The following is a 56243-nucleotide window of genomic DNA, read 5'->3' as shown; positions in this document are numbered from 1 at the left end:
GGACGATCTTGTGGTCCTCCACCTGGTCCGCTCCCCTAACCCCATCGAACGCCATGCGCGGTCCGTGACATCTTGCCACCGGAACGCACGTGGGCGGGCGTGTTTGTCGATTGTCATCCGGCCTGGGCCGAAACGATCAGTCCTGCTCACCGAGCAGGTCCCTGGTCCGGGCGACGTCCTCGTCGATCTGCTTCACCAGACCCTCCGACGTCGGGAAACGGACCTGATCCCGCAGCTTGGCGACGAAATCGAGCGCGACGTGCTGCCCGTAGAAATCCTCGTCGATATCGAGGACGAAGGCCTCGACGGTGCGCTCCCTGCCCGAGAAGGTCGGGTTGGTCCCGACCGACACGGCGGCGCGCAGCCGCCGGCTGGAATCCGACGAACGGGTGAACCAGGCGCTGTAGACCCCGTCTGCGGGCACCGCCGCGAAACGCGGCGTCGACAGGTTCGCCGTCGGGTAACCGAGATCGTGCCCCCGGCCGTCACCCCGGACGACGATGCCCTCAAGCCGGTGCGGCCTGCCGAGCGCTTCGGACGCCGCGATGACGTCTCCGGCGTCGATGCACGAACGGACGTAGGTCGAGGAGAAGGTGATCTCGTTCTCGGTCTGTTGTTGCGCGAGCAGCCCCTGCAATTCCGCGCCGTATGCCACGAAACCGAACCGCTTCCCCAGCGTGCGGAGGAGATTGACGTCACCGGCGGCCTTGGCGCCGAAGGTGAAGTTCTCGCCGACGATCACCGCGGCCGCGTGCAGTTTGTCCACGAGGACCTCGTGCACGAACTCGTGCGCTGTCAGCCTGGACAGTTCCAGCGTGAACGGCAGTACGCAGAAGACGTCGACGCCCATGCCCTCGACCAGTTCCGCCTTGCGGCGCAACGTGGTCAGCTGCGCGGGATGGCTGCCCGGCCGGATCACCTCCGACGGATGCGGGTCGAAGGTGAGCACCACACTCGGCACGCCGCGTTCGGCGGCGGCGCGGACCGTCCTCGAGATCAGCTCCTGATGACCGCGGTGCACGCCGTCGAAGACGCCGATCGTCACCACGCACCGTCCCCAGCTCCCGGGAAGGTCACCCAAACCACGCCAACGCTGCACTTGTGCCCCGTCTCCTCCAGGCCTGCTTCGTGCACCACCCTAAGCGGGCAGCAACACGACCACCGAGCGGGCCAGTTCGCCTTCGTCCGCGGCGAGTGCGAGCACCCGGCCGTCCGGTCCGAACATCCCGTAGGTCCCCTCGATCCCGGCCGCGGGCACCCTCTGTCCATATCGGACCGCCTGTGCCATGCGGACGTCCAGATCGCGGCGCGGGAACGCGGCGGCGACGGCGGCGTCGAGGTCCAGCGACAGTTCCGGCTTGTCTTCGAGCTGATCGAGGGTGCGGGCCTTGGCGAGTGTGAACGGCCCGACCGTGGTGCGCCGCAACGCGAGCAGATGCCCGCCGACGCCGAGCCCGGCGCCGAGGTCGCGGGCCAGCGCCCGCACGTAGGTCCCGGACGAACACTCGACGACGGCGTCGAGTTCGATCCGGCCGGCCTCGCGGCGGGTGGCGAGCAGATCGAAGCGGTGCACGGTGACCGGACGCGGCGGGATCACGACCTCTTCGCCGGCACGGACCCGGGCGTACGCGCGTTTGCCGTCGATCTTCACCGCGCTGACCGCGCTCGGCACCTGCTGGATGTCACCGGTCAGCAGGGCGATCCCGGCGGCGATCGCGTCGTCGGTGATCTTCTCGACCGTTTCCGGGGCGGCTTCGGCGATCGGCTCGCCCTCGGCGTCGTCGGTCGTGGTGGACAGTCCCAAGGAGAGGGTCGCGAGGTAGGTCTTGCGGTCCAGCGCGAGATGGCCGAGGAGCTTCGTCGCGCGTTCGATGCCGAGCACCAGCACGCCGGTGGCCATCGGGTCGAGGGTGCCGGCGTGCCCGACCTTGCGGGTGCCCATGAAGCGCCGCGCCCTGGCGACGACGTCGTGGGAGGTCATCCCGGACGGTTTGTCGACGATGACGAGACCGGGCGGCGGAGCGGGACGTTTCTTGGCTGGAACCTGATTGGGGCGCGACACGGGCCGAACCCTATCTTTCGGGCCGTCGCCTAGGACGAGACGGGCAGCGGGGCTTCGGCGTCCCAGCGGCGGCGGCGGATCTGCACCGGGATCTCCTCGCCGCGGGCCTCGGCCTCGAACAGCACGGCGCGGGTGCGCCGCCACCACACGAGCATCCGGAAGGTGCCGAACGCGAGCACCGCCATGACGGACAGCAGCGCCAGGCGGAACGTGCCGCCCGTCCACTCCAGCAGCACGCCGACCGCGAGCGCCGAGATCGTCGTGGCGACGAACCCGCCGACGTTCACGACACCGGTCGCGGTGCCGACGCGCGAGAGCGGGTTGTAGTCCCGCGCCAGCGCGAAGCCGATCATCGACGCGGGGCCGCCGAGGGAGAGGAACGCGAACGCGGGGACCAGTACCGCGACCGGGACCGTCCCGTTCCAGCCGAGCAGGACCGCCCACATCACCGCGGCGCTGCCGATGTACCCGCCGACGAGCGGCATCCGTAGCGACGGCCGCCGTCCGATCAGGCCGCCGACGATCGGGCCACCGATCATCGAGCCGAACACGAAGACGATCAGCAGCGAACTCGCGGTGGACTTCGGATATCCCTGTCCCTGCACCAGGAACGGGACTCCCCACAGCATGGTCAGCACATTGGGGGCGAACATCGTGCTGAAGTGCACCCAGAATCCGAGCCGGGTCCCCGGCGTGCGCCACGCGTCGGCGACCTGGCGGCCCAGCACCTTCGGATGCACCTTTTCGCGGACGGGCTCCGGCGTACCGCGCGGGATGTCTTCGACGCGGAGGGCGACGACGGCGGTGTACAGCGCGGTCACCAGGCCGACGGCGAGGAACGTCGGGGTCCAGCCGGGACCGTCGAGCAGCAGACCGAGCGGAAGGGTCGCGGCGAGGTTGCCGACGTAACCGATCGCCCCGGTCAACGCGGCGAGCAGCGCGTACTGGCGGCCGGGGAAATGCGCGGCGATCAGCCGCAGGATGCTCACGAAGGTCAGCGCGTCACCGAAACCGACGACGGCGCGGGCGAGCAGGCCGAGCGGGTAGGAATCGGCGACCGCGAGCAGGAGCTGGCCGAGGCCGAGGAAGAACACGGCGCCGGTGAGCACGCGGCGCGGGCCGTAGCGGTCGACGAGGACGCCGGTGGGGATCTGCATCGCGGCGTAGACGCCGACCTGCAGCACGGTGAACGTGCCGAGCGCGGCCGCGCCGACGCCGAAGCGGTCGGCCGCCTGGAGCCCGGCGACGCCGAACGACGTGCGGTGGAAGACGGCGAGAAGGTAGACGGTGACGGCGGCGAACCAGATGAACCAGGACCGGCGAGTGGCTCGGCCTGTCACAGTGATTCCTCCTCGAGGACGGCTCCGGGCAACAAGAGACGCCCGCGCTGCCGCCTCATATAGTTGTAGCTCCTAAGCAACGACGAAACATAGCCGTTACCCGGGTGGTTTTCGCCACAGGGACGCTCGCCACCCCCGCAATTCGTCACCTACTTGCGTGGGATCGGGACGCAAGCAGGTGACGAATTGCGGGGGTCAGGACGCGCGGACGGCGCCTTCCACGGCCCATCGCCCCGAGCGCCACCGCACCAGCAAGGTCGCCAGCCGCAGCAGCATGAAGAGCGAGAGCCCGGTCCAGATCCCGGCCAGCCCCCAGCCGAACGCGAGCGACAGCCAGACCAGCGGCAGGAACCCCAGCGCCGCGCTCAGCAACGTCGCGTTGCGCAGGAAGGCGGCGTCGCCTGCGCCGAGCAGGACGCCGTCCAGCGCGAACACCACCCCGGCGATCGGTTGCAGCGCGACGAAGAACCACCACGCGTGCGGGATCTGCCCGAGCACGGCCGCGTCCGAGGTGAACACCTGCGGCAGCACCCCGGCCACCGACGCGAACACGACACCGAGGAAACAACCGAATATCAGGCCGTACACGGTGATCTGGTTCGACACACCGCGCGCCCGTTTGCTCGCACCGGCGCCGAGGGCGGCGCCGACGAGCGACTGCGCGGCGATCGCGAGCGAGTCCAGGACGAGTGCGAGGAACGTCCACAGCTGGAGCACGACCTGGTGCGCGCCGACCGCCTCGGTGGACGTCCGCGCGGCGAACGCGGCGGCGGAGACGAAGCACGCCTGGAAGGCGAGACTGCGCAGCACCAGGTCACGGCCGAGGCCGAGCTGAGCGCGCATCACCTTCGGCTCCGGGCGCAGCCCGACCCGCTCCCGCACCAGTGCCACGATGAACAGCGACGCCGAGATCACCTGCGCGACGACGTTCGCGATCGCCGAACCTTCCAGTCCCCAGTCCGCGCCGTACACCAGCAGCGGGCACAGCACGGCGGAGATCCCGTTGCCCGCCAAGACATAGCGCAACGGTTTCGCGGAGTCCTGCACGCCGCGCATCCAGCCGTTGCCCGCCATCGTGATGAGGATGAACGGCGTCCCGAACAGCGCGATCCGCAGCCAGGAGACGGCCGCGTCGGTGATCGCGGCGTCCCCGGAGAGGACCCGGGCGATGGGCGCGGCCAGCAGCTGCCCGGCGACGATCACGACCAGCCCGACGATCACCGCGAGCCAGGTCGCCTGGACACCTTCGCGGACCGCGTCGCCACGACGTCCGGCGCCGTGCAGCCGTGCCGTCCGCGACGTGGTGCCGTACGACAGGAACGTCAGCTGACTCGAAACCTGCGAGAGCACGACACCGCCGACCGCGAGCCCGGCCAGCGGCAACGCGCCGAGATGCCCGACGACGGCGGTGTCCACCAGGACGTACAGCGGTTCGGCCGCGAGGACACCGAGCGCGGGCACGGCGAGGCCGAGTACGCGTTTCGGCGGGACGCGCTCGTCGAGTTCGGAAGCTTCAGGCACCACCGCAGACTAAAGGTCGGCCGCGGTCACTCGAACGGCTCGTGTGGCGAACGAGGTCATCACGTCCGCCTGCCGCGCAGCATCCGGTCTCCGGCGTCCACATAGGACTCGAAGAATTCGGCGACCTCCTCGAGTCTGGCCTCGGCCGGCTCGCCCTCGGCGGATCGGGCTCCACTCCGGAGCACTCGGACGAAGGCGCGGGTCCGTTCGTGACTGGCGGCGAGGAGCTGCTCGAATCCGCTCACCGCCTCGATGAGCAGACGACGGCTGCCCGGCTGCGGGATGGTTCTGGCGAGTCCCCACGAGACCAGCTCGCGGACGGCCACGCTCACCGCCCCTTTGCTGAGACCGAGTGCCGCGCCGAGCTCGTCCAGTGACACGGGTCCGGAACCGAGCAGGAGCTGTCCGTAGACCCGGCCTGTCGTCCGGGGCAGGTTCCACGACCCGAGGAAGTCGCCCATGGCCGTGACGAACCCGGCGCGGTCTTCGGCGGCCGTCATGCCGAGGGCTCCGCGTCCCAGCCGTCGATGATGACCCTGATGGCCTTGGTCGTCGCCTCCGCCGCGTCCAGGGTGACCACGTGCCCGGCGCCGGGGATGACGTGCTCGGTCACGCCTTCGGCCCGCGCCCAGCGGGGCATCGCGGACGCGATGTTGCCGGTGCGGTCGCCGTCGCCGCGAACGAGGCCGAGCGGAACCGGCGAGCGGTACCCCGGTTCCGGATCGACGAGTGACACGGTGGCTCGCCAGACGTCGAGGAACACACGTTTGGGCATCCGGGCGAACACCGCCTCGCAGTTCGCGATCCCCTCCGGCGTCTCGGCCGAGGCGCGGGCCATGATGCCCGGCAGCCGCGACGCGGGGATCAGCGCCAGCGCAGGGGCGGCGAGCTTCAGCAGGAGCCGTTCCCCCCGGCCGAGCGGACCGGCGTTCCAGGTGGATCCCACGACGACGAGGCCGTGGACTCGCTCGGGAAGGCGGCGGACGAGCGCCTGCGCGAGGTTCCCGCCGAGCGAGTGTCCGATGAGGATCGGCCGGTGGAGCTCGAGGTGATCGAGCAGGGCGATCAGGTCGTCGAGCGCCGCCGTCGCGGTGAAGCGGGCGCCCGGTGCGAGGCTCGACTCGCCGTGCCCGCGTTGGTCCCAGCTGACGACCCGGTGGCCCGCCTCGTGCAGGGCCTCCGCCTGCGCGTCGAACATCCGGTGGTCCATCCCGGCGCCGTGGGTGAAGACGATCGGGCGCCGCTCCCCCGCGAGGTCGCCGTAGCGCAACTCTCCGCCGTCCAGGTGCAGCACCTGGCTCATATTCAGCATTTTCCGAATATAGCAAATTCAGTAATCAGATGTCGCAATCATCGGAATGGTGTTGGTATCCTGCCGTCGAGGCGAGGGAAGGAAGTGTGATGGTCCGGCTGACACGAGCGCAGCAGCAGGCGCGGACCCGTGCCGCGGTACTGGCGGCGGCGCGGGCGGAGTTCGTCGAGTACGGATACGGCGCGGCGAAAGTGGATCGCATCGCCGAGCGGGCGGAACTGACCAGAGGGGCGGTGTATTCGAACTTTCCCGGCAAACGCGCGTTGTATCTCGCGGTGCTGGTCGACCTGGTCGAGCAGGCGGACACCCCGCACGCCGCCGAGGAGCCGGGGTCGGCGGGCGAAGCACTGGGCACGTTCGCGCGGGTCTGGCTGGACAGGCTGCCCCTGGTCGACGACCCCGCTGCCGGCGGACGCCTGCAGTTGCGTTCCCTGACCGGTGTCATCGAGGACGAAACGGGACGAGTGGTCCTCGCCCAGACCGCCCGGCTGGAAGCGCTGCTGCTGGCGCTGACACTGGAGTCCTGCGCCCCCGAAGATCCACCGGCGCGCCGTGTCCGCCTGGCCGAGCTGGCGTTGACGCTGCTCGGCGGTTCGAGTCTCATCGCGGAACAGGCTCCCGGCTTCGGCGACCCCTTCGACCGGGCACGCGCGTGCGAGCACCTGGCGAGCCTCGACCTCACAGACGTCTGGGCACCGGCTCATCTGCCCTACGTGACACCCGCGACTCGAGTGCGGGAGCCATGGGCGCCGCCCGCCGATGTCCGCGATCCGCTCACCGCGGACATGGTCGATCTGGCCTCGGACGGCGTGGTGGTCGTCCTGGGAGGTGGGCGGCTGGAGGCGGCCGAGGAGGCCGTGCGGTCGGCGCGGCCCGGCGAGCAGGTCACCATCGTCGTGGTCACCGGAGATGCCGCGAACATCGGCCAGCTCATTCGCCTGCGCGTCGGCGACCTGGTGGCATGCCTGCGACAGGTCTCCCCTTCCCCGCTGCCGGAGCACCTTCATCTCGTGTTCGACGACGATGGTCGCGTCGCGGCCGCGGTCGGCCTGTCAGAAGTCGGCGACAGCACCGAAGCCGCGGTGCGCGTCCGCGAGAAGGCCGTCGTCGCCCGGGCTCAGGGCCGGGGCGCCGCGTACGCCGTCGCGAAACCGGAAGCCGCTCGTACCGAAGGAGCCACGACGTGACCCGCGCCGGATCGGATACCGGACTGCTCGTGCTGCATGCCCTGCGCTGCGGTGGCTATGCCGGATTGCCGCGCTTGTCGGCGACCACCGGATTGAGCGAGTCCGAACTCGAGTCGGAGCTGATCGACCTCGCGGTCGCGGGACAGGTCACGCGGCTGAGCGGCCTTGACGCCTGGGGTTGCACCGATGCCGGACGCGAAGCCGATGCCGAGCGCATCACCGCACAGCTGGAGGCCGCCGGTGCTCGCGCGGCGGTCAAGGCTGCGTTCGACCGGTTCCTGGTGCTCAACCCGGAACTGCTCGACCTCTGCACCGCATGGCAGCTCCGCCCCGTGGAGGGAGAGCGGATCGTGAACGACCACGACGACCCGGCCTACGACGCCCGCGTCCTGGATCGCTTCGCCGACCTGCACGAGCGCACGATGCCGGTGTGCCACGCCTTGGAAACGGCGCTGCCGCGCTTCGGCCGATACCGCGTGCGACTGGCGAGCGCACTCGACCGGGCCCGATCAGGCGAACTGGCCTACGTCGCGGATTCGACCGCGTCCTACCACGTCGTCTGGGCCGAACTGCACGAAGATCTCCTTGCGACACTGGGCATTCCGCGGTGAAGTGGCTGCGAGAGCTCACCCCGGACACCCGGGAAGATCCCGGGCTCATCGGCGCCAAGGCCCACGGACTCCTCGATCTGCACCGGCTCGGCCTGCCGGTGCCGGCCGGATTCGTGGTCACCACCGAAGCGTGTCGCGCCTTCCTGCGCGACGGCCACTTCCCCGACGGGCTCCGTGACGAGCTGACCGCGGCGACGCGAACATTGGAAGAGACCGCCGGCTCGTCACCGCTGACCGTGTCGGTGCGTTCCGGGGCCGGCGTGTCGATGCCCGGCATGATGGACACCATCCTGAATCTCCGGCCCACCGCCGAGCAGCTGGAACCAGCCGTCGAGGCGGTCTTCGCCTCCTGGGAGACACCGCGGGCACGCACCTACCGGGAACTGCACGGCATCGACCACGATCTGGGCACCGCCGTGATCGTCCAGGAAATGGTCTACGGCGACCGAGACGACCGAAGCGGCACCGGAGTCGCCTTCAGCAGGAACCCCAACACCGGTGAGCCCGCCCCGTTCGGCGACGTGCTGTTCGGCCATCAGGGGGAAGACGTCGTCGCGGGCACCTCGCCTGTCCTGCCGCTCGCCGGCCTCGCCACCCGCGAACCGCACGTCTGGAAGACACTGACCGAAGCGCTGGACCGGCTGGAAGACCACTACCGCGACGCGGTCTATGTCGAGTTCACCTTCGAAACCGGGGTCCTGTGGCTCCTCCAAGTACGCCCCGGACGCTTTACCGGTGCCGCGGCGATCAGGGTCGCCGTCGACCTCGCCGACGAAGGACGCATCAGCCGAACCGAGGCGGTGCACCGGGTTTCACGCCGTCAGGTCGAGCGTGCCCGCACACCTCGCATCGCCCCGCGGCCGGATACGACCCTGCTCGGTCGCGGAACAGGGGCGTGCCCAGGCGTCGCGACCGGCAGGATCGCCACGACCACCGAGGCCGCGAGACGGATGGCGGCCGACGGTCCGGTCATCCTCGTCCGCCCCGAGACCTCACCGAACGACATGAACGGACTCGCCGTGGCGGCGGGCATCCTCACGGCACGGGGCGGCCCGGCCAGTCACGCCGCCGTCGTCGCCCGTTCCCTCGGCAAACCCGCCGTGGTCGGCATGGGCACGCTCGCCATCGACGAGACGAACGCGTCGATCACCGTGGGCGAGCGCACTCTCGTCGAAGGAACGCTCGTGACCATCGACGGAACCGGCGGAGAGGTCGCCCTCGGCCGCGTGCCGACGGTCACGAGGGAGAACGAGGACCATCTGGAACGCTTCCTGGCCTGGACCGAAGAAGATGCTCGCCTGCCGCGGTCGTGAGTGGCGATTCGGGTTAGAACACGAATCGCCACTCACGACGCTCAGGGGCGCTGACCCGGCCCGAAGCCCGTCCATCGCAGCTCTTCCGGGAGATGCCCCATGTCGTTGTACATCAGCAACGACGGGGCGGCGCCGTCGTAGTGGTCGATCACCGTCAACGCGGTGTTCCCACAGCTCAATCCCAGCCAGCGCTCCGGAGGCGCGTCGAGCGCGTCGCACACCAACCAGGCGACCGGGTAAGCGTGCGTCACCAGCACCTCGTGCGTTTCCACCTCGGCAGGGCGAGCGAAACGCTCCGTCAACGCGGCGGCGATCCGCGCCCCCTCGGCCGCTTCCTCGGGGTCGTAGCCGTCGAACAGCCCGCGCCAGGCCGGAGGCGGATCGGCCGGCACGTGCGGCACGTTGTCCACCAGCTCCGTCGCCTCGCCCACCGACGCACCCCTGAGATGCTCGCCGATGATCTCCGCGGTCTTCACCGCACGCGACAGCGGCGAATGCCATACGGCGTCCACCGGCAGGCGTGCCAGCCGCTTCGCCAGCAGCTCGCACTGGCGCCGCCCCACTTCCGTCAACTCGCCGAACGGATCCGCGGCCCCGTGCCGGACCACGTACAGGTGTCTCGTCGCCATGACGCCTCACTCTCGGATGTTGTTACCATTCCAATGGTAACAACATCCAGCTCAGCGAAGGAACGGTTCGTACTGCCGCTGGAGGCGGAGTGCCTGGATCTGCCGCGTGGTGTCGAGCGCGACGCCGACGAGGAAGACGAGGACTACCTGCAAGGCCACGCCGACGACGGGAACCCGCGTACTCACGTCCAGCAAGCCCAGCCCGGCGACCGGGATCACCGCGACCACTCCCGAGCAGAGAGCTCCGAAGGCGATGATCCGGCGGTTCACGTATTCGAGGTATTCGGCGGTCCAGTTCCCCGGCCGGATCCCGGGGACGAAGCCGCCGACCCGCACCAGTTCGCTCGCCACCTTGTCCATGTCCTGTGCCACGGCCGCCCTCATGAAGGCGAAGAGGCAGACGAGCAGGAAATAGACCGCGATCCGCCTGGGATCGCCCTCGTCACGCAGCCACTCCAACCAGGTCGCGCCGGGCAAGAGCACCGGCACGGACAGCAGCACCGCGGCCAGCACGGCCGGGCTGTTCGCCTGGGGGAACCGAAGCGGGATGTAGGTCGAGGTCCCGCCGAAGGCACGCCTGCCGATCATCCGCTTGGCGTACTGCACCGGGACTCGACGCTGTCCCTGCGCGACGACGATCGTGATCACCGTGATCGACAGCGTCACCACGGCCATGACCGCGATGGCCCCCCAGCCCGTCTTTTCGTGCAGGCGCAGGAATTCCGGCGGCAGCACGGCCAGCACCTGCGCGAGCAGCAGGATCCGGACGCCGTCACCGAATCCCCGCTCGGTGATCACCTCGGTCAGCCGCAGGACAAGCGCGGTGCCCACCGTCAGGCACGCCACGGCGACGACTGTGTCGAGGGCCTCCTGACCGCGAAACCCGAGCACGCCGATCGCGCCCAGCAGGCCGAGTCCGACGGTGAGCCGTCGCCGGTACCGCTTGAGCACACGTGCGCCGGCTTCGCCTTCGTCCCTCAGCGCGGCCAGCCGCGGGATCAGGACGATCAGCGCGCGCAGGACGGGCGGCGCCGCTAAGCAGGGAAGAACACCGAAAGCGAACACCGGCAGCGTGAACAGGCCGCCGCCGGTGAGGAGGTCGAGGATCCAGCGCAGCGGGTGATCGGCTTCCGGTGCGCGGACGGTCACGGAGGGGGCCGGCACGCTCTGGCCCAGCCGGAACACCACGATCACACCCAGCGTGACCAGGATCCGGCGGCGGAGGGAGGCTCTGTCGTTCATCGTGGGGATCACGCTAGGGACGACCGATGAAATTACGATGACACCGCCCGCGCCCAGGTCACAGCAAAGGCGCCCTCGACAAGGCCGCCCTCAGCTTGTCGAGCACCTCGGCCGCCGTGCCTTCCGCAGTGCATCCGGCCGCCTGGCGATGCCCGCCGCCACCCAGTTCCCCGGCCGCGGCCGAAACGTCGACGCCGCCCGTGGACCGGAGCGAGATCTGCCACCGCTGCTTCGGCCCGATCGGCTCGGCTTCCTTGAGCACCACGGCGACCCCGGCCTCCCGTGTGGACCGGACGACGTCGATGACCGCTTCGACCTCCTCCGCGCGCACGCTCCGCGCGACGTCGAGCGTCACGACCGCGTGCGCGAGCCCGAAACCGCGCGCCTCGTCCGGCTCGAGCCGGGCCCCCGCGAGCACGTCCGAAAGCATCGGCAGCCACGCGAACGGATGATCGTCGACGATCTCGCGGACCACCCTGTCCGGGTCCACACCCGCTTCGAGCAGCTTCGCGGCCATCAGATGGGTGGACGGCCGGGCCCGGCGGAACCCGCTCGTGTCGGTGACGAGCCCCGCGTAGAGACAGCGCGCGATCGGCTCGTCGATCTCGGTGCCCAGCTCCTGCAGCAACGCGAAAACGAGGACGGCGGTGGCTTCGGCGGTGTCGTCGACGACGTGGTGCGTGCCGTAGAAGACGTTGGACGCGTGATGATCGATCACCAGGACGTCGCCCCCGGCCGCGCGGACGGCGTCCACCCGCGGCGCGAGCTTCCCGAGCCTGCCCGGGGTCGGCGTGTCCAGCGCGACCAGGAGCCGCTCACTCTCCGGCAGCTCGCTCGCGGGGACGTAGAGCCCGCCGACGTCCAGGCCCCGCAGGGTTTCGGGCATCTCCTCGGGCTCGCCGACCGAGACGCGGACCTTGACGCCGCCGCGCGACTGGAGGGCCCGGCCCAGCGCCAGCGCGCTGCCGAGCGCGTCGGCGTCCGGACGGACATGGCCGAGCAGGGTCACGTCGTTCGCGCGCGCCAGCAGGGCGGCGGCTTCCTTGAGGTTCGGCACTGGAGTCGCTGTCACAATCAGTCAAGCTACGCTCTACCGGATGTCCGAGTACGCGATCCTGGTCTACCCGTCCGCCAACCGGGTCTACACCGACTCCACCCCGGCCCTGCTGCGCGCGGAGCTGGCGGTGTTCGGTCTGTCCGCTTTGGAGACCGAGGTCTCCGAGATCGGCGAGACGGAACTCGGCGGCGTCGGCTACCTCACCTTCACCACGCCCGCCCCGTTGAGCGACCGCGATCTCGCGCTCCTTTCGAACCTTTCCGCGCTGTACGCGCTGTTCGAACTCGGCGACGGCGTCCTGAAGCCGGTGACGATCAGCCCGCTCGCGAACTTCGACTCGGATCTGCTGACCATCCAGAAGTACCCCGGCAAGACGAACGAGCTGTTCACGAAACTGCTCGTCAACGTCACCCTGCTGGCCACGGCGGACCCGGCAGCGATGCTGGAGAAGCCGCTGCACCTGCTGGACCCGCTCTGCGGCCGCGGCACCACGCTGAACCAGGCGATGATGTACGGCTTCGACGCGACCGGTCTCGACGTCGACGGCAAGGATTTCGACTCCTACGAACTGTTCATCAAGACCTGGCTGAAGCAGAAGCGCGTCAAGCACAGCGCCGAAACCGGTCAGGTGCGCCGCAACAAGGTCCGGCTCGGCAGGCGGCTCGACATCGGCTTCGGGATCACGAAGGAGCAGTACAAGGCCGGCGAGGTGCGCAAGCTGAGCTACCTCAACTGCGACACACTCACCACGGACGAACTGCTGCGGCCGAACTCGGTGGACCTCATCGTCACCGACGCCCCATACGGCGTGCAGCACGGCAGCCACCGCACCCAGGACGCGTCGCTCGCGCGCAGCCCGCGGGACCTGCTCGCGGCCGCCGTCCCGGTGTGGACACGGGTGCTGCGGCCCGGCGGCGCGCTCGGCATCTCCTGGAACACCAACGTCGCGCCGCGCGAGGAACTCGCCGCGATCCTGGACAAGGCGGGACTGCGGGTGCGCGAGGACGGGCCGTTCGCGGAGTTCTCGCATCGCGTGGACCAGGCGATCGTGCGGGACCTGATCGTCGCGGCGAAACCGGCCTCGTGAGTGGTGCAGGGCTCAGGGACCTACGCGGTTCCGGCTGCGGTTGGCACCCGACCGAGTCCGTGAAGGCCCCCTTCCCTCGGCTCAGCCGAGGAAACCCGGCCTTCACACCTTGCCGGGGGCAAGGCCACCGGTACCGAGCCGGTCAAGTCTCGTGAGTGGTACTGACGGTTAGAACCAAGGGTGTCTTAGGTACCTACGCGGTTCCGGCTGCGGTTGGTGCCAGGCCCCGGTCCGTGAAGTCGCCGGCCGGCGGGGATGTCGTGAAGGGCCCCTTTGAGACGCTGAAGGTCTCAAAGGAGGCCTTCATTTGTGTGCCTACGTCTGACCTGCGGGTTGGTGGGTGGGTCGTGAGGTGATGTCACCACCAGGCCGATGGACGTCGCGCGTGATCGAAGGCGTAACTCGCGTGTTTAAACGCGGAACTCGCGTGATTGGAGGCCGATCTCGCCCGTGACCGGGTCCGCCGTGAGTTCCGCTTCCAATCACGCGAGTTCCGCTTCCAATCACGCGAGTTCCGCTTCCAATCACGCGTGTCACGCCTAAGGCCACACGACGACCAAGGGGATCTCAGAGCGCGAGCCCCGAGTAGTGGGTAAGCAAATGCGGTGCCCCAAGAGGGCCCTTCACGACACAAGAGTTCGACACCGGAGGGCGCCTACAGCGGGCAGATCGGGATCGCAGGTCCGTGAAGGACTCCTTCCCTACCCTGAGAGTAGGGAAGGAGCCCCTCACTACTCGCCAGAACCGTCCATAACACTCACGAGGGTCAGGCGATGCGTTCCCCCACGAACTTCAGCACGTCGGGCATGACCCCGCGCCAGTAGTCGTCGTTGTGCTCACCGTCGGACATCTTCGCGACGGCGGGGTCGAGTGCCTTGATGAGTTTGCGATCGGCGCGGGCGAAGGGATCCGAGTTCCCGCACCACACCCCCGTCGACGACGCCGAGAGGTCGCCGGTGTGCAGCAGCGGCTCGTGCGATTCCCATTGCTCGCGATCCGCGAAGACCTTGCGGGACTTGGCATCGGGCCAGCTCACGAAGAGCGCGGCACTCGCCACGGCGACGGCTTTGAGGTTCTTGTGATCGCGGGCGTAGCGCAGTGCGCCGAAGCCGCCCATCGAGATCCCGAAGATCGCCGACGCCGGCCGCAGCTGGCGCTGGGCGAGCCAGCCGGGGAGTTCGTCGGACAGCATCCGCTGCGGGTCGTCGGCCTTGCCGACGTCCACCCAGTAGTTGTCGCCGTCGACGGCGGCCACCGCGAAGCCGGGCAACCCGGCGGCGACGGCTTTGTTCAGCGCGTCCTGCACACCGAGGTTCAGGAACGTGCGGGCGTCCGCGCCGCGCCCGTGGAGGGCGAAGCAGACCGGCATCCCGACCCGGGACACACCGTCCGGCGCGATGATGACGAGGTTGACGTCGCGGTTGCGGGCCGCGGACCGCATCTTCTGCACCGTGACCGCTTCGGTGAGCGGCGTCGGGGTGGACGGTGGGGCCACCGGCGGCGGCCCCACCAAGGGCCGGTTCTCGGCGCCGCAACCGGAAACCAGCGCCGAGCCGCCGAGAGCCGCGGCTCCCAGCAGCAGGCCACGCCGGCTCACGGCGTGGCCCACTCCCTCAGCTACGGGTCTCCTCATCGGCGAACTCATCGTCTTCGGCCTCTTCCCGCGGCGGCTTGTACGGGTCGGGTTCGCCGGCGTGCTGCGCACCGGTCGCCCGCCGGGCGACCTCCGCATCGGCTTCCCTGGCCTTCGCGAGGAGGTCTTCGATGCGCTTGGCGTCCTCAGGAATGCTGTCGGCCACGAAGGCCAGCGTCGGAGTGTAGCGGACTCCCGTGCCCTGACCGACCTTCGTCCGCAGCACACCGCGGGCGGATTCGAGCGCCGCGGCGGCACCGGTGTGATCGGGCGTGGATTCCAGATTCTCGCCGAGCACCGTGTAGTAGACCGTGGCGTCGTGCAGATCCGCCGTGATCTTCGTGTCGGTGATCGTCACGTGGTTGAGCCGCGGATCCTTGATGTCGTGCTCGATCGCGTGCGCGACGATCTGTGAGATCCGCTTGGCGAGCTTGCGAGCCCGAGCGGGGTCGGCCATGGGGATTCGTCTCCTCGAAAGATCTTTCGTCAGTCGTCCGGGCCGAGCAGCCGGCGATGGGCGGAGAGCAGTTCGAACTCCGGCCTTCCGGCCACGAAGCGCTCACACGAGTCGAGCACGTCACGGACGTGCACGCCAGTCGCCGCGACCACGGCCACACCGATCAGTGCCCGCCGATGCAGGTCTTGCTGGCCGGCCTCGGCGACGGAGACGTCGAAACGCCTGCGCACTTCGGCCAGCACCGGCTTGATCACGGATCGCTTCTGCTTGAGCGAGTGGACGTCGCCCAGCAGGATGTCGAGCTCAAGAGCTCCTACGAACATATGGGGTTCTGGGTTGTCGAGAAGTGAAGCGGCGCTCCCCCGCCCAGATGCGAGGGAGCGCCGCCCGTGTCACTTACGCACGCGGCTTTTCGCGCTGCTCGTACGTCTCGATGACGTCGCCGAGCTTCAGATCGCTGTAGTTACCCAAGGTGAGACCACACTCGAAGCCCTCCCGGACCTCGGTGACGTCGTCCTTTTCGCGCTTCAGCGAGTTGATCGGCAGGTTCTCGACGATGACGTTGCCGTCACGGAGGAGACGACCCTTGGCGTTACGCCGGATCTCGCCCGAGATGACCATACAACCGGCGATCGTACCGACCTTCGACGACTTGAAGATCCCGCGGATCTCGGCCTTGCCCAGCTCGACCTCTTCGAAGATCGGCTTGAGCATGCCCTTGAGCGCGGCTTCGATCTCGTCGATCGCCTGGTAGATGACCGTGTAGTACCGGACGTCGACGCCCTCGCGGGTGGCCCGCTCGGTCGCCTTGCCCTGTGCCCGCACGTTGAAGCCCAGGACGATCGCGTTGGACGCGGTCGCCAGGTCGATGTCGGACTCCGTGACGCCACCGACACCGCGGTGGACCACGTTGAGCTCGACCTCTTCTTCGCCGACATCCAGCTGCATCAGCGAGGCTTCGAGGGCTTCGACCGTACCGGAGTTGTCACCCTTGATGATCAGGTTAAGGGTGCTCGTCTCCTTCAAGGCCTCATCGAGGTCTTCCAGGCTGACCCGCTTACGACGCGACGCGTTGAGCGCGTTGCGGGTGCGGGCCGAACGCCGCTCGGCGATCTGCCGGGCGACCCTGTCCTCGTCGACGACGAGGAACGTGTCACCGGCGCCGGGCACCGAGGTGAACCCGATGACCTGGACCGGACGCGACGGGGTCGCTTCGGTGACGTTGACGTTGTGCTCGTCGACCATCTTCCGCACGCGGCCGTACGCGTCACCGGCGACGACGGAGTCACCGACGCGCAGCGTTCCGCGCTGGACCAGCACCGTGGCGACCGGACCGCGACCGCGGTCCAGGTGCGCCTCGATCGCGACGCCCTGGGCCTCCATGTTCGGGTTGGCCCGCAGGTCGAGCGCCGCGTCCGCGGTCAGCAGGATCGCCTCGAGGAGACCATCGATGTTGATGTTCTCCCGCGCCGAGATCTCGACGAACATCGTGTCGCCGCCGTACTCCTCGGCCACGAGGTTGTACTCGGTGAGCTGCTGCCGGATCTTGTCCGGGTTCGCGCCCTCCTTGTCGATCTTGTTGATCGCGACCACGATCGGGGCCTTGGCGGCCTGCGCGTGGTTGATCGCCTCGACCGTCTGCGGCATGACGCCGTCGTCGGCCGCGACCACGATGACCGCGATGTCCGTGGCGTTCGCACCACGAGCACGCATGGCGGTGAACGCCTCGTGACCCGGGGTGTCGATGAACGTCACGAGACGCGGGTTGCCCTCGAGCTCGGTCTCGATCTGGTAGGCGCCGATGTGCTGGGTGATGCCACCGGCTTCGCCCTCGCGCACCTTCGTCTTGCGGATCGTGTCGAGCAGCCGGGTCTTACCGTGGTCGACGTGACCCATGATGGTCACGACCGGCGGACGGACCTGCAGATCCTCTTCCTCACCCGCGTCTTCGCCGTAGGTGATGTCGAAGGTCTCCAGCAGCTCGCGGTCTTCTTCCTCCGGGCTGACGACCTGGACGACGTAGTTCATCTCGCCGCCGAGCAGCTCGAGGATGTCGTCCGACACGGACTGCGTCGCCGTGACCATCTCACCGAGGTGGAAGAGCACCTGCACCAGCGAAGCCGGGTTGGCGTCGATCTTCTCGGCGAAGTCGGTCAGCGAGGCACCACGCGGCAGGCGGATCGTTTCGCCGCTGCCCTTGGGCAGGCGAACGCCACCGACGCTGGGCGCCTGCATGTTGTCCATGTACTCCATGCGCTTCTGGCGCTTGGACTTCCGGCCCTTGCGAGCGGGACCACCGGGACGCCCGAAGGCACCCGCGGTACCACCGCGACCACCGGGGCCACCACGACCGCCGCCGCCACGGAAACCGCCGCCGCCTGCCGGGGCACCGCCGCCGCCACCGGGGCCACCGCCACCGGGACGGAAACCGCCGCCACCGCCACCGCCGGGACGGAAACCGCCACCGCCGCCGCCACCACCGGGACCGCCGCGGAAGCCTCCGCCGCCGCCACCGGGACCGCCACGAGCGCCGCCGCCGGGGCCGCCACGGGCTCCGCCACCGGGGCCGCCACGGGCTCCACCGGGACCGCCTGCCGGACGGGCCGGACGGCCCGGCATCATGCCGGGGTTCGGGCGCGGGGGCATGTTGCCCGGGCTCGGCCGGTTACCACCGGGAGCGCCGCCACCGGGACGCGGAGGACGGTTGTCGCCACCCTGCTGCTGGCCACCGGGACGCGGAGGACGGTTGTCGCCGCCCTGCTGGCCGCCACCGGGACGGGGGCCGGACGGACGCGGGGCCGGGGAACCGGAACCCACACCGAACGGGTTGTTGCCGACACGCGGGGTGCGCGGGCCGGGCTTCGGGCCGCCGGGCTTGGGGCCCTGCGGCTTCGGCGGCACGACCGAACCCTGCGACGGCGTCTGGGACGCCGGCGGGGTGGCCGGTGCTGCCGGGGTTTCCTTGGGCTCGGGCTGCTTCGGCTCGGCCGGAGCGGCCTTCGCCGCCGGAGCGACCTCTTCCTTGGGCGCCGGCGGCCTGGGACCGGGGCGCGGACCCGGGCGGACGCCCGGGGTGTTGGGACGGGACGACTGCTGGGCCGGGGCCGACGCCGCCGGAGCGGACTCCGCGGGAGCGGCCGGGGCCTCGGTCTTCGCCGCGGGCGCGGGCTGGGCCTGCTTCGCGGCCGGAGCCGGGGCAGCGGGCTTCGCGGGAGGCGCGGGCGAAGGGCGCGGGCCGGGGGTCGGGACCGACTTCTTCTTGCCGTCCTTGGACGGGTACGCGTCACGGAGACGGCGGGCGACCGGCGCCTCGACGGTGGACGACGCGGACTTCACGAACTCGCCCTGTTCCTTCAACTTGGCGAGAACTTCCTTGCTGGTGATGCCGAGCTCTTTCGCGAGCTCATGTACTCGGGCCTTGCCTGGCACAGCTCTCCTCATCTGGGGAGGCCGGCGGCAGACCCGCAGACCTCGTCCTATTGTCGCGCGTTCATTGATTCAGCTTCACGGCTGACTCATGACGGGTCGACCTGCTTCCTGATTCCATCCGGCACCGGGGATGTCCCGGCGCCCTTAGCCTTCGGCGTGCCGCTCCAGGCGTTCGTGGACACCCTGGGCGTCGAGCGACCCTGGAACACGAAGTGCTCGGGGGAACGCCCTGCGCCGCTCGGCCTTGGCCAGACAGTCCGGCACGGGGTGCAACCAGGCACCCCGGCCCGGCAACCGCCGACGTTCGTCGACGATCAACCGACCGTCCGCCGCGACCACTCGCAGCAACTCACCGATCAAGGCCCGCTTACGGCAACCCACACAGGTGCGGACCGGGGTTTCCCGGTCATGCTGGAGGTCGGTTCCCGGCCGCGGGCTCTGAACCACTTGTAAGTCTACCGCTTCGACCTTCACTCAGCCGAACCGGTTGCCGCGGCGGGCCGCGGCTGCCCGGCGTGTGCTTCGTCACCCTGGTCAGGGGCGGCGTCGCTGCGGATGTCGATACGCCAGCCGGTGAGGCGGGCGGCGAGGCGGGCGTTCTGCCCTTCCTTGCCGATCGCGAGCGAAAGCTGGTAGTCCGGGACGACGACGCGAGCGGTCTTGGCCCGCTCGTCGACGACCCGTACGGAGATAACCTTCGCGGGCGACAACGCATTCCCGACGAACTTCGCCGGGTCCTCGGAGAAGTCGATGATGTCGATCTTCTCGCCCGCCAGTTCGCTCATCACGTTGCGCACCCGCGCGCCGACCGGGCCGATGCAGGCACCCTTGGCGTTGACGCCGGGCACCGTCGAGCGGACCGCGATCTTGGTGCGGTGCCCGGGTTCCCGCGCGACGGCGGCGATCTCGACCGTGCCGTCGGCGATCTCGGGGACCTCCAGGGCGAACAGCTTGTGCACCAGCTTCGGGTGCGAACGCGACAACGTGATCTGCGGACCGCGGTTGCCACGCGAGACGGTGACGACGTAGGCCTTGATCCGGTCGCCGTGCTCGTAGGTCTCGCCGGGCACCTGCTCGATCGCGGGCAGCACGCCCTCGATGTCGCCCACCTGGATGATGACCATGCCGCGGGCGTTGGCGCGGGCGTCACGCTGCACCACGCCGGCGACGATCTCGTTCTCCTTGGCGGAGAACTCGCCGAAGGTCTTCTCGTGCTCGGCGTCGCGCAGACGCTGCAGGATGACCTGGCGCGCGGTGGTCGCGGCGATCCGCCCGAAGCCTTCGGGGGTGTCGTCCCATTCCTCGTCGGTCTGGCCGTCCGGGGTGAGGGTGTGCGCGAGGACGCGGACCAGTCCGCTCTTGCGGTCGATGTCGATCCTGGCGTGCGGCTGGTGGCCCTCGGTGTGCTTGTACGCGGTGAGCAACGCGGTTTCGATCGCTTCGATCACCGTCTCGAAGGGGATGTCCTTGTCCCGTTCGATCGCGCGCAGCGCTGCGATGTCGACGTTCACTTCGGCTCCTCCTTCGGCTCCGTGGTGGCGGCGTTCAGGGCCGACGCATCGTTTTCCAACAGTTTCAGGTCCTCGGCAGGTGGTTGCTTGAATTCGATCTCGATGACCGCTTTGGCCACCGAGGCGTAGGGGACGTCCCGGATCTCGCCGTCGACGAGCACGCGCGCGGACTTCTCCCCCGCGTGACCGACACGGCCGATGAAGGCGGCGCCTTCGGCCGGGGTGATCTTGACGAGGCGGAACTTCGCGCGCCGCCAGTGCCGCCGCACGGTCAGCGGCCGATCGAGGCCGGGCGACGTGACCTCGAGCGTGTACGCACTCGCGATCACGTGCTCGTTCTCGTCGAGCGCGGCGGAAACAGCCCGGCTGACGCTCGCCACCTCGTCCAGCCCGACGCCGTCGTCCCCGTCGACGACGACCTTGACCAGCTGACGGCGGCCTGCCTGCTGGACCTCGAAGGAATCGAGGTCGAAACCCGCGGCCTTGACGGCTTCGGCCACGATGGGCTCCAGCCTGCTGGCGAGGTCGTTGGGCACGGTGGAGCGCTCCTGTTCGGCTGTGGGCGACCCGGCGGTGTGGATCCGGGTTCGGTAGTGGTCCAGCTTATCCGGTCACCCCCGCGTGACGCGCGAGCGGCGGCCCCGCACGGGGTACTGGCAGGATGGGGCGGCGTGACAGGAAGATCGACAGAGCCCACCTCGCCGAGCCGTCGCACTTTCCTGCGGATGGGAGCGCTGGCCGTGGTGGCCGTGCCGCTGGCCTCCGCCTGCTCCCCCGGCTTCGACGAAACCCCCGATCCGCTTGGCCCGTTGCTGCGTGCGGCGGAGACCGACGCGGCGGGCGCGAAGGCGTTGCCAGGCGCCGAGGGCGAAGCGGTCGCGACGGCGCGGGCCGCGCACGCGACGGCGCTCAAGACCGAGGTGGACCGGCTCAACCGGCCGAAACCGGAGCAGCAGGGCCCGGCGGAGAACCCGCCGTCGTCGGTGGACGGGCTCAAGGAACGGCTCGCCCAGGCCCGCAAAGAGGCGGAAGGCCTCGTGCCTTCACTGCCGCGCTACCGCGCCGGAATGGTCGCCTCGATCGCGGCGGGCTGCGCGGCGCTGCAACAGAGCGCGGACAAACTCGGCCGAGGCGACGACGCCGGAGCCGTCGAGGTGCCTGCCGGAGTCCAGCTCGGCGGGGAGACGACGGAAGCCGTCCAGCAGGCGCTGGCCGCCGAACACGCGGCGGTCTGGGTGTACGGGCTGGTCAGCGCGTACCTGCCGGCCGCCTTCACCGGCGCGGTGAGCCGCGGCACGGCCGAGCACGTCAAGCGGCGGAACGTCTGCGAGCGGATGCTTTCCGCGGCCGGGCAGACCCCCACCGGACCCGAGGCCGCGTACGTGCCGCCGAGGCCGGTGACCGAGGCGAACTCGGCGATGGAACTGGTGGCGACGGCCGAATCGGACGCGGCGGCGGCCTGGCTCGGCGTGATCGACCGGACTGACGACGCGGCTCTGCGGACGACGGCGCTGAACGCGCTGATCGGCTCGGCGCGGCGAGGGACCGCTTGGCGGGCCGAGTTCGGTGCGAAGCCGGTGGCGATCGCGATGCCGGGCCAGTCGGCTTAACGGCCTTCGCGCCGCTTCGGCCCCCATCGCGCGCGCTATGAAGGACTCCTTCATTGCAAATTTTGCTATGAAGGAGTCCTTCATGGCGTTCGTGCGGGCGTGACGGGACCGGTCAGCGGCGCAAGTCACCCGAGAGCCGCAGGGCGTCGGTCGCGATCCGCTCCAGCATCGCCTTGTCGGTCTGCTTGTTGTAGAAACCGGCCAGCACGATGGCCACCTCGGGTCCGGTGACGTGGGAGTCGTAGGCCGCGTCCTGTCCGGAGATCTTCGGGGCGCCCTGTGCCTTGAAGGTGCCGTCGCGCACCAGGTCGGACACGTTGCCCGTGCCGTCCTTGTCGGTGAGCGCCTTGAGCTGGGTCGCGGTGACCTCGCCGGGCATGGTGACGAGGACGACCGACACCAGCGCCTTCTTCCCGCCGGTCTCCGTTGTGTAGAGCGCCCGCGACAGCCGCTTGCACGGCGTCTGCGTGAAGAACCCCTTGGTGTCGCCGTAGGCCTTGCTCGCGCAGTCGGTGGTGACCTGCGGGCCTTCGACCAGCGTGTACTGGAACTGGCCACTCTTCGTCGGCGTGTCCGCGACCGGGGTCGGCTCGGGCTCGTGCCGGATCAGCCACCAGAGCAGCGCGGAAACGACCGCGATGGCGACCAGCCCGGCGCCTTTCAGCGCCAGGCCCTTGGTGTCCCTCGACGGCGACGGCGCGGACGGCGGCCCGCCCGGCCCTGCCGGTCGCACCGGCTGAAGCCGGGCCGTTTCCGTCGGTCCCGGGGTAAATTGCGCACCAACCACGGGAACATACGGTAGTTCACGCCGCTCCGGCGGTTCACCTGAACGTGCTTATCACCCGTTCGACGTCGTCAGCCGTGTTGTAGAGATGGAACCCGAAACGCTGCCTTCCGGCCCGGGTACCGGCCACGATGCCCGCTTCCTTCACCCGGGCGGCGTCGGCGTCGAGCGAGACGATCGCGCTCCCCTGACCGGGTGAGCCGAGCGCTTCGAGGAGTGAGTCGGCGAGGCCGACGCAGTGCGCACGGACGGCCTCGAGGTCGAGGGAGCCGAGGTAGTCCAGGGAAACGGCGGCGCCGACGAACGAGAGCCAGGCCGGGGACAGGTCGAGCGACCGGGTGCCCTCCGCGAGCCGCAGCGGGAGGCCGTAGACGGTCTGCCAGCGGTCCTCCCCCGCGTACCAGTTCGCGGCGACCGGCACGGCCCGCTCCAGCACCCGCGGATGCGCGGCCAGCCACGCCGCCCCGCGCGGCGCGAGCAGCCACTTGTACCCCGCGGCGACCACCCAGTCGGCCCAGCCGAGGTCGAGCGGCTGCCAGCCGGCGGCCTGGGTGGCGTCGAGCAGGACCGCCGCACCCGCCGCCTCGGCCGCGGCGCGAAGCGCGCCGAGATCGATCCGGGCGCCGTCCGCCGACTGGACGACGCTGACCGCGACGAGGTCGTGCCCCTCGACGCGTTCGGTCAGCTCGGTCAACGGCACTTCGGTGACCTTCACCCCGCGGTGCGCCTGAGCCGCGAACGGGAAGGTGACGCTCGTGAAGTCGTTCCCGGCGACCAGCACACTGGCGCCGTCGGGCAATCCGGCCGCCACGTTCGCGATCAGCTGCGAAACCGACGCCCCGATCGCGACCCGCTCCGCCGGAACCCCGATCAGCGCGCCGAACCCGGCCCGGGTCCGCGCGACGGGCTCGTCGAAGTCCGCCGGGCGGGCCTCGCCGCGCCGCCACCGCTCGACCGCCTCGGCCACCGGCTCGACGGCGTGCGACGGCGGGATGCCGATACTGGGCGTGTTCAGATAACCGGGCGGGACGGCGAATTCGGCTCCGAAGGTCTGCATGCTCCCGAGATTAATGAGATTCCGGGAGCAGGGCCGCGACGTCGCCGTAGGACGGCGGGGTCAGCGGGAGTTCGCCGCCGTCGCGGATGGCCGTCACCGTGCGCAGTGTGGCGGCCAGCGCCATCCGGTACGGCAGCGATCCGAGGCTGATCCGTGCGACGCCGAGTTCCGCCGCTCCCGCGACGGTGACCTTGCCGGGGACGAACAGCAGGTTCAGCGGTTTCGCGACGGCCTTCACCAACCGCTCGACGTCCGCGGGTTCGGCGAGCCCCGGCGCGAACACTCCGTCGGCTCCAGCGTCCACATAGGACCGGCAACGTTCGATCGCGGTGCCGATGTCGGGCTCCCCCAGCCAATGCGTGTCCGTCCGCGCGTTGACGAAGAGATCCGGAGCGTGCTCCTTCGCAGCCGCGATCTTGGCCGCGTGCCGCGCAGGGTCGCCGAGGGCGTCTTCGAGGTTGATGCCCGCGACACCGGCTTCGGCGGGTTCCGCGGCCAGCGCGCCGACCTCGCCCGGGTCGTCGCTGAACCCGTCCGCGAGGTCGACGCTGATCAGCACGTCGAGCTCGGCGAGCCGCCGCGCGAGCCGGACGGTGGCGTCCTTGGAGGACGGTGCGCCGTCCGGCTCGCCCTCGGCGGCGGAGACCCCGAGGCTGGTCGTGCCGAGCGCCGGGAAGCCTTGCGCGGCCAAGAAAGCGGCCGTACCGAACTCCCAGACGTTCGGCAGGAGCAGCGGGGATCCGGGGACGTGGAGTGCGGCGAATGCGGTCATGGCACGACGGTAGCGAGCGGACGCTTCGGCGGCGGCCGACGTGTCCGGCCTGCCGCGCGGGAAGTCCGTGAAGGCCTCCTTCCCTACTTTGAGGGTAGGGAAGGAGGCCTTCACGGACCTGCGCTACGGCGCGGCGAGCCGGCCCGTCAGACCCGTTCCAGGAAAGGCGTCAGCAGGTCCGGCACGGACTCCTCGGCGAACAGCAGCCCCTGCTCCTCCCCTGCGTCGTACACCGCGTACGCCCCGCCTCCGGCGGCCGTGGTCGCCACGACGGTCAGCAAACCCTTGCGCCGCTGGAAGATCGACTGTTTCACCGTCCACCCGATCACGCCTTCGCGTTCCAGGGCGAATGTGCTCCGCCGCACCGTCCCGTGCCGTCCGACGAGGTAACGCCCGGTGATCCCGTGTCCGAGGTTGCGGTAGGCGTCCAGCGCCAGCAGCACCGAAACCGGCAGCAGCACGACACCGAGCGCGGCGCCGATCACCAGCAGGACGTCGGTCAGCAGGAGGCCGAGGATCGCGAAGATCGCCAGCAGGGCCACCACCGAACCGATCCACCAGCGCAGCAGCCGTCCCCGCGCGGCGCGCGGATGTCCGGTGAGCCGGACGGCTTCGGTCGGCGAGACGGGTTCACGCAGCACCGTCGCGGCGACCCGGTTGGCGATCGCGACGGGCGCGGCCGGCAGAAGCGTGTGGTAGTCGGTCTTGTCCTTGTCGTCGCTCTGCCGCATGCCGGTGGCGATCGCGTCGACACGCGCCGCGCCGGAGATCCGGTTCCCGAGCGGCTCGACGAGGTCGATGCCGCGCATCCGGCGTTCCTCGATCGAGATCGAGCGCGTGGTGAACAGCCCGCGGCGTACCCGCAGTGTGCCGCCGGATTCGCGGTCGAGCCGGTAGTTCCACCACATTTCGATCCACAGGCCCAGCGCGCCGAGCACGCCGACGACCATCGCGATCGCCAGCAGGATCAGGATCGCCGCCACCAGCGGAATCCCGCGGAAGAGGCCGATCACCCAGTCGATCAGACCTTTCTGCAGGCCCGCCCATTCGGAGATCTGCATGAGGCCACCACCCGCCGCGAGGCCGAGCGTCGGGGTCAGGAACGACATCGGCGCGTAGCGGATCCAGCCCCGGTCCAGTTCGGCGAGCGGCGCGTCCTCGTCGGTCTCCGTGGTTTCCGCGCGGCGCAGCAGCTCCGCGCGCAGTCGCTCGGCCTCGGCGCGCGAGACGGGGTTGAGCTTGATCCGGCCCTGTCCGCCCGATTCGTGCGAGCCGGTGCCGATGGTCACCACCGCGACGCCGAACAGGCGATGCAGCGGGTTGGCCGTCAGGTCGACGTTGCGGATCCGTTCGCGCTGCAGGGATTTCCTCGAGCGGAAGACCAGGGTGAACGCCGTCTCCAGCCGGTCCGGCGTGAGCCGGTACCGCACTCCTTTCCAATAGAACAGCTCCGCCAGTACGCCGCCGCCGATGACGACCACTCCGCCGGCGACGACCCAGGCGAGGGCGACCCAGAGCCTCGCGCCGCCGCCCACGATCGCGAGCGTGGTCGGGATCGCGGCACCGACGGCCACGCCTGCCATCATCAGCGCGGTGACGGCGAGCGTGCGTTTGTCGAGTGTGCTCCAGCCCTCGAACTCGCCCGAGGTCATGTCGCGTCCCCCGGCGTCGCCTGCGTCGTTTCGGTGAGCTGCTCCGCCAGGCTCGCGGCCAGCTCGTGGTCGAGCCCGCGGATCTTGACCGCGCCCCGCGCCGAGGCCGTGGTGACCGTGACGGTCGCGAGCTTGAACACCTGCTGTAACGGCCCGCGCAGGGTGTCCACGGTCTGGATCCGCGACATCGGCGCGACCCGCCACTCCTGCCAGAAGAACCCGGAGCGCGCGTACACCGCCGTCTCCGTGACTTCCCAGCGATGCACCTTGAACCACCACAGCGGCATCGCGATCACCCAGACCAGCCCCAGCGCCGCGAACACCGCCGCCGGTGTCAGCAGCCAGAACCGCGCGGGCGTGATGAGCAGCCCGAGCACCACCAGTACCACCACCGGCGTACCCCAGAAAAGCGTTCCCTGCAGCCGCCACCAGCCGACGACCCGCTGATCCAGCGCGTTCCGCGGCGGCCTCAACCGCACCTTCCCCCGTTCGGCTTCCACCGAGTTCACCCCCGAGATCGTTTACAATGCGATCGCATCGTAATAGCATGCGACCGTAGTGGCAATGCGATCGCATTGCAAACAGCGGAACGGATGGTGAAGGTGCCGAAGCAGGTGGATCACGCCGCGCGGCGGGCGGAGATCGCCGAGGCGCTGACACGGCTGACGGCCACACGAGGCCTCGAGGGAGTCAGCCTCCGGCACGTCGCCGCCGAAGCGGGCATGTCGATGGGCTTGGTGCAGCACTATTTCAGGACCAAGGACGAGATGCTGCTGTTCGCCGTCGAACGCCGCTCACAGGTGTACGAAGCGCGCATCAAAGCCCAGCTGGAAGCCGGCGAACTGCCGTCGACGCCGAAGGCCATCATCCGCGCGATCCTGACCGAGATCCTGCCGCTCGACGAGCGCAGGCGCGGCGACTGGCTGATGGGCGTCGCGTTCTTCATCCGGGCGATCTCGGATCCCGCCTTCGCGGCCGCGTTCACCGACGGCGTCCCCCAGCTGTTCGACCTGCTCGCCCTCCTGATCCGGCAGGGACAGGACGCGGGCGAGGTCGACAAGTCCGCCGACCCGATGCACGAGTCCGCGATCCTCTGGGCGCTCGCCGATTCGCAGGGCACCAACATCGTGATGAAGCACCGCACCCCGGACGAGGCGCTGTCCACTGTGGACTACTACCTCGACCGGCTGTTCGGTTCTGCTCCCGATGCCGGTCAGGCGGTGAGCTGACCGTCGTAGCTCTTGCGCGCGTCGAGCACTTCGCCCATGTGGACGCGGGCCCACTTGTCGAGCATGTCGAGCGGTTCGGCGAGGTTGCGCCCGAGCTCGGTCAGCTCGTACTCGACGTGCGGAGGGATCTCCGGGTACGCGGTGCGCGTCAGGATGCCGTCGCGGACGAGGCTGCGCAGCGTCTGGGTGAGGACCTTCTGCGAGATGCCGCGCACGCGTTTGCCGATCTCGGTGAACCGGAGCGGGCCGTCACCGAGCACGCCGACGATCAGCACGGTCCACTGATCGCCGATGCGGTCGAGCAGCGCGCGGGTGGGACAGTCGGGGTCGTACGGGTTTCCGAGCACGTGACCTCCTCACTCTCCCCGGGAGAGTAACATGCCTAACGAGAGGGAGCGGGCTGCATCAGCGCCTCGAACAGCAGGATCAGATGACGGCGGCCGCGTTCCCACCGCGCCTCCAGTTCGGTCTGGTCGCGGGTCGCCCAGCTGGCGATGAGGATGCCGCGGACGACGTCCATCGCCGTGTACACCGCGTGCAGGAACTCCGGATGCGCCGCGTGGTCCGGCAGCAGCGCCTTGCCGAACTCGACCAGGCTGCTGGTCGCGATCGGCTCGACCACGGCCATCTGGGCGCGCAGTTCCGCGTCGGTCCGCGACGCCACCCACAGCTCCACGGTCGCCGAGAAGACCGGCCCCTGATGCATCTCCCACATCAGCTGCAACGCGTCGCCGACCGGGTCGGACGACGCCTTGAGCCGGTCGATCTCCGCCATCGCGACCTCGGTGCGCCTGGCCGCGAGATGCCGGATCGCGGAGGTGACGAGGTCGGTCTTGGTCGGGAAGTGATGCACCTGCGCGCCGCGGGTCACCCCGGCGCGATCGGCGACGCGGGTGGTCGTGGTGCCCGCGTAGCCGTACTCGACGAGGCAGTCGATCGTGGCGTCGAGCAGCCTGACGCGCATCGCGGCGCTGCGTTCCTCCTGCGTGCGTCGTGGTGCGGCCATGCGCCTACTTTATGGTGCGCCGCGCGAGGCGCGCGCCACGAGGCTCTCGACCATGCGCCCGAGGAAGTGGCCGAGGAAGCGGCGATAGAACCAGCCGGTGCCGGGGATCTTCGCGGTGAACGTGGAATGCCAGTGGACGTCGGTGCCGTTCCGCTCGGCGGTGAGGTCGACGTAGGCGCGGTAATCGCGCAGCGGGAGCCCCTTCTTGAGGGTGTAGCCGAAGCGCTTGCCTGGTTCGAGCGCGATGATCTCTTCACAGCTGTTGACGCCGTTGGTGCTGAAGACGCCGACGGCGCCGAGACCGTTCTCATCACCCTTTTCGAGCAGCTGGAACGAGCCCATGGGTGACCAGTCGGGCCAGCGCTCGCGGTCTACGAGGAGGGCGTAGACCGCTTCGGGACTCGCGCTCGTGTGGCCGTGGACGGATATGCGCTGGATTTTCGCCATACGTGCTCCTTGACTCGCGCAAGCAGGTGACTAATTGCGGCCGACGACCGGCACCGACAGTGAAGTCCCGCCCAGCTCGAAGGTCACCTTGGCACCGGTCGCGGGCAGCGCGGGGTCGAACATGTCCCCGTCGGTCCCGCCCAGTACGAGCGCGAGCCGATGCCCCGCCGGGACGACGTGGTCGAGGCTGCTCAGCCGGAACGTCATCGTGTACGCCTTACCCGGTACGAGCGGTTCGCCCCGCCACAGTGACCGGTGGTGGCCGAGGTCGGCCCAGCCGGTGGCCACGATCCATTTGTCCACAGTGGTCAGGTCCGCGACGGTGTCGAGGAAGCACCCCGTGTCCGCGGTGGTGCCCGCGCCCCAGCAGGAGCGGGTCTCCGAGTTCTCGATGCCCAGCGCGGGGAACTTCGTGTCGCGCACGGTCGCGGGACCGTAGTCGACCAGCACCGCGCCGAGCCGCGCGCCCGGCTTGTCCGAACGGGCGGTCACCGTCACGGTGGCGGTCCCGGCGATCCGCGTGTCGGTGCGCGCCGGCTCACCGGTGAAGGCCAGCCGGTCCGGACGCGCTTGCGACGGGGTCTCGACCCACTGCGACGCCCCGCGCGCCGGGTCGTCGGTCACCGAAGCCGCACCACCACTTCCCGGGCGGCTCGTCAGCCCGCCCGACACCGAAGGCCACAACTCGCGCGACTTCGTGGCGAGCGGCCAGCGGCGTTCGTCGGTCCAGCGGTCCGGCGTGTGCTCGATCCGGATCGCGGGTTCGGTCTCGACGCCGTTGCGGACGCCGAGCAGCCACCGGTCGAACCAGCGGTGCAGTGTCCGCACGAACAGCGATCGGTCGAGGTCGAACGGGTCGACGTGCGCCGCCTGGTGCAGCCACGCCTTACGCGGCACGCCATGCGCGTTCAGGGCCTCCCACCATGGCCCGAACTGGATCGGGTTGACGTTGACGTCGTGGAAGCCCATCGACGCGAAAACGCTTGCGCGCATGTTGCCGGTCTTCGCCACGTAGTCGAGGCCGCGCCAGTATTCGTTGAAGTTCCCGTCGGTCCCCGCGCGCCGCGCGTTGTCCTCCTCGAACGGACGGCACAGCTTCTCGGCGCGTTCGTTGTACAGGCCGGGGCCGCCGGCCCAGCCGAAGTAGGCGCCATGGGAGTTGTGGACCTCGTAGTAGGAACTGACCCCGGCGATCGGCACGATGGTCTTCAGGCCCTCGATCCCGGACGCGGCCATCCCGATCGCCGTGGCCCCGTCCTGCGACTTCCCGATCGCGCCGACCGACCCGTTCGCCCAGCCCGCGCGGACCCGCTCGGGCCCGAACGGCGTGCGGAACGCGTTCGCGCGCCCGTTGAGCCAGTTCACGACGCCGTTGCCGGACGCGACGTCGTCGAAGCACCCGGAGGAGCGATTGGTGCCCCCGACGTCGACCAGCACGACGGCGTACCCGCGCGGGACGAAGTAGTTGTCGTAGAAGAGCGGGAACTGCGACGGCGTGCCATAGGGCAGGTACGTCTTCGGCTGGCGCTCGTTGCCGCGCCCGATCTTTTCGAAGTACGGGCTGACGTCCATGATCACCGGAACGCGGTGCCCGCGCGCGGCCGGTTCGGCCGGACGGATGATGTCCGCGGCGACTCGGTCGACCTGGCCGTCGCGGTCGAGGTCCTGGCCGGTCTCCACCCAGGCGGTCTCCCGGATGGCCTTCTCGTAGGAGAACACCGGCTCACTGACGCCGTCGCGCAGGACGAACGCGGGCGTCGCGATCGCGGGTGCGGCGGTGAGCAGCAGCATCGCCACGACGGTGGCGGTCACACTCTTGAGCCCCATCGACCGAGTATCGCTTACAAAACCCGAACATCGTCCCCACAATTCTCGTATCCGGCCGCGCGACGCTCTTCGCATGCTGAAACACACCATCGCCGTCTGCCTGACCGCGGCCGGTCTCACTGCCCTCGCCCCCGCCGCCTCGGCACAGGCCCCGATCACCCTGAGCCCCGAGGAGTCGCAGCAACTGTGCGCCGAATGGCTGCCCAAGCTCACCCAGCGCACCGCGAAGCTCACCGAACGCATCAACGGCGGCCCCGAGATCCGCGGGTCCGTGGCGAATCTCAAGGCCAGGGCCGAGAACCAGCGCAAGAAGGGCCACAACGACACCGCCGACAGGCTCCAGAAGCGGGCCGACACCCGCGGCGGACGGCTTCCCGAACTCGCCGCGGCGAAGCAGAAGCTGGACGCGTTCACGGGCGCGCACTGCAAGGCGGGCAAGTGAAGCGGCTCCTTGCCGCGTCCCTCACCGCGTTCGCGCTGTTCGGCGCGGCCGCCTGCACCGAGGGAAAGCCTGCTTCGAGCCCGGCGCCGGGTGAGCTGAGCGACGTCCAGCGGACCCTCGACGCGATCGAGCAGGACATGGCAGGCGACCCCGCCCCGTGACAGGATCGGCCGGTGACGACGCAACCGGGACGCGGGCTGGTACTGGTCGTCGAGGACGACCCCGCGATCGCCGAACTCGCTTCGCTGTACTTGCGGCGGGACGGGTTCGGCGTCCACGTGGAGGCGGACGGCGGCGCCGCACTGGCCACGATCCGGCGGCTGCGGCCGGTCGCGATCGTCCTCGACATCGGACTGTCCGGAATGGACGGTATCGAGATCTGCCGGACCCTGCGCGCGGACGGCGACTGGACGCCGGTGCTGTTCGTGACGGCCCGCGACGACGAACTGGATCGCTTGCTGGGCCTGGAGATCGGCGCGGACGACTACCTGACGAAACCGTTCAGCCCGCGTGAACTCTCGGCCAGGGTCCGGACCGTCCTGCGTCGCGCCGCCGGAGCACCGTCGCCTGCCGAGACCTACACGGCGGGCGGCGTCCGCATCGACGTCACCCAGCGCCGCGTCTGGGCCGCCGACACCGAGATCGCGCTGACGTCGACCGAATTCGAGCTGCTCACCCATCTGGTGCGGCGACCCGGTCAGGTGTTCAGCCGCGAGCAGCTGCTCAGCTCGGTCTGGGGTTACGCGGCGTCGGCGGGCACGCGGACCGTCGACGTCCACATCGCCCAGCTGCGCGGGAAACTGGGTGCCCACAGTCCGATCAGGACGGTCCGTGGCATCGGTTACGCGGCGGACGCCGGATGAAACGGACGTCGCTCGCGTTGCGGATCACCGTGGTGTGCCTCGCGATCGCCGCGGTCGCGGTGGTGGTCGCCGGCCTGGTCGCGGCGCGGCTCGTCCGCACGGCCGGGGTCGAGGTGCTCCGGCAGTCGCTCTCGGCGCAGGCCGATGTGGTCGCGAGCCAGCTCGACGAGACCGGGATCGGCAATCGGCTCGCCGTCGGCAAGGTCGCGGAAGTCGTTCGCGGGCAAGGGATCGACGTCGTCGTCCGCCGCCCGAACGGGACGCTCGGCGGTGCCGGGACGGTCGCGGCGATCGCCGCTTCGAAAGCGGGATTGACGCGCGCCGGTTCGGACACGGTGCTCGTCGAAGGACGGCAGTACCTCGTCGAAGTCCGCACCGTGGGCGCGAAGGGCGCCGCGTTCGCGCTCGTCCAATCGACGAAGATCGGCGAGGCGCGCGGACAGCTGCTGGTGCGCAACATCGTGCTCGCGCTCGGCGCCGGGCTGGCGGTCGTCGCGGTCGCGGGGCTGGTGCTGAGCCGGATGCTGTCGCGGCCGCTGCGCCGGGCCGCGTCGGTGGCGAACGGGATGCGGTCCGGACGCCGTGACCTGCGCGTCCCGGTCGAAGGCCCGACCGAGGTCGCGGACGTGGCGCGATCGGTCAACGAACTGGCCGACGCCCTGCAGTACAGCGAGGCGCGGCAACGCGAGTTCCTGCTTTCGGTTTCGCACGAACTGCGGACGCCACTGACCGCGGTCACCGGATTCGCCGAGGCGATCGGCGACGGCGTGGCCGAAGGCGAGGACGCGCGCCGCGCCGGGCAGACCATCCATCGCGAGGCCGTCCGGCTGGAACGCCTGGTCAGCGACCTGCTGGAGCTGGCGAGGCTCGGCGCCGACGAGTTCCGCCTCGACCCGGTCCGGCTCGATCTCGCCGCGCTGGTCGACGAATGCGCCGACGTCTGGCGGCTGCGGTGCGAAGGGCAGGATGTCACGCTGCTGGTCGAACGGCCTGCCGGTGAGGTCCAGGTCATCGCCGATCCGCGACGGCTTCGCCAGGTCGTCGACGGGCTGGCCGAGAACGCGCTGCGCGTGACCCCGGCGGGCGCGCCGATCGTGTTCTCCCTGGTGACCGCCGAGGGGCAGGCCTGGCTGGCGGTGCGCGACGGCGGCCCCGGGCTGGCGCCGGAGGACTATCCGGTCGCGTTCGACCGCGGCGTGCTGAACCGGCGGTACCGCGACAGCCGTCCGGTCGGTTCGGGGATCGGGCTCGCGCTGGCGTACGGCCTGGTCACCCGGATGGGCGGAACGCTGACGGCGGGTCCGGCGCCGGAAGGCGGAGCCGCGTTCACCGTGGCCCTGCGGCTAGGCCGTGCCCGGTGAGACCGCGAGCGGGCTCACCGGGCACGGCCTAGGGTGAACGAGTGGAGATGTTGCACCTGCGGTACTTCGTGGCCGTCGCCGAGGAACTGAACTTCTCCCAGGCGGCCCGCAGACTGCATATGGCCGCCTCCCCGCTGAGCCAGCGCATCAAGGATCTCGAACACGAACTCGGCCACCGGCTGTTCGACCGCAGCACGCATCACGTCACGCTCACCGCGGCGGGCTCCGCGCTGCTGCCCATCGCGCGGGACGTCCTCGAACAGGTCAACGCGATCCCCTGGCGACTGCGGGAAGCGGTGAAACCCCGGCGGAGCACCGTGTTCATCGGCATGCCCGCCGGTGTGCACCCCGCCTTGCGCGAACGCGTCAAACAGCTCGAAGAGCGCAGCCACGACAGCTTCGAACTCAAACGCTGGCCGGGGACGACACCCGATCTGGTCGCCGCGGTGCACGAGGGCAAACTGGCGTTGTCGCTGGTCCGGATGCCGGTCACCGATCCCGCGCTGGAGATCGTCCCGGTGCAGGTGGAGCGGCTCGGCGCCGTCGTCCCGGCGGACCGGTTCGCCGGGCGGGAGACCATCACCATCGCCGAATTGAGTGATCTGTCCTACATCCCGTCCGCCTCGGAAAGCATTCCGGCCTATTCGGACGATATGGACCACACGTTGTCGAAGGCGGGCATCAAGAAAAGGCTCAAAGTCGGCGGAACCGAATATTCGGGCATTTCCGAATTGGTGGCGAACGGTTCCTCGTTCTCGATCACGATGCTCGACCCGGCCAGCCCGATGCATCTGTTCCTTGTCGACGGCGCCACCATCCTCCCGTTCTCGGATTTCCGCCCCCGGCTGGAGACCGCGTTGGTGTGGCGCCGCGACCGCGCCGCGGAGGGCGACCTCGCCGGACTGGTCGAGGCGGCCCGCGAGATCTTCGCCGAACCGCTTTCGACCTGACGCCGGCCGCGTCCGGAACCTCTGCGAGAGCCGGCCACACCCTGAGTGTCCACAAAGGACACTTTCGCGCGATAGGATGTCTGGTCGATGCCTATATGCGCGGTTTCGCATGGAGGTCGTGAGCCCGGCCAATTCGAGCAAAGAATGGTATGACCACCATGGTCATACCATTCTTCGTTTCTTGATCATTCCCTTTCCCGCTATTCGCGCCTAACTTCGGTTGTAGAGCGAACAACGGCGAAGGGAAGCAAAGTGACACAAACCGCTACCGGACCGCTGGACGGTGTTCGCGTGATCGACCTCTCGACGGTGGTCATGGGCCCGTACGCCGCGCAGATCCTCGGCGACCTCGGTGCCGACGTGATCAAGATCGAGTCCCCGGCCGACACCGTCCGGGTCGGCAAGTTCCGCACGACACCGGGGATGACGCCGCTCAACCTGAACGTGAACCGCAACAAGCGCAGCGTCGCCCTCAACCTGAAGGACGAGGAGCAGCGCGAGCAGGCGCTCAAGCTGATCGACACCGCCGACGTACTGATCACCAACATGCGTCCCGGCGCGCTGAGCAGGCTCGGCATGAACTACGCCGACGTCGCCGCGCGCAACCCCGGCCTGGTCTACGCCCACGCGCAGGGCTTCCGCAGCGACTCCGACCGCGCGGGCCACGCCGCCTACGACGAGACCGTGCAGGCGTCGTCCGGCCTGGTCGACGTCGCGAACCGCGCACTGGGCAGGCCGGTGTACCTGCCGACGATCATCGGCGACAAGGTGTCCTCCCTGACCATCGCGTACACCGTGCTCGCCGCGCTGGTGCACCGCGACCGGACCGGCGAGGGCCAGCGCGTCGAGATCCCGATGACCGACACGCTGATCGCGTTCAACCTGGTCGAGCACCTGGCCGGGCACGTTTTCGAGCCCGCGGAGAGCCCGACCGGCTTCGGCCCGTCGCTGAACCCCGGTCACCAGGCCGTGCACACCAAGGACGGGATGGCCTGCGTGATCCCCTACAACCCGCAGAACTTCCGCGACTTCTTCCACGCGGCCGGGCGGCCGGAACTGGCCGAGGATCCCCGGGTCAACGGGGACGCCATCGACGGCACAGACCACGAAGCGCTGGCCGGGATGATCGCGGAATGCGCCCCGGCGCTGACCACCGAACAGTGGACCGAGGTCTGCGCGAAGCACAGCATCCCGATGGCCCCGGTCCTGGAACTGGACACCGCGCAGGACGACGACTACGTCCGCGACGGTCACCTGCTCGACGTCGTCGAGCACCCGAGCGAGGGCGCGATCCGCACCATCGGCATCCCGGTGAAGTTCTCCGCCACGCCGGGTTCCGTGCGGCGCCTGGCTCCCCTGCCGGGTCAGGACACCGAAGACGTCCTGCGTGAACTCGCCACCACTCGCTGAGGAAGAACCATGAGCACCAACGAAGTACGGACCGAAAGGGTCGGCGGCACGCTGCTGATCACGATCGACCGGCCGCAAGCCCGCAACGCGGTGAACGCCGCCGTCGCCGCCGGTCTGGCCGAAGCACTCGACCTCCTGGAAACCGATCCCGGCCTGCGGGCCGGAGTCCTGACCGGCGCGGACGGCTCGTTCAGTGCCGGTATGGACCTCAAGGCGGCGCTGAAAGGCGAGTCGCCCGAGGTCCCCGGCCGCGGGTTCGGCGGGCTGACCGAGGCCGAGCTGTCGAAGCCGCTGATCGCGGCGGTCGAAGGCTGGGCGATGGGCGGCGGGTTCGAGCTGGCACTGGGCTGCGACCTGATCGTCGCCGCCGAAGACGCCAAGTTCGGGCTGCCCGAGGTGAAACGTGGGCTGATCGCCGCCGGAGGTGGCGTGATCCGGTTGCCGAAGCGGATCCCGCACCACCTGGCGATGGAGTTCCTGCTCACCGGCGAGCCGATCGGCGCCGAACGCGCCGGAAGCCTCGGACTGGTGAACCGGGTCGTCCCGAGCGGTGAGGCGGCCGCTGTCGCGCTGCAACTGGCCGAACAAGTCGCCGCCAATGCTCCCCTGGCGCTGGCCCTGGTCAAGAAGATCGTCCGCGCCGCCGACGGAGTCCCCGACGCGCAAGCGTTTGCCACCCAGCGCGCGGAGCTCCCGGCGTTGATGAAGTCGGCCGACGTCCGCGAGGGCATGCGGGCCTTCGCCGAACGCCGCGCTCCACAGTGGACAGGTGAGTGAGATGAAGCAGCAAGAAGTCCTCCGGCATGTGACCACTCCGCTCACGAACCCGGCGTACGCGCCCGTGGTGCCCCGGTTCACGAATCGCGAATACCTGAACATCGTCTACCGCACCGACGCCGACGCCCTGCGCGCCGCCGTGCCGGAGCCGTTGGAGATCGACGAGCCGCTGGTGCGGTTCGAGGTGATGAAGATGGGCGACGTCAGCGGCTACGGGCCCTACACCGAGTCCGGACAGGCGATCCCGGTGAGCTTCGAGGGTGAGCGTGGCGAGTACCTGCACGCGATGTACCTCGACAACTTCCCGGCCACCGCGTCCGGCCGGGAGATCAGCGCCTACCCGAAGACCATCGGATCGCCGAGCTTGTTCGCCGAGAACGGCGCGCTCGTCGGAACGCTCGACTACGGCAGCCAGCGCGTCGCGACCGCGACCATGGGCTACAAGCACCACCGGCTGGACGTGGCCGAGGCCGAAGCGCAGATCACCGTGCCGACGTTCATGCTCAAGACCATCCCGGACTACGACGGTTCGCCCCGGGTCTTCGAACTGGTCCGCACCGAGATCACCGACGTGGTGGTCAAGGAGGCGTGGACCGGGCCGGCGCGGTTGCAACTGTTCCAGCACGTGCTGGCCCCGCTCGCCGATCTCCCGGTGCTGGAGGTCGTTTCGGCGAGCCACATCCTCACCGACCTGACGCTCGCCCCGGTCAAGCCGGTCTTCGACTACTTGAAGGGAGCACGGTCATGACTTTCCGGAACGCCGCGGTGATCGGCGCGGGCACCATCGGCCTGTCGTGGACGGCGTTGTTCGCCGCGCACGACATGGAGGTCCTGGTCTCGGACCCGCGGCCGGATCTCGCCGACGTCGTCGCCGGCGCACTGGAGACGTTCGCCCCGCATCTCGGCCGGGATGCCGCGGAACTCGCCCCACGCGTCCGCCTCGCCGCTGATGTCTCCGAAGCCGTCCGGAACGCGGATGTCGTGCAGGAGAACGGACCCGAGAACGTCGAGTTCAAGAAGGAACTGTTCGCGACCTTGGTCCGCGAAACACCGTCTCACGCGCTGCTTCTCAGCTCGTCGTCCGCGATCCCCTCGACTGCTTTCGCTTCGGAGCTGGAGGACGCGTCGCGAGTCCTGATCGGACACCCGTTCAACCCGCCGCACCTGATCCCGCTGGTAGAGGTCGTACCCGGTGAGCGCACCAGCGCCGAGTCGGTGGACCGCGCCGTCGAGTTCTACCGGTTCGTCGGCCGCACCCCGGTGGTGGAGCGCAAGGAGATCCCCGGCTTCGTCGGCAACCGGCTGCAGAACGCGCTGAGCCGCGAGGCGATCTACCTGGTGGAACAGGGCGTCGTGTCACCGTCCGAACTGGACGCGGTGATGACGAACTCGCTCGGCATCCGCTGGTCCACCGTCGGGCCGTTCCTCGGCTCGCATCTGGGCGGCGGCCCCGGCGGCTACCGGCACATGGCCGAGCACATCGGTAAGTCGATGAAGAAGATGTGGGCGGGCCTCGGTCAGCCCTCGCAGAGCCCCGAAGAACAGGAACGGCTCATCGAAGCCGTGGAATCCGCTTACGGCTCCTCCACGTACTCGGAACTCGCCGAGGCGCGCGACCGCAAGCAGCTCGCGGTGCTGTCCGCTTTGGACAGTGCCGTCAGTACCCGCAAGGAGGAGAACTGAAAATGACCGCCGACTTCTACGACTACGAGGACCTGCTGCCGGAGGAGGAGCGTAAGCTGCTGCTCAAGACGCGTGACTTCATGCGCGCCGAGGTCAAGCCGCTGGTGAACGAGTACTGGGCCAAGGGCGAGTTCCCGCACGAGCTCGTCGGCAAGTTCCGCGAGCTCGGTGTCGCCGGGCTGCCCTACGAGGGCTACGGCGAACACCTTCCGGCCACCAGCCACCTGCTCAGCGGCATGATGGCGATGGAGATGACCCGCACGGACCCGTCGGTGGCCACCTTCTTCGGCGTCCACAACGGACTCGCGATGTACAGCATCTACTCGGGCGGCGACCAGGAACAGCGCGACCGCTGGCTCCCGTCGATGGCGGCGATGGACAAGATCGGCGCCTTCGCGATGACCGAGCCGCTCGGCGGATCCGACGTCGCGGGCGGCATGCGGACGACGGCACGCCGTGAGGGCGACACCTGGATCCTCAACGGTGCCAAGAAGTGGATCGGCAACGCGACCTTCGCCGACCTGGTCATCGTGTGGGCCCGCGACGAGGAAGACAACCACGTCAAGGGTTTCGTCGTCGAAAAGGACTCGCCCGGATTCGTCCCGGTCAAGATCGAGAACAAGTTCGCCTTCCGGATCGTGGAGAACGCGGAGATCACCCTGACCGACGTCCGGGTGCCGGAGGCCAACCGGCTGCAGGGCATCGATTCTTTCCGCGACGTCGCCGAAATCCTGCGCGCGACCCGTGGCGGCGTGGCCTGGCAGGCGCTGGGCGTGATGATCGGCGCCTACGAACTCGCGCTGGACTACGCCAAGGAGCGCGAGCAGTTCGGCCGTCCGATCGCGCGGTTCCAGCTGGTGCAGGACCTGCTCGTGAAGAGCCTCGGCAACATCACCGCTTCGTGGGGCATGCTGGTGCAGCTCGCCCGCTTGCAGGACGCCGGAATCTTCAAGGACGAGCACTCGTCGCTGGCGAAGGCGTTCGTGACCTCGCGGATGCGGGAGGTCGTCGCCTGGGGCCGGGAGATCTTCGGCGGCAACGGGATCGTGCTGGACAACGACATCATGCGGTTCTTCACCGACGCCGAGGCGATCTACTCGTTCGAAGGCACCCGGGAGATGAACACGCTGATCGTCGGAAAGGCCATCACCGGCCAGAGCGCTTTCGTGTGACCTGACCGCCTGTCCGTGAAGGCCTCCTTGAGGGACCCAGAGTCCCTCAAGGAGGCCTTCACGGACTTGCTAGCGGTATTTGTCACCGCAGGTGCTTTGGCTTCCGGAGGAAAAGCCGTCACGGAAGGCGGCGACCCTGGCGAAGCCCGCCGGAAGCGTCCGGCCCCGGACGTCCGCGGCGATCAGGCTGTTCCGCGTCAGCATCTCGGCGATGGCCTCGTCGAGGTCGCCCGGTGCCAACGTGAGCGCCCCGCCGTCCACGATGGTCGACGCCCAGAAGCCGGTGAGACAGGCCGTCCGCTGCGCGGCCACCGGACCGTCGAGCCGGAAGCCGCCCTCCTGCTGGACCGCGAGCGTGTAGCGCGACGCGACCTCCGCGAACGCGGCGAAGTCACCGATGCCGCCCTGCCGTCCCCTGCGCGGCGGGGTGCCGATCCGGACCAGGCCGTCGAGGTCGAGGTTGATCTGGTTGGACTCCGAGCAGTACGACGCGAGCGCGTCCTCCGCCGTCACACCGCAGGCCGCTCCGGTGGTGAGTGTCGGCGGGGCGGCCGCGAGGCGGAACGCCTGCCGCAAACTGGTGGTGAGGTCGGCCAAGGCCTGACGGTCGTCGAGACGGACGTTCTCCGCCGCCCGCTCGTTCGTCGCGGCCGCGCCTTGTGTGCTCCGGCCTTCGATCTCGCGCTCGTCGATCTTGGCGCACCGGGCGGGCCCGTCGGTGAAGCCGAACTGGAACGCGGACACCCGATCGAACGCGTTGCCGTGCGCGCCGTCGTCGTCGAAAGCCACGCCGGCGGAGTCACGGATCTGGAACAGCGCCGTGAGCACCTCGTTGAGCCCGCGGCCGGTGGAGACCTGGAACATCGGCGACTTGCCCTCGGCGACCCAACGAAGATACGAGCCGGTGTAACAATCGGCCTGCTGCTCCTTGACGATCGACGGCGTAGCGGCAGGCAGCCCCAGCCGGAACTGCACGGCGTGGCCGATCTCGTGGGCGAGCACGGCCATGACCGCCGCCTGCCCGATGGAGTCGTTGAGCATCGGCAGCAACTCCCCGCGGTCCCACGCGACGACGTCCTGCCCGGCACAGTAGAAGGCGTTCACCAACCCGGCCGTCGAGGTGCCGCAGATCTTCCGGCCGCGACCGGCCGAGTCGTACGAGACGAGGGTGGCCAGCGGCCGGAAGTCGCGCTTGAACACCGCGGGCAGATACTCCCGCCAGTACCGCTGGACGTCGGCGACCGCGTTGGCCGCGAGCCTGTCGATCTCCCCGCCGTCACCACCGTCGACGGGGAGACCGGCGTCGAGCACGCCGGGCTTGAGACCGCTGGGGCCGTCGGTGATCTCGAGACCGGCGACCAGGGTGGGGTCCACCGGTTGCGCCACTCCGCCCACGGTCGCCGTGCAAGCGGTGAGGCAGAGGCTCAGCAGAATCGTCCAGGCAGGCCGACACTTCATCGCACGATCCCCCGTCTCGCGTGGTTTCCGACGTCGTCTACACGGACAGCGGTTCGGTGCGGTTCAAAAGAATCTTGAGGTGGGTTCCGGGGCGGCCGGTCGGGTGACCTTCGCGGTGGCCTTCGCAAGTAGGCGACTACTTGCTTCTTCGGCCTGCGCTCGTTCACCGTCCTTTGAACAAGACATGCACTCAAATCACCCGTCAGTGGTAAATATGCTCGCTCATTGTTGCTTAAAATTACGAACGCCTGTTCGATTGTTTTGCGGTATTCTTGAGGGGTGTCCGAGACCTTCCTTCCCGAGTTGCCGCAAGAACTGTGGCGCGCCGGCAAGCTGGAGCTTGCCCACGGCGTGCAACAGTCGTTGCAGGTGATCAGGATGGCCGCCGCCGGACTGGGGCAGTTCTTGGCGGAGATCGAGTCTCGTGGCGTCAAAGACTTGTATGGCTATGGCCGCACGGCGAACTGGTTCGCCGATATAGCGGGATTGTCGGTCGGTGAGGCGCGTGCGGTGGTGAACCGGGCCGTCGCCCTGAACCCCACGCGTGCTTTGGACGGCACCGAAGTTCCTGCTGTCGCGCCCGCCACCGCCGCGGTGGCCGCGGAGGGTTTGGTCGGGGATGAGCGGATCGACCAGATCCTGGAAATCTTGAAGAAGCTCCCGGCCGAGACCTCTGCTGAGGATCGGGCGAGTGCGGAGAAGATCCTCGCCAACCTCGCCCGCGACGCGGGTCCCCGGCAGCTGGTGGACGCCGAGGCGAACCTGCTCGCGTGGCTCGACCCCGACGGCAATGAGCCAAAGGATCCCGAACCCGCTCCGCCGCGCCGGGAAATCACCTTGGAACGCCGCAAAGACGGTTACTGGAAGCTGACCGGTCTTCTCGATGACGAGACCGGTGCCCGCACCGCTGCAGCTTTGGAGGCGCATGCGCAACCACGCCCGGTGGACGAGTTCGGCCAAGCCGACCTGCGAATGAAATGCGAACGCATGGGCGACGCCTGGGTCGACATCCTCGACCTCGCGATCGCCTGCCCCGACCAGCCCGGCACCAACGGCTACCGCACCCTGCTGCACGTCACCATCGGACTCGACGCACTCAAAACCGGCCTCGGCACCGCCTGCCTGGACTTCGTCGGGACGATGACCGCCCGCGAAGCACGCCTCGCCGCCTGCGACTGCTTGATGCTCCCGATCGTCATGAACGCCGCCGGAGAACCCCTCGACGTGGGACGGCTGCGACGGTTCGTCACCCCCGGCCAACGCCGTGCGTTGAACATCCGCGACGGTGGCTGCGCGTTCCCCGGCTGTCACCGGAAGCCCAAGAATTGCCACGCCCACCACATTCACCACTGGGCAGACGGAGGCCCCACCGACCTCCGGAACCTCGTGCTGCTGTGCGGGTTTCATCATCGGTTGATTCATCACGGTGATTGGGAAGTCCGGATGGCCGCCGACGGGATACCCGAGTTCATCCCACCCCAATACCGAGATCCGCACCGAAAACCCCGGCGCAACACCCTCCACCACGCCCACGTCTGACCCGAGGAGCCCGCCAGCCACACCGGCGACGGGCCCCTCGCCATGCCCGCACCTCGGACAAGCTCTCGACGGCGACCTGTCGTCGCGCCCAGGCGGTCCCTGACGGCAGGGGCGGTCCACCTAAATCACGAAGCCCATCGAACCGACTTACCGGACACGGGCTAGTCGAGCTGGGCTGCCCGGTGGGCGAGTACAGCGACCTGAACGCATTGGTACACCCGAGTTTGGCGAGGACACGGCTGACGTGGGTCTTCACCGTGGCTTCGCCGAGGTGGAACTCGACGTCTGACCGCTCAGTTCACACAGCCGGCCATCTCGGGCGGCGCGGAAGACTTCGACGAAGACGGAGCGGCGACCGAAGACGTGGCCGCCACCGGCTTGATCCCGATCCCGCCGGTCGGCTCCCCCACCGCGGCGGCGCTCGTCGACGTCAGCGCGGTTTTCACGAACGCCTTCACCTCGGCCGGGTCGACCTTGACCGCGTCGCCGTCGGACGGCGTCGGCAGGGAAAGGCTCTGGACCGGGATGGTCTGGAACTTCAGCGCCCCCGAGCTCATCCCCCGCAGCTGTTGCGCGAAGCCGACCACATCCCAGCCGCGGTCGAGCACGACCGAACCCTGGATCGCGCCGACCAGTGCGCTCAGCCTGGTGGGATCGGTGAACGTCCCGGCGTCGAGGACTGTCTTGGCCATACTCGAAAGGAACGCCTGCTGCCGCGCGATACGGTCCAGGTCGCTGGGCAGCCCGTGCCGCTGCCGGACGAAAGCGAGCGCCTGCGGTCCGGAAAGCAACTGTTTGCCCGCCGGGAACGAAGCCCCGGAGAATTTGTCCTGCACCGGTGCGTTGAGACAGACCTCGACACCGCCGACGGCTTCGCTCAGCGCGGAGAAACCGGCCAGGTTGACCGCCGCGTAGTGGTTGATCGAAAGCCCGGTGAACTGCTCGATCGTCTGGATCGTGAGTTTGGCGCCCGCTTCGTTGGCCTTGACCTCGAGCTGCGGACCGCTCAAACCCTGAGCGCGCAGTGTGTTCATCGCGGCGTTCTTGCCGCGGCTGTACGCCGAGTTGATCTTGTGCTTGCCGAATCCGCCCGCGATGTCCACATAGGAATCGCGCGGGATGGAGATGGCTGTCGCGCCCGCTCCGCCCGCCGGGATGTGGACCACGATCATCGTGTCGGTGGTGTCGCCGCCGTCGTCGTCGCTTCCGGCGTGCAACGCGTCGAGGACGTTCTGCGGCAACGGATTCCCGTTGGAGTCGGTCCGCGAATCGATTCCGACGAGCAGGATGTTCTGCGCCACCTTCAGCGGCTCGCCCGCCGGGCCGTCGGGCACCTGCGCGGAGGGCGCGATCACGTCGGCCGTGACGATCGCGTCGTCCAAACGGCTCAACTGCGTCCACGCGAAACCCGTGACCCCCAGAACGGCCGTCGACACCAGGCCCAGTGCGACACGGCCGCCGATCCGCCGTCCTCGCGACGTGAGCAGCACGACCTTCTCCCCGCTTCCGTGAATGATCCCCCGCGATCGAGGATCACCGCGTTAGCTGGGAATTACCTGAGAAACGTGTCATAAGCAGGTCTTAAAGCCCGTTCGGACCAGCCGAAGTGATCAAGCAGACAACCGGTCGCGACACCGAGTGCCGGACCGACCGCGCAGCGCTTCCCTAGCGGGGCATCCGGCGCCAGATCGCGCGCGGCACCACGCGCATCACCGCGAACACCAGCCTCAGCAGTCCCGGCACCCACACCGTATCCCGGCGCTTCCGGAGCGCGGCGACCGTCGCGTCGGCGACCTGATCGGGGGTGCTCGAGAACGGCGCGGGAGACATGCCCTCGGTCATCCGGCCGATGACGAACCCGGGCCGCACGAGGAGAAGGTGCACGCCGGTGCCGTGCAGGGCGTCGGCCAGCCCGCTCGCGAAACCGTCGAGGCCCGCTTTCGCCGATCCGTAGACGTAGTTCGCCCGCCGGACCCGCACCCCGGCGACCGACGAGAACACCACGAGGCTTCCGTTTCCTTGCTCACGAAGCACATTGGCCACATGAGTCAGCACACTCACGTGAGCCACATAGTCGGTGTGCACGATCGCGACGGCGTGGCCGGCGTCGGCTTCGGCGAGCGCCTGGTCGCCGAGGATCCCGAAGGCGGTGACGACGACATCGAGCGGTCCGTGCTCGGCGACGACCTTCTTGACGAACGGGCCGTGGCCGTCGAGGTCGTCGGCGTCGAACTCGGCGACGTCGACGGTCTCCGCTCCCGCGGCCAGCAGCCGCTCGGACTCCGCACCGAGGTCCCCGCTCCGGCGCGCGGCCAGCACGATCCGGCGCGCCCCGCCCTTGGCGAGCCGCTCCGCGACCGAGAGGCCGATCTCGCTGCGTCCGCCCAGTACCAGCACCGTTCCGCTCACGCGCCGTAGTCTGCCAGGCTGCCCGTCGCCTCCCGGCAGTGGCACGGTTCACGGACTGCAATTTTGCAGTCTCTGCATCTTTAGGCGTATCGTGGTGCCCATGCCCGAACCCGTCAAAGGTCTCCGCGAGCGCAAGCGGCTGGAAACCCACCGCGCGCTGGCGACCACCGCCGTCCGGCTCGTCGCCGAACGTGGTCTGGACCAGGTGACGGTGGAGGACATCAGCGCGGCGGCGGGGGTCTCGCCGCGTACGTTCTTCAACTACTTCGCGTCCAAAGAGGACGCTGTGGTGATCGCCTACGCCGACCACGTCGAACGGTCACAACGCACCATCGAGCGATTCCTCGCCGCACCGAAGGAAGTCCGCACTCCACGCGCCTTCATCGACGCGATCAAAGAGGACTTCACCCTCGTGGAGGAGGACCGCGAAGAATGGCTCGGCCGGATGCGGGCGATCCACGAGAATCCCACGCTGCATTCCCGCGTGGTGGCGATGAACCACCAGACGATCGCGCCGACGATCGAAGCGATCGCGCGCCGCACCGGCACCGATCCCGAGGCCGACCTCTATCCGACACTGCTGCTGACCACGCTCGGCGCCGCGGTCAACGCGACACTGATGCTTTGGTACCAGCGCGACGGGAAGGTCTCCGCGCTCGATCTGCTGGACGAAGCCGTCGAAACACTTCTCGCCGGACTCCCGGAGCCCGGCGGCCGCGCGCGCTGACGCGCCCGGCACCACAGGAACACGAAGGGGGACCACCATGTCCGTATCCATGACCGAACCGCGAGAACCGGACGCGCCGCCGGGCTCGATGGGCCGCAAACAGGTCCTCGAAGCCATGTCGGGGCTGATGATGGGCATGTTCGTCGCCATCCTCGCCTCGACGGTGGTCGCGAACGCGTTGCCGCGAATCGTTTCCGAGCTCGGCGGCTCGCAGTCCTCCTACACCTGGGTGGTCACCACCGAGCTGCTCGCGATGACCGCGACGGTTCCGCTCTGGGGCAAACTTTCCGACCTGTACAACAAGAAACTGCTGATCCAGCTCTCACTCGGGCTGTTCGTGGTCGGTTCGCTGGTCGCCGGTTTCGCGGGCAACATCGAGCTCCTGATCGGCAGCCGGGTCGCGCAGGGCATCGGCGCGGGCGGGCTCACCGCGCTCGCGCAGGTGATCATGGCGGCCATCGTTTCACCGCGTGAACTCGGGAAGTACTCGGGGATCTTCGGTGCCGTGTTCGCCGTCGGGACCATCGCGGGCCCGCTGATCGGCGGCCTCATGGTGGACACGTCGTGGCTCGGCTGGCGCTGGTGCTTCTTCCTCGGGGTCCCGTTCGCGATCGCCGCGATCCTGCTCCTGCAGCGCACCTTGAACCTGCCGACGATCAAACGCGACGTGAAGGTCGACTACCTCGGCGCGTTCCTGATCATGGCCGGTGTCTCGACGTTGCTGGTGTGGTCCTCGCTGGCCGGGCACCAGTTCGCGTGGGGCTCGTGGTGGACGGCCGGTCTGGTGACCGCCGGTGTGGTCATCCTCGCCCTCGCCGTCTACGTCGAGTCGAAGGTGGCGGAGCCGATCTTGCCGCTGAGCCTGTTCCGCAACCACACGGTCACCCTGACCACCCTCGCGAGCTTCCTCGTCGGTGTCGCGATGTTCGGCGGGACGGTCTTCCTGTCGCAGTACTTCCAGCTGTCGCTCGGCAAGTCGCCGACGGTGGCCGGACTGCTGAGCCTGCCGATGATCTTCGGCCTCCTCGTCTCCTCGACGGTCTCGGGCCAGCTGATCAGCCGGACGGGCAAGTGGAAGAGCCACCTGCTGCTCGGCTCGGTGCTGATGACCGCGGGCCTTGCCCTGCTGGGGACGCTCGACGCCCACACGAACCTCGTCGTGCTCAGCGCGTTCATGGTGGTACTCGGGGTCGGCGTCGGCATGCTGATGCAGAACCTGGTCCTGGTGGCACAGAACGACGTCGACGCGCACGACCTCGGCACGGCGACCTCCACGCTGTCGTTCTTCCGCAGCCTCGGCGGCTCCATCGGGGTGAGCGCGCTGGGCGCGGTGCTCGCGAACCGGGTCGTCGCGCTGATGAGCGAGAAGCTCGGACCGCTGCCCGGTGGCGGCGAGGGTGGCGCGGTGCCGAACATCGCCACACTGCCCGAGCCGGTCGCGAACGTCGTCCGCGAAGCCTACGGGGACGCGACCAGCGAGTTGTTCCTGATCAGCGCGCCGATCGCGCTGCTGGTCGTCGTCGCTGTCGCCTTCCTCAAGCACAAGCCGCTCAAGACCCAGTCGGGTAACGAGCGGCTGGCCGAGGAGACCGCCGCCTGACCACCACGAGAGAGGGGCCCGGTTCGCCGAACCGGGCCCCTTTTTTCGCGCGCGAAAACCACGGTGGGAATTCGGTAACGCGATCAAGTGGTTTCAAGCGGCACTGCCGACGCGAATCAGGCGGCGCCGTTCGCTGCCGGTCAGCCCGCCGAAAACGCCGTGGGTCAACCCGTTGTCGACGGCGTAGGCCAGACAGGCGGAAGTGACCGGGCATCGCGCGCAAACGGCCTTCGCCCTTGCCGCCTGCCGTGCGCCGGGGCCGGTTTCGGTGACCGGGAAGAACAGTTCGGGATCCTCACCGCGGCAAGCGGCCTCACCGAGGTCGCCCACCATTCTCGTTTCCATTTTGCTATCACCTCCTCTTTTCCCGATTTTCCCTTCCCCGTCAAACGACTTCTCCCTCGATGCCGGGTATCCGGCCGGGTACACCGCGCAAACCTCACCTTGACCGAATCGTTACACTCAGCGGCCCGCTCACTGCACCTGTCCTATGAGGGCATTCGCGTCAGGCGGCTGAGAGCGGTGAGTGCGGGTGATGGGCCACGACGGGTTCGACGAGTTCTTCCACGCCGAATTTCCGCTGCTCACCGGCTTTCTCTGCAAAACGGGCCACGCGCTCGACCCGGCCCGGGACGCGGCGGCCGAAGCGATGCTCAACGCCTACGAGGACTGGCAGAGCATCACCCAGCCTGAATCGTGGGTCCGCCGCGTCGGGCAGCGGCGTGCGAAGGAGCGGACCGCGGTCCGGGCCGACTGGGCTTTCGCCGACGCCGGCCGGGAGGACAAGCTCACCGTTCTCGCCGATGAGGCGTCGTCCATCCTGACCATGCTGGGGCGGCTGCCGAAACGCCAGCAGCTCGGCATGGCCTGGTCACTGGACGGCTACACGTCGCGGGAGATCGCCGGGGTGCTCGGAATCGCGGAGGAGGCCGTCAGCGCGACACTGCGTCACGCGCGCGGCCGGCTGGCGGAACACGACTCCGAGTTCGTCGACCACCTGGACAGCGCGAACGCCGCCTTCATCGACGCGCTGCGGATGGGGCTCGACGCCGACGACACCCTGTCCCGGATCAAGAACCGCGCGATGATCAGGGAACTCGCACTGGCGGAGCCGGGTAAGGCGGAACCGGAACAGGTGACGGCGTCACGCTGGTACACCCTGGACGAACCCGTCGCCGCCGCCGGACGAGGTGACCGGCGGGCGCTGAACCACCTGCTGGCCACCATCCGCCCGCTCGTGATCCGGTACTGCCGGGCGCGGATCGGCAGGCAGGAACGGACGTACGCCTCCGCGGACGACGTCGCGCAGGAGGTCTGCGTGGCGATCCTCCGCGCGCTGCCCACCTACCGCGAACGCGGACGGCCGTTCCTCGCCTTCGTCTACGGCATCGCCCAGCACAAGGTCGCCGACGCCCGCCGCGCCGCCGCCCGCAACCGCACCGAACCCGTCGCCGAAGTCCCCGACGGCGTCTCCGATTCCACCGGCCCGGAACAACACGCGCTGCACAACGAATTGAGCGACCGGATGGGCGAACTGCTCCGGATCCTGCCGGACAAGCAGCGGGAGATCGTCGTGTTGCGGATCGTCGTCGGCCTGTCCGCGGAGGAGACCGCCGGCGTGGTCGGCTCGACCGCCGGTGCCGTGCGGGTGGCGCAGCACCGGGCTTTGACGCGGCTGCGCAAGATCCTCACGGAAGACTGGTGAGAGCCGCGGATAGAGCCAACCGTGACCTGGCGGCCACTACGCGTGTCTGGAGGGACGACACACGTGATCGGAGGGACGACACACGGCTCACGGGCGGCAGCGTTCCGCGGTCGCCGCGGCCGTCTTCAGTTCGGGTGCCCCGAGGATGGCCGCGACCGGATCGAGCGCGCCGTGCGTGTCCTTCTGGGCGGAGATGAGTCCCTCGACCGCACGGGCTTGCGCCGCCGTGTCGTTCCTCCCCGCCGCGTCCAGATCGGCCTTCGCTTTCACGATCTTGTCGCGTGCCGAGGTGTACTTACCCAGAAAGTCCTTCTTCGCCGTCTCTCCGGCCGGGACCGGCGCGGCGGGCAGTGCGCCGAGACCGTCGACGGTCTTGTTCAGAATGGTCGCGTAGTGCCCGAGCTGGTCGCTCGTGCTCTTCTTGATGGCCGCGACGGTTTCGCCGGTCGCCGAGGTCATCTTGTTGTTGCCTTCGATGAAATCCTTGACCGCGCCGCAGAATCCGTTCATCCAGGCCACCGCCACGGCCGATTCCGTGAGGGACGGCGAAGGCGACGCCTGTGCCGCCGCCGGTGCCGGGTCCGGAGCGCAACCGGCCAGTACCGTCGCGGCCAGCGCGATTCCCGCCGCGCCCAGGATCCCGGCCGTCGTCTTGTGGGCTGCGCACATGTTCGTTTCCCCTCTCTCCGGCAGGTTTTCCGGCCGGCGCGAGGACTTTGACATGGCGGAACACGCGGAGTCTGCGTCATCTGACTCAGAACGGAAGCTCCGCGCTCGAGCTCGTAACGTTCGAGGCACGGCGACCGGATGGCGTAACGAGGTGCGGACAGGAGGCGAGTACCGCATTACCCCTGTTCGCTTCGAGGGCAACCAGCCGAAGAGGTAGCACCATGGCCATCAAGATCATCGCAGCGCGGCTCGAAGGTGGGAAGTTCCACGAAAGCATCACGAAACTGCGTTGGATCAATCCCGGCAGCGGCGAAACCGGCGAGAGTTTCGTTTCGGCGATCGTGGCGTGGATCGAGGACGACGACGGCAAGGCCTACGTGGACGAGGGAATCCACCGGGTCGCCGTGGAGATCCTCAAGCCGACCTTCGGCCCGAAATTCCTGCGCACGCGGGCGGACGGGATCTGGAAGAACAACCTGCTGGACCTGCCCCGTTTCTGAAGCGGGAGCGTCCACAAAGGACCGCATTGTGCCGGGAGTGGGCCGGGTCGGGGCTCGAACCGACGGCCAAGGGATTATGAGACCGCAGATCCGGCATGTCAGCCAGTGTCGTCGGATGCTAAATATTGCCGTTTTTCGCAGGCCAACGCCAGTTTGAGCACGGGCCAGATGCCGCTGCGTGTCGGCCTGTGTCGGGCTCTACGTGGGCGACGGAGCCCAATCGGAGACAGCGTAGGGCACGGAAATCCGCACCTTGGCCGGCTTTCAGAGCGGCAGTGACCTGCCCGGTTACCGCCGGGCGATCACTCCGAAGAATACGACGGCCCGGCCCTTCCGGGGCACGCTCCGCGCCGCTCACCCGACGCCGACTGTTGTCGGCGGAACACTCGTCTCAGCGAGTGCTCCGGCAAGGGTTGTGACAGAGCGACTCTCCATGTCACACTGCTGCTGGGTCCGGACCTGTTGTTCGGACACTGGGCACAACTTGACACGGGGGCTTCGATGAAATTCCGGACCACGAAGATCATGCTCGCCGCGACACTGACGAGTGTCGGACTGTCCATTGCCGTAGCGTCGCCGGCGTCTGCGGCCACTCCCCGCTATTGCACTGCATCGCAGTATGGAAACGGGGCGACGGCCTACTGTTATGCGTCTGCCGCGGGCACGCAGTTCCGGGCAGTGGCCCGCTGCAAGTACCAGACTCCTACCGGCAGCTACGACTATTCGAACTTTTACAGCGCCTGGAAAAGGCAGGGAGATCCCGGCAACGCCACCGTCGCGTGCGGCCTGGGGTGGAGCTTCCTTGAGCCCGGCGCCGAAGTACGCTGATACTCGATCACTGATGCCGCGGCCATGCGATGAGCATTGAGCGGGCCGATCCGCGCTCGTCGTTGTTTCGGCGTTGCCGGGCAAGGGAATGTCGGCTGGAAGCGTCCCGCGAGACCCCGATCCGGCGAGGGCCCTTCATCCAGGGACTTGAAACCGTTGCCCTGAATCTCCGAGTAGTGCACGAACACGTCCGGCCCACCACCGTCCTGCTCCATCGTGCGTCAGAGCGCTGACCATGCCCTGATCTCGAGAGGCTCGCACAACAACTGACGGTCACGTGGAATGGCTCGGTGAGTGTGGTTTCACCGCAGATCCGCGGTGAAACCACACTCACCGCGTTCACTTGAGGCGTACCGGAAGACTCGTGTGCCCGTTCGAAATGAACGACGGCATCTTCTCCAGTTCGGAAGCCTCCGCCGCCAGGGCCAGATCGGGGAACCGTTCGAACAGCGCCGGTAGTGCGAGTTCCGCCTCCAGTCGCGCCAAGGGCGCACCGAGGCAGTAGTGCACCCCGTGCCCGAACGATAAGTGCTGACTCTTCGACTCCCGCGAAAGCCGGAACTCGTCCGCGTCGGAACCGTGCGCCTCGGGCGAGCGGCCCGCTGCCGCGTACGAAGCCAGGATCGCCTCGCCCGCCTTGATGTGCACCCCGTCGATCTCGATGTCCTCCACCGCGTACCGCAGCGGAAGGTTCGCGATCGGCGCCTGCCACCGCATGGTCTCGTCGATCACCTCGGCCCAGGTGTGCTCCCCGGAGCGCACCTTCGCCAGCTCCTCCGGATGCGTCAGCAGCGCCAGGATCGCGTGGTGCAGCAGGTTCACCGTGGTCTCGTGCCCGGCCGAGATCATCAGGATCAGCGTGTCGATCAGCTCGGCCTCCTCCAGTACCGAACCGTCCTCGTCCCGCGCGGCGATCAGGCCGCTGGCGAGGTCATCACCGGGGTTCACCCGCCCGTTCGCCACCAGCTGACCGAGAATCCCGTACATCAGCACGCCGTTCGCCTGCGCCTCCTCGGCGCTGAGTGAGGTGTTGAACACCCCGTCCACCGCGCGCCGCAGCTCTGGCCGGTGCTCCTCGGGCACGCCGAACAGCTGGCAGATCACCTCGATCGGCAGCGGGTAGGCGAAATTCTCCCTGAGGTCCACCGAATCCGGCCCGGCGGCGAGCCGGTCCAGCAGGCCGGTGGTCAGCTCCTCGACCCACGGCCGCAGTGCTTCCACCCGGCGCGGGGTGAACGCCTTCGACACCAGCGAACGGAGCCGCCGGTGGTCGCCGCCGTAGGCGGTGAACATGTTCTGCACCGAGACCCAGATCCGCAGCGGCCAGTCCTCAGGGATCTCACCGTCGCGGTAGGCCGCCCAGTGCAGGTTCGGGTTCTTCGACACCCGCGGGTCGGACAGCAGTTTCCGCAGCAGCTCCGGCTGGGTTACTGACCACGCCACCACTTCGCCAGGGAGTTCCACCAGCGTCGCGGCTCCCCGGGCGCGGAGTTCGGCGCCTTCGGTGTGGATGTCACGGCCGTTGGGATCGAGGACGAACGGGCGGGCTGGTGCCATGGGTGCTCTCCTGTCGGGTCGGGAACGGGACTGACCGGTGCGACGACGGGGGTGAACAGGACCGGGAGACCGGCCAGCGCGCGGTGGAACGGGCCCGGCCGCCAGCGCAATTCGGCGTTCGGCACAGCCAGGCGCAGATCCGGCAGCGCGTCGAGCAGGGTCTCGATGGCGGTGGTGGCGATCAGCCGCGCCGGCCCCTGCGCCGGGCAGGAGTGCACCCCGGCGCCCCAGGCGATGTGCGCCCGGTTACCGGCCCGCTGGGCCTCGCCCAGCTCGGGATCGGTGTTGGCGGCGGCGAAACTGATCACCACGGGCTCGTCGGCAGGCAGACGCGCGCCCATCAGGTCGGCCGCCGGATAGGGGTAACCAGCGGAGTAGTTGGCCATGGGCGGGTCGCTCCAGAGGATCTCCTCCAGCGCGTCCTCCACGTGCAGGCTGCCGCCGGCCAGGTCCCCGGCGAAGCGCTGATCCACCAGCAGCAGCCGCAGCCCGTTGGCGATCAGATTCTGCTGCGGTTCGGTGCCCGCGCCCATCAGCAGCACCAGCTGGTGCAGCATCTCCTCGTCGGTCAGCCCTGAGGCGTGCGCCATCATCCATGAGGGCACGTCCTGGCTCGGCTGCCGCCGCTTGAGCGCCAGCAGGTCCAGCATGGCCGCGGTCAGCTCGGCGTTGGCGCGCTCCGGATCCACCATGTCGAAGATCCCGCGCATCCCCGCGGTGAGCCGCTCGCCCAGTTCCGGCGGGCAGCCGAAGAGGTGGTTGAACACCTGCAGGGAAAGGATTCCAGCGTACTCGGTGAGCAGGTCCGCCCGGCCGTTCCGGGAGAACTTCGCGATCAGCTCCCGCGCGGCCTTCTCCACGTAGTCCAGAAGGGCGTGCGGGTTCACCCGCGAGATGCTGTCGGTGACCGCGCTGCGGTAGCGCGCGTGCACCGCGCCGTCGGTGAACAGGCAGTTCGGCCGGTAGCCCATCATCGGCATCACCGGGTTGTCCGGCGGCTGATTGGCCTGCCAGCGGCGCGGGTCCCGCGGATAGGTCTGCGGGGAGCGCAGCACGTCCAGCGCCGCCTCGTAGCTCAGCACCAGGCTCGCGTTCACCCCCGGCGCCAGCTCGACCGGCGCGACGTGGCCGTGTTCCTTGCGCATCCGCGCGTAGACCCCCGCCGGGTTCGCGGCGAATTCCTCGTCGTAGAGCGGGGTGCGCGTGGCGTGAGCGGGACAACCGGGGGGCGGGATGGCGGGAACGGTCACGAATGCTCCTGGCGGACGGGAGTGAACAGGTAGTCGACCAGGCTGATCAGCGCCGAGGCAGCGGACGCGCGATCGCGGGCGTCACAGGTGACCAACCGGGTCTGGGGTAGCAGATCGAGCGCCTCGCGCAGCTCGGCATCGGGAAAACGCGGCGCGCCGTCGAACTGGTTGACCGCCACCGCGTAGGGCAGGTCCAGTTCCTCCAGCAGGCCCATCACGTCGAAGGAGTCCTGCAGGCGGGTGGGATCGACCAGCACCAGCGCCCCGAGCGCGCCGTGGGCCAGGTCCTTCCACATCTGTGTGAACCGCTGCTGGCCCGGGGCGCCGAAGAGGTAGAGCACCACCTCGTCGCTCAGTGTCAGGCGTCCGAAGTCCATGGCCACCGTGGTGGTGTCCTTGCCGCGCACGCCGGACAGGTCGTCGACCAGTGCGCCCGCCTGGGTCATCCGCTCCTCGGTGCGCAGCGGGCGGATCTCCGAGAGTGTGCCGACAAAGGTGGTCTTCCCTACCGCGAACGGGCCGACGATGAGGATCTTCACCGAGGTCCGGACCGTGGCGGGAACGTATCGGTCAGGTGAGAGCACGGAGGCCATCGAGTACCTTCTGCAGGAGTTGCTGGTCGGGGACTTCGGTCTCGCGCACCGCGGCCCGTGATTCGATGTGCCCGCTGTCGAGCAGGTCCGACAACAGCACCTTGGTGACGCTGGTGGGCAGATTGAGATGCGCCGCCACCTCCGCGACGGCCAGCGCGCCACCCCGGCACAGCTCCATCACCCGCCGTTTTTCCGGGGTCAGCCCGGTCACCGGCGCCCAGGTGGCCAGCACCACGGTGGCCACGTCCAAGGTGTTGCGGGTCGGATGGGCCCGGCCCTCGGTGACCACGTGCGGCCGGACCAGCGCCCGTTCCCGCCGCTGCCCGCTCATGCCGGGTTGCCAGGTCCCTCGGCCGGAAAGCGCGGTGGCGCGGTGAGTTCCTGGCCGAGCCTTTGCACCAGCTCTTGCAATCGCGAGGAAACACCCTCGATGTCCACCCGGCCGGTGGTGGACACCGCAACGTAGGCGCCCTGTCCGGCGGAGGTCAGGAAGACGAACCCGCCGTCGAATTCGATCAGCGTCTGCCGCCACTGCTCCGGCGGCTGACGGCAGAACTCGCCGGTGGCGCGGGCGAGCGACTGGAGCCCGGAGACCGCGGCGGCGGTGCGCTCGGCGTCCTCCACGGTGATTCCCTGCGAATGGGCCATCAGCAGGCCGTCGGCCGAGAGCAGCACCGCGGAGATGGTCTCCGGCATCTGCAGGGCCTGATCGAGCATCCAGCCCAACCGGTTGTTGGTGGTGACGGAGCTGCTCACTGGAAATCCCTTTCGTCATCGGTGGAAGAAGCGCGGCCCTGGCGGGTGCCGCGCTGCCAGGCCGTGGCCGTGGCGACCGGGCTGTGGTTCACCGGGGACTCGGTCACTTCCGGCGCGGTGGGCGGCGGCACCGGAACCGACAGCGTGGTGGCGGTGGTGGTGGCCGACCCGGTCACCGGAGCGCGTCGGCGACGGCGAGGCAGGCCGTGCGCGGTGGTGCCCAGTTCCTCGGCCGGTTCGGCCGGCTGTGGTTCCGGCGCGGGAACGCGCACGTGCGGGGTCGGGCTGGGAGTGATCGCGGCCGGACTGGCAGGCGCGGCCAGCGACGGGACTTCCTGCGGTGCCGGCGCCGGGACGGCGGCGCGGGTGAGCAGCTCGCTCGGCAGGAACAGCACCGCGCGCACCCCGCCGAAGGGCGAGCGCATGTCCACAGATACGCGGAAGCCGTAGCGGCGGGAAAGCACGCCGATGACGGCAAAACCGATCCTCGGCGGCACACCGAGCGCGGCGATGTCCTGACCGCCGTGGCCTTCCAGTAACCAGCCCGCGCGCTGCACCGCTTCCACCGTCATGCCGACCCCGGCGTCGTCGATGACGATCGCCAGCCCGTTGTGTGCCTGCTGGAAGGTGACCTGCACGGGTGAGCCGGGCTGCGAGTGGCGGGCGCCGTTGTCCAGCAGCTCGGCCACCGCGAGCACCACCGGTTCCACGGCCTGGCTGACCACCGCGGTGTCCGAAGGCGCCGGGATCTGCACGCGCGCGTAGTCGCGGATGCGGCCGGTGGCCCCGCGCACCACGTCGGTCAGGGTCGCGGCGGAGCGCTGCAGGCCCGGCCACGAACCGCAGAGCACGGCGGTCGCCTGGGCGCGGCGGCCCAGCTGCGAGTTCGCGTGGTCCAGGCCGAGCAGACCGTCGAGCACGTCGGGATTGTCGTGGTGCTCCTCCATCGCCGAGATCAGCACCTGCTGCTCCCCCGCGAGGTTCTGCACCGTGCGCATCATCGCGCGCAGGGTGGCGGCGGCGGATTCGGCGGCGTTGCGGCGGGTCTGGCCGGTCAGCTCGCTGATCACCACGAGCAGTTCGCGGTGGGGGTCCTCGCCGTTGAAGGCACGCAAGGGGCCGGGCACGGTCACGGCCTGGTTGGCCTGCGACTCGACGATGGCAGGCAACCGCCTGTGCAGCAGGTGCCGGTCCTCCTCCTCCCGCGCGCGGAGTTCGG

58 protein-coding genes and 2 pseudogenes (2 of these 60 running past the window's edge) are annotated in these 56243 nt (G+C 69.1%); 22 read left to right on the top strand and 38 right to left on the bottom strand.

Translation table 11 applies throughout. From position 1 onward, the window contains the following. From DL990_RS22385 to DL990_RS22355, 7 genes are all read right to left on the bottom strand, one after another. On the bottom strand, nucleotides 1-22 hold the 5' end (the start) of the coding sequence (locus DL990_RS22385; protein ID WP_125785266.1) for a helix-turn-helix transcriptional regulator. 461 nt of this gene lie to the left of the window's left edge; only the first 22 of its 483 coding nucleotides appear in the window; the start codon lies at nucleotides 20-22; the stop codon falls past the left edge of the window. Between the two features lie 114 nt (nucleotides 23-136). Then, a complete protein-coding gene (locus DL990_RS22380) occupies nucleotides 137-1099 on the bottom strand; it encodes a bifunctional riboflavin kinase/FAD synthetase (RefSeq protein WP_125785265.1) in 963 nt (320 codons plus the stop codon). Nucleotides 1100-1138: 39 nt separating this feature from the next. Further along, nucleotides 1139-2062, bottom strand: a complete 924-nt coding sequence (truB, locus tag DL990_RS22375) for a tRNA pseudouridine(55) synthase TruB (protein WP_125785264.1) — start codon at nucleotides 2060-2062, stop codon at nucleotides 1139-1141. A 29-nt stretch (nucleotides 2063-2091) separates the two neighbouring features. After that, a complete protein-coding gene (locus DL990_RS22370) occupies nucleotides 2092-3402 on the bottom strand; it encodes a nitrate/nitrite transporter (RefSeq protein WP_199746538.1) in 1311 nt (436 codons plus the stop codon). Between the two features lie 195 nt (nucleotides 3403-3597). Continuing rightward, nucleotides 3598-4926 (bottom strand): MATE family efflux transporter, encoded by a 1329-nt coding sequence (locus DL990_RS22365; RefSeq protein ID WP_370451367.1) that lies wholly within the window; start codon nucleotides 4924-4926, stop codon nucleotides 3598-3600. Between the two features lie 56 nt (nucleotides 4927-4982). Beyond that, nucleotides 4983-5423, bottom strand: coding sequence for a GbsR/MarR family transcriptional regulator (locus tag DL990_RS22360; RefSeq protein WP_125785261.1), 441 nt, complete (start codon nucleotides 5421-5423; stop codon nucleotides 4983-4985). Further along, a complete protein-coding gene (locus DL990_RS22355) occupies nucleotides 5420-6235 on the bottom strand; it encodes an alpha/beta fold hydrolase (protein ID WP_125799804.1) in 816 nt (271 codons plus the stop codon). Before DL990_RS22355 ends, DL990_RS22360 begins: the two co-directional genes overlap by 4 nt. An 89-nt stretch (nucleotides 6236-6324) precedes the next feature. Between DL990_RS22355 and DL990_RS22350 the strand changes: the two genes are divergently transcribed. From DL990_RS22350 to DL990_RS22345, 3 genes are read left to right on the top strand one after another with little or no spacing between them, the layout of a single operon-like run. Then, a complete protein-coding gene (locus DL990_RS22350; RefSeq protein WP_125799803.1) occupies nucleotides 6325-7422 on the top strand; it encodes a TetR/AcrR family transcriptional regulator in 1098 nt (365 codons plus the stop codon). Further along, nucleotides 7419-8033 carry a transcriptional regulator gene (locus DL990_RS41510; protein WP_233598878.1) on the top strand — a complete coding sequence of 205 codons (615 nt, stop codon included), beginning with the start codon at nucleotides 7419-7421 and terminating at the stop codon, nucleotides 8031-8033. Before DL990_RS22350 ends, DL990_RS41510 begins: the two co-directional genes overlap by 4 nt. Next, the gene (locus tag DL990_RS22345) at nucleotides 8030-9346 is read left to right on the top strand and encodes a PEP/pyruvate-binding domain-containing protein (protein WP_199746537.1); all 1317 of its coding nucleotides are present in this window, start codon (nucleotides 8030-8032) and stop codon (nucleotides 9344-9346) included. Before DL990_RS41510 ends, DL990_RS22345 begins: the two co-directional genes overlap by 4 nt. A gap of 41 nt (nucleotides 9347-9387) precedes the next feature. On the opposite strand, the gene DL990_RS22340 is transcribed toward DL990_RS22345, so the two are convergent. The 3 genes from DL990_RS22340 to DL990_RS22330 are packed head-to-tail and all read right to left on the bottom strand — an operon-like array spanning nucleotide 9388 to nucleotide 12274. Continuing rightward, a complete protein-coding gene (locus DL990_RS22340) occupies nucleotides 9388-9975 on the bottom strand; it encodes a histidine phosphatase family protein (protein ID WP_125785257.1) in 588 nt (195 codons plus the stop codon). Nucleotides 9976-10026: 51 nt separating this feature from the next. Next, nucleotides 10027-11217, bottom strand: a complete 1191-nt coding sequence (locus DL990_RS22335; RefSeq protein ID WP_125799801.1) for a preprotein translocase subunit SecY — start codon at nucleotides 11215-11217, stop codon at nucleotides 10027-10029. 58 nt (nucleotides 11218-11275) lie between these two features. Next, nucleotides 11276-12274, bottom strand: a complete 999-nt coding sequence (locus DL990_RS22330; RefSeq protein ID WP_125799945.1) for a bifunctional oligoribonuclease/PAP phosphatase NrnA — start codon at nucleotides 12272-12274, stop codon at nucleotides 11276-11278. A gap of 40 nt (nucleotides 12275-12314) precedes the next feature. On the opposite strand from DL990_RS22330, the gene DL990_RS22325 reads away from it, so the two are divergent. Beyond that, nucleotides 12315-13361, top strand: a complete 1047-nt coding sequence (locus tag DL990_RS22325; RefSeq protein ID WP_199746536.1) for a TRM11 family methyltransferase — start codon at nucleotides 12315-12317, stop codon at nucleotides 13359-13361. Between the two features lie 766 nt (nucleotides 13362-14127). Here DL990_RS22325 and DL990_RS22320 read toward each other — a convergent pair. The 7 genes from DL990_RS22320 to rimP all read right to left on the bottom strand — a co-directional run bounded on the left by DL990_RS22320 (nucleotide 14128) and on the right by rimP (nucleotide 20927). After that, nucleotides 14128-14994, bottom strand: coding sequence for an alpha/beta hydrolase family protein (locus DL990_RS22320; RefSeq protein WP_125785255.1), 867 nt, complete (start codon nucleotides 14992-14994; stop codon nucleotides 14128-14130). Continuing rightward, entirely contained in the window at nucleotides 14975-15451 is a 477-nt protein-coding gene (gene rbfA, locus DL990_RS22315) for a 30S ribosome-binding factor RbfA (protein ID WP_125785254.1), read from the bottom strand. The genes DL990_RS22320 and rbfA overlap by 20 nt, the downstream gene beginning before the upstream one ends. Before the next feature lie 29 nt (nucleotides 15452-15480). Beyond that, complete coding sequence (locus tag DL990_RS22310; RefSeq protein WP_125785253.1) at nucleotides 15481-15774, bottom strand: DUF503 domain-containing protein; 294 nt, start codon at nucleotides 15772-15774, stop codon at nucleotides 15481-15483. A gap of 73 nt (nucleotides 15775-15847) precedes the next feature. Further along, nucleotides 15848-18880 carry a translation initiation factor IF-2 gene (infB, locus tag DL990_RS22305; RefSeq protein WP_125799800.1) on the bottom strand — a complete coding sequence of 1011 codons (3033 nt, stop codon included), beginning with the start codon at nucleotides 18878-18880 and terminating at the stop codon, nucleotides 15848-15850. 144 nt (nucleotides 18881-19024) lie between these two features. Further along, a complete protein-coding gene (locus tag DL990_RS22300; RefSeq protein WP_091597421.1) occupies nucleotides 19025-19327 on the bottom strand; it encodes a YlxR family protein in 303 nt (100 codons plus the stop codon). A 23-nt stretch (nucleotides 19328-19350) separates the two neighbouring features. Continuing rightward, complete coding sequence (nusA, locus tag DL990_RS22295; RefSeq protein ID WP_125785251.1) at nucleotides 19351-20391, bottom strand: transcription termination factor NusA; 1041 nt, start codon at nucleotides 20389-20391, stop codon at nucleotides 19351-19353. Continuing rightward, nucleotides 20388-20927, bottom strand: a complete 540-nt coding sequence (gene rimP / locus DL990_RS22290; RefSeq protein ID WP_125785250.1) for a ribosome maturation factor RimP — start codon at nucleotides 20925-20927, stop codon at nucleotides 20388-20390. Before rimP ends, nusA begins: the two co-directional genes overlap by 4 nt. A gap of 135 nt (nucleotides 20928-21062) precedes the next feature. Between rimP and DL990_RS22285 the strand changes: the two genes are divergently transcribed. Beyond that, entirely contained in the window at nucleotides 21063-22001 is a 939-nt protein-coding gene (locus DL990_RS22285; RefSeq protein WP_199746535.1) for a ferritin-like domain-containing protein, read from the top strand. Nucleotides 22002-22113: 112 nt separating this feature from the next. Here the strand turns inward: DL990_RS22285 and DL990_RS22280 are convergent, their stop codons facing one another. From DL990_RS22280 to DL990_RS22260, 5 genes are all read right to left on the bottom strand, one after another. Then, entirely contained in the window at nucleotides 22114-22734 is a 621-nt protein-coding gene (locus tag DL990_RS22280; RefSeq protein ID WP_125785249.1) for a hypothetical protein, read from the bottom strand. An 88-nt stretch (nucleotides 22735-22822) separates the two neighbouring features. Further along, nucleotides 22823-23842: an aminotransferase class V-fold PLP-dependent enzyme gene (locus DL990_RS22275; RefSeq protein WP_125799799.1), complete on the bottom strand. Its 1020-nt coding sequence runs from the start codon at nucleotides 23840-23842 to the stop codon at nucleotides 22823-22825. A 10-nt stretch (nucleotides 23843-23852) separates the two neighbouring features. Then, nucleotides 23853-24614 (bottom strand): isocitrate lyase/phosphoenolpyruvate mutase family protein, encoded by a 762-nt coding sequence (locus DL990_RS22270; protein ID WP_125799798.1) that lies wholly within the window; start codon nucleotides 24612-24614, stop codon nucleotides 23853-23855. 146 nt (nucleotides 24615-24760) lie between these two features. Beyond that, nucleotides 24761-26266, bottom strand: a complete 1506-nt coding sequence (locus DL990_RS22265) for a PH domain-containing protein (RefSeq protein ID WP_125785246.1) — start codon at nucleotides 26264-26266, stop codon at nucleotides 24761-24763. Further along, nucleotides 26263-26775: a PH domain-containing protein gene (locus tag DL990_RS22260; protein WP_125785245.1), complete on the bottom strand. Its 513-nt coding sequence runs from the start codon at nucleotides 26773-26775 to the stop codon at nucleotides 26263-26265. The genes DL990_RS22265 and DL990_RS22260 overlap by 4 nt, the downstream gene beginning before the upstream one ends. An 84-nt stretch (nucleotides 26776-26859) precedes the next feature. Here DL990_RS22260 and DL990_RS22255 point away from each other — a divergent pair, with 84 nt between their 5' ends. After that, the gene (locus DL990_RS22255) at nucleotides 26860-27495 is read left to right on the top strand and encodes a TetR/AcrR family transcriptional regulator (RefSeq protein ID WP_125785244.1); all 636 of its coding nucleotides are present in this window, start codon (nucleotides 26860-26862) and stop codon (nucleotides 27493-27495) included. Here the strand turns inward: DL990_RS22255 and DL990_RS22250 are convergent. Genes DL990_RS22250 through DL990_RS22235 form a run of 4 tightly spaced genes read right to left on the bottom strand, consistent with a single transcriptional unit; the run spans nucleotide 27480 to nucleotide 30775 of the window. Further along, on the bottom strand, nucleotides 27480-27842 hold the full coding sequence (locus DL990_RS22250; protein WP_005166650.1) for a helix-turn-helix domain-containing protein: 363 nt from the start codon (nucleotides 27840-27842) through the stop codon (nucleotides 27480-27482). The two genes, DL990_RS22255 and DL990_RS22250, sit on opposite strands and share 16 nt — an antisense overlap. A gap of 35 nt (nucleotides 27843-27877) precedes the next feature. Further along, nucleotides 27878-28459 carry a TetR/AcrR family transcriptional regulator gene (locus tag DL990_RS22245; RefSeq protein WP_125785503.1) on the bottom strand — a complete coding sequence of 194 codons (582 nt, stop codon included), beginning with the start codon at nucleotides 28457-28459 and terminating at the stop codon, nucleotides 27878-27880. 51 nt (nucleotides 28460-28510) lie between these two features. Next, the gene (locus DL990_RS22240) at nucleotides 28511-28948 is read right to left on the bottom strand and encodes an SRPBCC family protein (RefSeq protein ID WP_125785243.1); all 438 of its coding nucleotides are present in this window, start codon (nucleotides 28946-28948) and stop codon (nucleotides 28511-28513) included. Between the two features lie 30 nt (nucleotides 28949-28978). Beyond that, nucleotides 28979-30775, bottom strand: a complete 1797-nt coding sequence (locus tag DL990_RS22235) for a CocE/NonD family hydrolase (protein ID WP_125799797.1) — start codon at nucleotides 30773-30775, stop codon at nucleotides 28979-28981. A 73-nt stretch (nucleotides 30776-30848) separates the two neighbouring features. On the opposite strand from DL990_RS22235, the gene DL990_RS22230 reads away from it, so the two are divergent. The 10 genes from DL990_RS22230 to DL990_RS22190 all read left to right on the top strand — a co-directional run bounded on the left by DL990_RS22230 (nucleotide 30849) and on the right by DL990_RS22190 (nucleotide 39433). Then, on the top strand, nucleotides 30849-31217 hold the full coding sequence (locus DL990_RS22230; RefSeq protein ID WP_125785241.1) for a hypothetical protein: 369 nt from the start codon (nucleotides 30849-30851) through the stop codon (nucleotides 31215-31217). Further along, complete coding sequence (locus DL990_RS41505) at nucleotides 31214-31378, top strand: hypothetical protein (RefSeq protein WP_199746534.1); 165 nt, start codon at nucleotides 31214-31216, stop codon at nucleotides 31376-31378. Before DL990_RS22230 ends, DL990_RS41505 begins: the two co-directional genes overlap by 4 nt. A 12-nt stretch (nucleotides 31379-31390) precedes the next feature. Beyond that, entirely contained in the window at nucleotides 31391-32080 is a 690-nt protein-coding gene (locus DL990_RS22225) for a response regulator transcription factor (protein ID WP_125799796.1), read from the top strand. Beyond that, entirely contained in the window at nucleotides 32077-33441 is a 1365-nt protein-coding gene (locus tag DL990_RS22220; RefSeq protein ID WP_125799795.1) for a cell wall metabolism sensor histidine kinase WalK, read from the top strand. The genes DL990_RS22225 and DL990_RS22220 overlap by 4 nt, the downstream gene beginning before the upstream one ends. A 41-nt stretch (nucleotides 33442-33482) precedes the next feature. After that, nucleotides 33483-34391, top strand: coding sequence for a LysR family transcriptional regulator (locus tag DL990_RS22215; RefSeq protein ID WP_125785238.1), 909 nt, complete (start codon nucleotides 33483-33485; stop codon nucleotides 34389-34391). 252 nt (nucleotides 34392-34643) lie between these two features. Then, nucleotides 34644-35801: a CaiB/BaiF CoA-transferase family protein gene (locus tag DL990_RS22210; protein WP_125785237.1), complete on the top strand. Its 1158-nt coding sequence runs from the start codon at nucleotides 34644-34646 to the stop codon at nucleotides 35799-35801. A gap of 9 nt (nucleotides 35802-35810) precedes the next feature. Further along, nucleotides 35811-36578: a crotonase/enoyl-CoA hydratase family protein gene (locus DL990_RS22205; RefSeq protein ID WP_125799794.1), complete on the top strand. Its 768-nt coding sequence runs from the start codon at nucleotides 35811-35813 to the stop codon at nucleotides 36576-36578. Between the two features lies 1 nt (nucleotide 36579). After that, entirely contained in the window at nucleotides 36580-37326 is a 747-nt protein-coding gene (locus DL990_RS22200) for an acetoacetate decarboxylase (RefSeq protein WP_125799793.1), read from the top strand. After that, nucleotides 37323-38261, top strand: coding sequence for a 3-hydroxyacyl-CoA dehydrogenase NAD-binding domain-containing protein (locus tag DL990_RS22195; protein ID WP_125785234.1), 939 nt, complete (start codon nucleotides 37323-37325; stop codon nucleotides 38259-38261). The genes DL990_RS22200 and DL990_RS22195 overlap by 4 nt, the downstream gene beginning before the upstream one ends. A gap of 2 nt (nucleotides 38262-38263) precedes the next feature. Further along, on the top strand, nucleotides 38264-39433 hold the full coding sequence (locus tag DL990_RS22190; RefSeq protein ID WP_125785233.1) for an acyl-CoA dehydrogenase family protein: 1170 nt from the start codon (nucleotides 38264-38266) through the stop codon (nucleotides 39431-39433). Between the two features lie 69 nt (nucleotides 39434-39502). On the opposite strand, the gene DL990_RS22185 is transcribed toward DL990_RS22190, so the two are convergent. Then, nucleotides 39503-40819, bottom strand: coding sequence for a neutral zinc metallopeptidase (locus tag DL990_RS22185; protein ID WP_233620541.1), 1317 nt, complete (start codon nucleotides 40817-40819; stop codon nucleotides 39503-39505). Between the two features lie 351 nt (nucleotides 40820-41170). Between DL990_RS22185 and DL990_RS22180 the strand changes: the two genes are divergently transcribed. Next, on the top strand, nucleotides 41171-42430 hold the full coding sequence (locus DL990_RS22180) for an HNH endonuclease signature motif containing protein (protein ID WP_125799792.1): 1260 nt from the start codon (nucleotides 41171-41173) through the stop codon (nucleotides 42428-42430). A 293-nt stretch (nucleotides 42431-42723) separates the two neighbouring features. Here the strand turns inward: DL990_RS22180 and DL990_RS22170 are convergent, their stop codons facing one another. Then, nucleotides 42724-43920: an LCP family protein gene (locus DL990_RS22170; RefSeq protein WP_125799791.1), complete on the bottom strand. Its 1197-nt coding sequence runs from the start codon at nucleotides 43918-43920 to the stop codon at nucleotides 42724-42726. 175 nt (nucleotides 43921-44095) lie between these two features. Then, nucleotides 44096-44839, bottom strand: a complete 744-nt coding sequence (locus DL990_RS22165; protein ID WP_125799790.1) for an SDR family NAD(P)-dependent oxidoreductase — start codon at nucleotides 44837-44839, stop codon at nucleotides 44096-44098. Between the two features lie 100 nt (nucleotides 44840-44939). Here DL990_RS22165 and DL990_RS22160 point away from each other — a divergent pair, with 100 nt between their 5' ends. After that, nucleotides 44940-45566: a TetR/AcrR family transcriptional regulator gene (locus DL990_RS22160; RefSeq protein WP_125789464.1), complete on the top strand. Its 627-nt coding sequence runs from the start codon at nucleotides 44940-44942 to the stop codon at nucleotides 45564-45566. A gap of 88 nt (nucleotides 45567-45654) precedes the next feature. Beyond that, the gene (locus tag DL990_RS22155) at nucleotides 45655-47166 is read left to right on the top strand and encodes an MDR family MFS transporter (protein ID WP_125799942.1); all 1512 of its coding nucleotides are present in this window, start codon (nucleotides 45655-45657) and stop codon (nucleotides 47164-47166) included. Between the two features lie 93 nt (nucleotides 47167-47259). Here DL990_RS22155 and DL990_RS22150 read toward each other — a convergent pair whose 3' ends face one another. After that, on the bottom strand, nucleotides 47260-47511 hold the full coding sequence (locus tag DL990_RS22150) for a WhiB family transcriptional regulator (RefSeq protein ID WP_125799789.1): 252 nt from the start codon (nucleotides 47509-47511) through the stop codon (nucleotides 47260-47262). Nucleotides 47512-47701: 190 nt separating this feature from the next. On the opposite strand from DL990_RS22150, the pseudogene DL990_RS42440 reads away from it, so the two are divergent. Together DL990_RS42440 and DL990_RS42435 are read left to right on the top strand one after the other, a co-directional pair. After that, a pseudogene (locus tag DL990_RS42440) lies at nucleotides 47702-48121 on the top strand (RNA polymerase sigma factor); the annotation flags it as partial. A gap of 129 nt (nucleotides 48122-48250) precedes the next feature. Beyond that, nucleotides 48251-48871 carry a sigma-70 family RNA polymerase sigma factor gene (locus tag DL990_RS42435; RefSeq protein ID WP_370451372.1) on the top strand — a complete coding sequence of 207 codons (621 nt, stop codon included), beginning with the start codon at nucleotides 48251-48253 and terminating at the stop codon, nucleotides 48869-48871. An 87-nt stretch (nucleotides 48872-48958) separates the two neighbouring features. Here DL990_RS42435 and DL990_RS22140 read toward each other — a convergent pair whose 3' ends face one another. Then, on the bottom strand, nucleotides 48959-49540 hold the full coding sequence (locus DL990_RS22140) for a hypothetical protein (protein ID WP_125799788.1): 582 nt from the start codon (nucleotides 49538-49540) through the stop codon (nucleotides 48959-48961). Between the two features lie 221 nt (nucleotides 49541-49761). On the opposite strand from DL990_RS22140, the gene DL990_RS22135 reads away from it, so the two are divergent. Further along, a complete protein-coding gene (locus DL990_RS22135; RefSeq protein ID WP_125799787.1) occupies nucleotides 49762-50040 on the top strand; it encodes a DUF3892 domain-containing protein in 279 nt (92 codons plus the stop codon). Between the two features lie 959 nt (nucleotides 50041-50999). Here DL990_RS22135 and DL990_RS22130 read toward each other — a convergent pair. From DL990_RS22130 to DL990_RS22100, 7 genes and pseudogenes are all read right to left on the bottom strand, one after another. After that, a pseudogene (locus DL990_RS22130) lies at nucleotides 51000-51083 on the bottom strand (cold shock domain-containing protein); the annotation flags it as partial. A 124-nt stretch (nucleotides 51084-51207) separates the two neighbouring features. Beyond that, nucleotides 51208-52314, bottom strand: a complete 1107-nt coding sequence (locus DL990_RS22125; protein ID WP_125789592.1) for a cytochrome P450 — start codon at nucleotides 52312-52314, stop codon at nucleotides 51208-51210. Further along, nucleotides 52296-53675 (bottom strand): cytochrome P450, encoded by a 1380-nt coding sequence (locus DL990_RS22120; protein WP_125799786.1) that lies wholly within the window; start codon nucleotides 53673-53675, stop codon nucleotides 52296-52298. Before DL990_RS22120 ends, DL990_RS22125 begins: the two co-directional genes overlap by 19 nt. Then, nucleotides 53672-54268, bottom strand: coding sequence for an ATP/GTP-binding protein (locus tag DL990_RS22115; protein ID WP_125789469.1), 597 nt, complete (start codon nucleotides 54266-54268; stop codon nucleotides 53672-53674). The genes DL990_RS22120 and DL990_RS22115 overlap by 4 nt, the downstream gene beginning before the upstream one ends. Next, a complete protein-coding gene (locus DL990_RS22110) occupies nucleotides 54246-54599 on the bottom strand; it encodes a DUF742 domain-containing protein (protein ID WP_125789470.1) in 354 nt (117 codons plus the stop codon). Before DL990_RS22110 ends, DL990_RS22115 begins: the two co-directional genes overlap by 23 nt. Further along, nucleotides 54596-55024, bottom strand: a complete 429-nt coding sequence (locus DL990_RS22105) for a roadblock/LC7 domain-containing protein (RefSeq protein ID WP_005153253.1) — start codon at nucleotides 55022-55024, stop codon at nucleotides 54596-54598. The genes DL990_RS22110 and DL990_RS22105 overlap by 4 nt, the downstream gene beginning before the upstream one ends. After that, nucleotides 55021-56243: the 3' portion of an ATP-binding protein gene (locus tag DL990_RS22100; protein ID WP_125799785.1), read on the bottom strand. Its footprint extends 127 nt past the window's final position; only the last 1223 of its 1350 coding nucleotides appear in the window; the start codon falls outside the window, past its right edge; the stop codon is at nucleotides 55021-55023. Before DL990_RS22100 ends, DL990_RS22105 begins: the two co-directional genes overlap by 4 nt.

This window comes from Amycolatopsis sp. WAC 01416 (assembly GCF_003947485.1).
Lineage (GTDB): Bacteria > Actinomycetota > Actinomycetes > Mycobacteriales > Pseudonocardiaceae > Amycolatopsis.
This window is presented reverse-complemented; position numbering and strand designations above follow the sequence as displayed.

What these genes read in the sequence shown, in the direction of transcription:
- DL990_RS22360 (WP_125785261.1), bottom strand. Translation starts at nt 5,423, where the DNA reads ATGACGGCCGCCGAAGACCGCGCCGGGTTCGTCACGGCCATGGGCGAC.
- DL990_RS22355 (WP_125799804.1), bottom strand. Translation starts at nt 6,235, where the DNA reads ATGCTGAATATGAGCCAGGTGCTGCACCTGGACGGCGGAGAGTTGCGC.
- DL990_RS22350 (WP_125799803.1), top strand. Translation starts at nt 6,325, where the DNA reads ATGGTCCGGCTGACACGAGCGCAGCAGCAGGCGCGGACCCGTGCCGCG.
- DL990_RS22340 (WP_125785257.1), bottom strand. Translation starts at nt 9,975, where the DNA reads ATGGCGACGAGACACCTGTACGTGGTCCGGCACGGGGCCGCGGATCCG.
- DL990_RS22335 (WP_125799801.1), bottom strand. Translation starts at nt 11,217, where the DNA reads ATGAACGACAGAGCCTCCCTCCGCCGCCGGATCCTGGTCACGCTGGGT.
- DL990_RS22325 (WP_199746536.1), top strand. Translation starts at nt 12,315, where the DNA reads ATGTCCGAGTACGCGATCCTGGTCTACCCGTCCGCCAACCGGGTCTAC.
- DL990_RS22320 (WP_125785255.1), bottom strand. Translation starts at nt 14,994, where the DNA reads ATGAGGAGACCCGTAGCTGAGGGAGTGGGCCACGCCGTGAGCCGGCGT.
- rbfA (WP_125785254.1), bottom strand. Translation starts at nt 15,451, where the DNA reads ATGGCCGACCCCGCTCGGGCTCGCAAGCTCGCCAAGCGGATCTCACAG.
- DL990_RS22310 (WP_125785253.1), bottom strand. Translation starts at nt 15,774, where the DNA reads ATGTTCGTAGGAGCTCTTGAGCTCGACATCCTGCTGGGCGACGTCCAC.
- DL990_RS22275 (WP_125799799.1), bottom strand. Translation starts at nt 23,842, where the DNA reads ATGCAGACCTTCGGAGCCGAATTCGCCGTCCCGCCCGGTTATCTGAAC.
- DL990_RS22270 (WP_125799798.1), bottom strand. Translation starts at nt 24,614, where the DNA reads ATGACCGCATTCGCCGCACTCCACGTCCCCGGATCCCCGCTGCTCCTG.
- DL990_RS22265 (WP_125785246.1), bottom strand. Translation starts at nt 26,266, where the DNA reads ATGACCTCGGGCGAGTTCGAGGGCTGGAGCACACTCGACAAACGCACG.
- DL990_RS22255 (WP_125785244.1), top strand. Translation starts at nt 26,860, where the DNA reads ATGGTGAAGGTGCCGAAGCAGGTGGATCACGCCGCGCGGCGGGCGGAG.
- DL990_RS22245 (WP_125785503.1), bottom strand. Translation starts at nt 28,459, where the DNA reads ATGCGCGTCAGGCTGCTCGACGCCACGATCGACTGCCTCGTCGAGTAC.
- DL990_RS22240 (WP_125785243.1), bottom strand. Translation starts at nt 28,948, where the DNA reads ATGGCGAAAATCCAGCGCATATCCGTCCACGGCCACACGAGCGCGAGT.
- DL990_RS22235 (WP_125799797.1), bottom strand. Translation starts at nt 30,775, where the DNA reads ATGGGGCTCAAGAGTGTGACCGCCACCGTCGTGGCGATGCTGCTGCTC.
- DL990_RS22230 (WP_125785241.1), top strand. Translation starts at nt 30,849, where the DNA reads ATGCTGAAACACACCATCGCCGTCTGCCTGACCGCGGCCGGTCTCACT.
- DL990_RS22220 (WP_125799795.1), top strand. Translation starts at nt 32,077, where the DNA reads ATGAAACGGACGTCGCTCGCGTTGCGGATCACCGTGGTGTGCCTCGCG.
- DL990_RS22205 (WP_125799794.1), top strand. Translation starts at nt 35,811, where the DNA reads ATGAGCACCAACGAAGTACGGACCGAAAGGGTCGGCGGCACGCTGCTG.
- DL990_RS22200 (WP_125799793.1), top strand. Translation starts at nt 36,580, where the DNA reads ATGAAGCAGCAAGAAGTCCTCCGGCATGTGACCACTCCGCTCACGAAC.
- DL990_RS22195 (WP_125785234.1), top strand. Translation starts at nt 37,323, where the DNA reads ATGACTTTCCGGAACGCCGCGGTGATCGGCGCGGGCACCATCGGCCTG.
- DL990_RS22190 (WP_125785233.1), top strand. Translation starts at nt 38,264, where the DNA reads ATGACCGCCGACTTCTACGACTACGAGGACCTGCTGCCGGAGGAGGAG.
- DL990_RS22160 (WP_125789464.1), top strand. Translation starts at nt 44,940, where the DNA reads ATGCCCGAACCCGTCAAAGGTCTCCGCGAGCGCAAGCGGCTGGAAACC.
- DL990_RS22155 (WP_125799942.1), top strand. Translation starts at nt 45,655, where the DNA reads ATGGGCCGCAAACAGGTCCTCGAAGCCATGTCGGGGCTGATGATGGGC.
- DL990_RS22150 (WP_125799789.1), bottom strand. Translation starts at nt 47,511, where the DNA reads ATGGAAACGAGAATGGTGGGCGACCTCGGTGAGGCCGCTTGCCGCGGT.
- DL990_RS42435 (WP_370451372.1), top strand. Translation starts at nt 48,251, where the DNA reads ATGATCAGGGAACTCGCACTGGCGGAGCCGGGTAAGGCGGAACCGGAA.
- DL990_RS22140 (WP_125799788.1), bottom strand. Translation starts at nt 49,540, where the DNA reads ATGTGCGCAGCCCACAAGACGACGGCCGGGATCCTGGGCGCGGCGGGA.
- DL990_RS22135 (WP_125799787.1), top strand. Translation starts at nt 49,762, where the DNA reads ATGGCCATCAAGATCATCGCAGCGCGGCTCGAAGGTGGGAAGTTCCAC.
- DL990_RS22115 (WP_125789469.1), bottom strand. Translation starts at nt 54,268, where the DNA reads ATGGCCTCCGTGCTCTCACCTGACCGATACGTTCCCGCCACGGTCCGG.
- DL990_RS22110 (WP_125789470.1), bottom strand. Translation starts at nt 54,599, where the DNA reads ATGAGCGGGCAGCGGCGGGAACGGGCGCTGGTCCGGCCGCACGTGGTC.